We start from the raw sequence: 56,439 nt of genomic DNA on the forward strand, positions 1-56,439 counted from the left end.
TGAAGAAGGGCGAGGTGAGCAAGGAGCCGGTGAAGACGCAGTTCGGCTGGCACATCATCAAGGTCGAGGACAAGCGCACCCAGCCGCAGCCGACCCTGGACGAGGTCAAGCCGCAGCTCGAGCAGCAGCTCAGCAAGGACATCGTGACCAACGTCGTCGACGACCTGCGCAAGGTCGCCAAGGTCGAGACCTTCCAGCTCGACGGCTCGCCGATGCCGAAGGAGGAGCCGGCCACGGACGCCCCGGCCCCGAAGGCCGAAGAGCCGAAGAAGAACTAAGCTCCGGCAGCGGTTGCCCCCACCCTTCCCACGGCTGACGCCGCGGGCCCCTTCCCTCCCCCGCTTTCGCAGGGGAGGGAGATTGATCCCCTCCCCCGCCCAGCGGGGGAGGGTCAGGGAGGGGGCAAGCGCCTTGCATCCCAATCACTGTCCACCCCCCCCGCTCCACCAGCCCCACGAGCCCGTCCCCATGGCCACGACCGTCTCCCCCTTGGCACCCGCCGGCTTCCCGACGCTCCCGCCCGTGGCGGGCGTGCGCATCGCCACCGCCAACAGCGGCATCCGATACAAGGGCCGTGACGACCTGATGCTGGCCGTGCTCGACGCGGGCACGACGGTGGCCGGCGTGCTGACCAAGTCGCTGACCTGCTCGGCCCCGGTGATCTGGTGCCGCGACAGCCTGCCCCGCGGCTCGGCCCGCGCGGTCGTGGTCAACGCCGGCAACGCCAACGCCTTCACCGGCAAGGCCGGCGACGCCACCGTCCAGGCGACGGTCGAGGCCGCGGCGAAGATCGCCGGCTGCGCCACCGACGAGGTCTACGTCGCCTCCACCGGCGTGATCGGCATCCCGCTGGCCGCCGACGCCATCGCCAAGGTGCTGCCGGGCATGGTCCCGGCGCTGAAGGACGACTCGGCGGCGCTGGAGGCCGGCGCGCGGGCCATCATGACCACCGACACCTTCGCCAAGGGCTCGACCCGTCAGGTCGCCATCGGCGGGACGACGGTGACGATCAGCGGCTTCGCCAAGGGCTCCGGCATGATCGCCCCGGACATGGCGACCATGCTCGGCTTCCTCTTCACCGACGCGGCCATCGCCGCCCCGGCGCTGCAGTCCATGCTGTCGGAGTTCACCGAGCGCAGCTTCAACGCCATCACGGTGGACGGCGACACCTCGACCAGCGACACGCTGCTGCTGTTCGCCACCGGCAAGGCCGGCAACGCCCCGGTGACCGACGCCCAGGCGCCGGAGCTGGCCGCGTTCCGCAAGGCGCTGGAGGAGGTGATGCTCGACCTCGCGCTGCAGATCGTGCGCGACGGCGAGGGGGCGACCAAGTTCGTCTCGATCACGCTGGTCGGCGCCGAGAGCGACGCGGCCGCCAAGCGCATCGCGCTCACCGTCGCCAACTCCCCGCTGGTCAAGACCGCGCTGGCCGGCGAGGACGCCAACTGGGGCCGCATCGTCGCCGCCATCGGGCGGGCCGGCGAGCGGGCCGACCGCGACCTCATCAAGATCACCATCGGCGGCACGCTGATCTGCGCCGAGGGCATGGAGGTTCCGGGCTACGACGAGGCGCCGGTCGCCGCCCACATGAAGGGCCAGGAGATCGACGTCCACATCGACCTGGGCATCGGCACCGGCAAGGCCCGCGTCTGGACCTGCGACCTGACCCACGGCTACATCGACATCAACGGCTCCTACCGGAGCTGAGACCGGCCCTGACGTCATGACCGGCGCGCCCCTGCCCGACCGCCTCGACACGGCGCGGCTGACGCTCCGCCCCTTCCGCCTGGAGGATGTGGAGCGTTTCGCGCCGCTGATCGGGGATTGGGAGGTGGCGCGCTGGCTCGCCCGCGTGCCCCATCCCTACGGCCCGAAGGACGGACGCGCCTGGGTCGCCCTGGCCGCCCGAAACCGGGCGGAGCGCGCGTCGCTCGATCTGCTGGCGATCCGCAAAGACGACGGGCAGCCGGTGGGCGGCATCGGGGTGATCCTGGCGGACGGCGAGGTCGGCTATTGGCTCGGCCGGCCGCACCAAGGGATCGGCTATGGCACGGAGATGCTGCGGTCCGTCGTCCCCGCCGCCTTCGCGCTGGGCCTGCCCCGCCTGTGGGCGCGGATCGCTCCGGACAACCACCGCTCCCGCCGTCTGCTGGAGACGGTCGGCTTCACGCCGCAGGGCGCCACCGACCACGACGATGGCGACCATTATGAACTGACCGCCGGACGCTGGCGGTTCCTCACCCCGGAGACCGCCTGATGCCGGCCTGCTTCGATCCCTCCTCTACCCCGGCCCCCGGTTCCCTGCCGACCCTGCTGGTCGTCGCGGTGGCCCTGGTGGACGCCGACGGCCGCGTCCTGCTGGCCCAGCGCCCGCCCGGCAAGTCGCTGGCCGGGCTGTGGGAATTCCCCGGCGGCAAGGTCGACGCCGGCGAGACCCCGGAGGCCGCCCTGGTCCGCGAACTGAAGGAGGAGCTGGGCATCGACACGGCGGCGAGCTGCCTCGCCCCCTTCACCTTCGCCTCGCACAGCTACGAGAAATTCCACCTGCTAATGCCGCTGTTCGTCTGCCGCGTCTGGGAGGGCGACGTGACGGCGCGGGAGGGGCAAAAGCTCGCCTGGGTCTACCCGAACCGCATGGGCGACTACCCCATGCCCCCCGCCGACGTGCCGCTGGTGGCGATGCTGCGCGACCTGCTGTAGCCGGCCGAAGAACGCCACGGTTTTTCCCGCATCGCGCGATGCGCCACCCTTGTCCCCACGCTCTTTCCGGATTGCGACTTCACGAATCGGGTGATCTGTGCCACATCATAGCCGTTGGGTTCGCGATCGCATCCCGACCACCGGATTCTGACCCGAACACCAGATTTTAAATCGTCCAGAGACGGACCCGCATCTGAACCGCATCGGCGTGGACTCGCTCTTCAACTTCAAGACCCCTTCGGCGGAGCCGGCCCAGGACCCTGACGGCAACCCCGCCCTGGAGGTGCTGCGCTCGGTCTTCGGCTATTCCGCCTTCCGCGGGCAGCAGGCCGACATCATCGCCCACGTCATCCGTGGCGGCGACGCGCTCGTCCTCATGCCCACCGGCGGCGGCAAGTCGCTGTGCTACCAGGTGCCGGCGCTGGTGCGCGACGGCGTGACGGTGGTGGTCTCGCCGCTGATCGCGCTGATGCGGGACCAGGTGACGGCGCTGCGCGAGCTGGGCGTGCGGGCGGCCTTCCTGAACTCCTCCCTCGACGCCGCCGAGGCGCGCGAAGTGGAGCGGGCCATGGTCCGCGGCGAGATCGACCTCGTCTATGTGGCGCCGGAACGTCTGGTCACCCCGCGCTTCCTCGACCTGCTGGACCGCACCAAGCTCGCCCTCTTCGCGCTGGACGAGGCGCATTGCGTCAGCCAGTGGGGGCATGATTTCCGGCCCGAGTATCTCCAGCTCTCCATCCTGCACGAGCGGCACCCGACCGTGCCGCGCGTCGCGCTGACCGCCACGGCGGACGCGCAGACCCGCGCGGAGATCAAGGACAAGCTGGGGCTGACCGAGGCCCGCGTCTTCCTGTCCAGCTTCGACCGCCCCAACATCACCTACCGCGTCGTCCCGAAGAAGAGCGAGCGCCAGCAGATGCTGGCCTTCCTGCGGGAGAACCACCCCGAGGACGCCGGCATCATCTACTGCATGTCGCGGGCGAAGGTCGAGGACACCGCCAACTGGCTGAACCAGCAGGGGCGGGAGGCGCTGCCCTACCACGCTGGCCTGCCGCCGGAGGTGCGCGAGGCGAACCAGGACCTGTTCATCAAGGGCGAGGGCATCGTCATGGTGGCGACGGTGGCCTTCGGCATGGGCATCGACAAGCCGAACGTGCGCTTCGTCTGCCATCTCGACCCGCCCAAGAGCCTGGAAGCCTACTACCAGGAGACCGGCCGCGCCGGGCGCGACGGCCTGCCCGCCGACGCCTGGATGAGCTACGGCATGGCCGACGTGGTCGGCCTGCGCCAGATGCTGGAGCAGTCGGAGGCCGGCGATTCCCACCGCCGCGTCGAGCGCTCCAAGCTGGAGGCGCTGCTCGGCTTCTGCGAGACCTCGGCCTGCCGCCGCAAGGTGCTGCTGAACTACTTCGGCGAGACGCTGGAGGCGCCTTGCGGGAACTGCGACACCTGCCTGGAGCCGGTGGAGACCTGGGACGGCACCGTCGCCGCGCAGAAGGCCCTGTCGGCGGTCTACCGCACCGGCCAGCGCTACGGCGCCGGTCACCTGATCGACGTGCTGCTGGGCAACGCCACGGAGAAGGTGGCGCAGCAGGCCCACGACGCGCTGAAGACCTTCGGCTGCGGCAAGGAGCTGTCCAAGGCGGAGTGGCAGTCGGTCTACCGCCAGCTCGTCGCCGCCGGCTATCTGACGGTCGACCTGGAGGGCTATGGCGGCTTTCGACTGACCGATGCGGGCATCCCGGTCATCAAGGGCCAGCAGACGGTCAAGCTGCGCAAGGACCCGGTGGTGGAGAAGCGCCGTGGCGTCCATGACGCGCTGCGCCGCCACGTCTCCCGCGGCGGTTCCTCCTCTTCCGGCGGCCTGTCGGGAGAGGGCGTGTCGCGGGCCGGTGCGCGCGGCGCCCTGTCGCCCGCCGACGACGCGCTGTGGCACGCGCTGAAGGACTGCCGCACCGAACTGGCCCGCGCGCAGGGGGTGCCGCCCTATGTGATCTTCCACGACAGCACGCTGCTGGAGATGGTCGCGACGCGCCCGATGGACCGCGCCGCCTTCGCCCGCCTGCCCGGCGTCGGCGCCCGCAAACTGGAGCGTTATGCCGACCCCTTTTTGGACGTCATCCGCCAGAAAGGATAATTTTATCCATCTCCCAAAAAAGCGCTTGCACCGGTCCGCCCCCCCGGTTAATTTCCGCGCCCACGACGCACCGACGTCGACGCCGCAGTAGCTCAGGGGTAGAGCAACTGATTCGTAATCAGTAGGTCCGGGGTTCAAATCCCTGCTGCGGCACCACTCTAAGGCCCTGGAAGGTAACGCCTTCCGGGGCCTTTCCATATGTGGCATGACTCATCGCGCCGCTTTCCGCAGCAAGGCCGATGTCCCAATCTCCCTTCCTCGCCGACCTCGCCGCAGCACTGCGCCGGCCCGTGACGAGCGGGCGGGACCTGAAGGCCATCGAGACGCTCTGCGCGGCCTTTCTCGACCGCCCCAGGGCCGAGCGGGCACGGGCGGCGCGGGAGTTGCCCCGGCTGGCGCGGGGGGCCGACACGGTCCTGCTGCTGTCGGCCATGGCCGCCGTCTCGGGCGATCTGCGCTATTACGACGAGCTGCTCGACGCGGTCGAGGGCAACGTCGCGCAGTCCGGGCTGGAGGGGCTGCTGCACATCCACGCCGGCATCGGGCGCCAGATGTTCCTGATGCGCATGGACCCGGCAAGCCGCCCCGGCTTCTTCGAGGAGCGGCAATTCCCCTTCTACCGCCGCATCCTCGACGAGATCCGCCGCCGTCAGGCCATCGTCCCGCCCGCCCGCCGGGCCGGGGGAGTGGACACCGGGCGGGTTGTTCTGGTGACCAACCAGTTCCTGTCGCTGCGCCACCAGCCGTCGCGCGACCTGCTGTCCTACGCCGCCCTGCTGGAGGACCGCTGCGGGAAGGAGGTGGCGATCCTCAACACCAACATCATGCCGGCGGAGGTGCACAGCCTGTTCGTGCCCTCCTTCGCGGCGTCGGTGGAGCCCGCCTTCTCCGGTGAGCAGAGGATCGAGGCGGACGGGCGCACCTTCCGGATGCTGTCCTCGGTGGAGCCCTGCGTCAGCCCCGGGAAGATCGCCTGGTTCCTGGAGGCCATCGCGGCCTTCGATCCCGACGCGGTGCTGTCGCTCGGCGGGTCCTGCGTCGTCGCCGACCTGATGGCCGGGACGCGCCCCACCCTGTGCATTCCGACCACCAGCGGGGCCACCCCGTCGCTGGCCGACATCGTGCTGGATTTCGGCGGCGGAAGCGCCCCCGTCCACGGCCCGCTGGCCCGCTCCTGGCGGCCCTTCCGCTTCCTGCATTCGCTGGCCGGGGCCACGCCGAGGAACGATGGGTCGCGCGCCGCCTTCGGGCTCGATGAGGGCGCCTTCGTCTGCGCCGTCGTCGGCAACCGGCTGGACGATGAGGCGGACGGCGCCTTCCTCGCCATGCTGGAGGCGCTGTTCGACCGCGCGCCGCGCGCCGTCGCCGTCTTCGCCGGGTACGCCAACGCCCTGCCCCGGCGGCTGGCCGCGTCACGCCATGCAGCACGGCTGCGGTGCCTGGGCTATGTGTCGGACATGGGCGCCCTGCTGACGGTCTGCGACGCCTATGTGAATCCTCGGCGGACGGGCGGGGGCGCCAGCGCCGCCGAGGCCCTGGCCGCCGGAGCGGTGCCGCTGTCGCTTCCCGGCGGCGACGTCGCCAGCGTCGTCGGTCCGCGCTTCGTCCACCCCGATTACGACGCCTTCGTCGAGCGGCTGGCCGCCCTGGCCGTCGACCCCGCCGCCCTGGCCGCCGCCGCCGCGGAGGCCCGCGTCCAAGGGTCGCGGCGCAGCGGGCCGGAGGAGGCCGCCGCCGCCCTGTCGCGCCATCTCGACGAGGCGGCGGCGCTGTTCCGCAGCCGGCGTCCGTCGGAGGCGTGATCCGGGGCGAAGTGATCCGGGCCGCCGCCGTCAACCGCTTTATCGCACAGGCCGAGCAAACTCCCGGCTTGCTTTGGCGCCGGTGCCTTTCCAATATTCCGCGCTCCCCGACCGGGCGTCCGCTGGGCCGCCACGGCGGGTGTCTTATTTTCTGCAACGAGGACCTTTTCATGCGCGCCTTCGACGGCCAGCATTCCGACAACGTCGCCATCAAGCGCACGCGGGAGCAGAAGCAGCTTCAGCTCCAGCAGTTGAAGGAGCAGCTCGCCACCCTGAAGTCCCACGCGGCCCCGGCGATCCGTGAAGCGCTGGTGAAGCGCATCGCCGAGCTGGAGGTGGAGATGCGCCAGCCGCCGAAGCCGCCGCGCGAAGGCCGCGGCGATGGTCCCCGTGGCGAGGGGCGCGGCCCACGTGGCGACGGTCCTCGCGGCGATGGTCCCCGCGGTGACCGCCCGCGCCGCGAGGGGTTCTCCCGCAGCGAGAGCTTCCGGTCGGACGGCCCGCGCGGTGACGGCCCCCGTGGCGAGGGTTCCCGCGGCGACGGCCCCCTGTCGCCCTTCGCCTCCCCGCGCCGCCGCGGCTGAGCCGCGGACCCCGCCTTGATGCGTCCAGACCGATGAGCCGCCAGCCGTGAGCGACAACGCCACCCCCGCCCGCCGCCGCCTGTTCGATCAGGCTTGGCTCCTGATGATGTTGCCGCCGCTGTTCTGGTCCAGCAACGCCGTCCTGGGCCGCGCGGTGTCGGGCGAGGTGCCGCCGGTCGGGCTGGCCTTCTGGCGCTGGACGCTGGGGATGCTGCTGGTGCTGCCCTTCGCGTGGCGGCACCTGCGGCACGACGCGCGGGCGCTGGCCAAGCAGTGGCCGGTCGTGCTGCTGCTGTCGGCGCTGGGCATCGCCGTCTTCAACACCTTCCTCTATGTGGGTCTGCACACCACCACGGCGCTGAACGCGGTGATGATGCAGTCCTCCATGCCGGTGCTGATCGTGCTGATGAGCCTGGCCCTGTTCGGCGACCGCGTGACCCCGCTGCAGGGGGTGGGCATCGCCGTGTCGCTGGCCGGCGCCCTGACGCTGATCGCGCGGGGCGACCCGGCGGTGCTGATCGGGCTGCAGCTTGCCGCCGGGGATTTGTGGGTGCTGGCGGCGGTGCTCGGCTACGCCGCCTACACCGCCCTGCTGCGCCGCCGCCCGGCGGTGCACGGACTCAGCTTCATCGCCGTCACCTTCGCGGGCGGGGCGGCGATGCTGCTGCCCTTCTATCTGTGGGAAAGCGTCGGCGGGAACCCCATGCCGGTCACCCCGACGGCGTTGGGGGCGGTCGCCTATGTGGCGCTGTTCCCCTCGATCGCCGCCTATCTCTGCTTCAACCGCGCCGTGGCGCTGGTCGGCGCCAACACGGCGGGGATGTGCATCCATCTGATGCCGGTGTTTGGGAGCGTCCTCGCCATCCTGTTCCTGGGCGAGCAGCCCCACCTCTACCACGCCGCCGGCATCGGCCTGATCGCGGCGGGCATCCTGCTGGCCACCCGCCGCGCCAAGACCTGAAGGGTTACAGGTAGCCGAGCTTCCGGGGCAGCCAGAGCGCCAGCTCCGGAACGAAGGTCACCAGCACCAGCGCGCCGAGCATCGCCGCGACCATCCACAGCACCCAGCGCACCGTCGATTCCATGCTGATGCCGGCCACCCGCGTGGTCACCATCAGGTTCACCGCCATGGGCGGGGTGAACTGGCCGATGGCGAGGTTCATGGTCAGCATCACGCCGAACCACACCGGGTCCCAGTGGAAGGCGGTCATGATCGGGGTCAGCAGCGGCAGCAGGATCAGGAAGATCGACACCGCGTCCAGCACCATACCCAGCGCCAGCAGCGCCACGTTCAGCAGGAGCAGGACGAGAACCTCGCTGCCCACCCCGTCGATCGCCAGGGCGGCGACCCGGTCGAAGGCGCCCATCGTGCTGCCGGCCCAGGCGAAGACGCTGGACAGCGCGATGATGAGCAGAACCACGGCGGACATCTCCGCCGCCTCGGCCAGCACCTCGTACAGCTCGCGCCAGGTCAGGCTGCGATAGACGAAGACGCCGACGGCCAGACCATAGAAGACGGCGACCACCGCCGCCTCGGTCGGGGTGAAGGCGCCGGTGCGCAGCCCGCCCAGGATGATGACCGGGGCAAGCAATCCCCAGATCGCCTGCCGCAGGCTGCGCCAGAAGGGCGGGCGCGGCCCGGCGTCCTTCAGGCCGAAGCCGTGCTTGCGCGACAGCCAGATCGTCGGCGCCAGCAGCGACAGGCCGGCCAGGATGCCGGGGATCAGCCCCGCCGCGAACAGCGCCGGCACCGACGCCTGGGGCACCAGGACGCTGTAGATGATGAAGGCGACCGAAGGCGGGATCAGGATGGCCGTCGCCGCCGCCGCCGCGATCACGCTGGCCGAGAAGGCCTTGGGATAGCCGGCCTTGTGCATGGACGGGATCATCACCGTGGCGACCGCCGCCGCGTCGGCCGGTCCGGAGCCGGAGATGCCGCCCATCACCATGCAGACCAGAATCGCCACCACGGCCAGCCCGCCGTTCTTCGCCCCGACGATGGAGGAGGCGAAGGTGACGAGCTGCTTGGCGACGCCCGCCCGCTCGAAGATCAGGCCGGCCAGGATGAAGACCGGGATGGCCAGCAGCGGGTATTTGGCGATGCCGGCATAGACGTTGGTCGGAACCGACAGGATGCCGAGCTGCGCGTCGAGGATCGCCAGCGATCCCGCCAGCCCCAAGGCCACCGCCAGCGGCGCGCCGATCACCAGAAGCAGCAGGAAGCCGCCGAACAGAATCGTCAACGCCATCAGGCGGTCCCCTTCGCCGTGCGGATCAGGCGCCCGATGACGCGCAGGGCGACCACCGCCGACAGCAGCGGAAGCCAGACCGTGTAGAGCCATTGCGGGTTGCCCAGGCCGGGCGAGGTTTCCTCGAACCGCCACTGGTCGTAGGTCAGGCGCCCGCCGTACCAGACGAGCAGGCCGAACATGGCGAGCGCCGCCGTCCAGGCCACCAGCTCCGTCACCCGGCGCACGGGCGGCGGCAGCTTGTCGGCGAGGAAGGTGATGCGGATGTGCCGGTCGGCGGCGGCGGCGACGGCGGACCCGAACAGCGTCATGACCACCAGCAGGAAGATCGAATATTCCTCGGTGAAGGCCAGGGACACGTCGGTCAGGTAGCGCGTCACGACGTTGGCGAAGGTGACGAGGCAGAGGGCGGCCATGGACAGGGCGGCCAGCGAACGCTCCAGCGTCACCGGCACCCGCGTCTTGGGCTGCTCCGTCGCCATGCCGGCTTCCAGCAGATCATTGTTCATCGGAATGGTCTCAGCAAAGGCGGGAGCCGGCCCCCTCCCCAACCCTCTCCCCGCCTTCGGCGAGGGAGGGGCTTAGGGAGGGGGAACGGCAAGCGGCAGACTTACTTCCGGTTGGCGACCGAGGTCTCGGCGGCCTTCACGAGGTCGGGGCCGATGGTCTTGGCCCACTTGTCGTAGACGGCGCGCGTGGCGGTCTGGAACGCCTTCTGCTGCTCGGGCGTGAGCTGCACAACCTCCACGCCCTGGGCGGCGATGTCCTTGAGCAGGCTGTCGTCCTGGGCGGTGATGCCCTTGCGGGCGATGGCGACCTCCTCCGCGGCGGCCTGGACGGCGGCGGCGCGCACCGCCTCCTGGTCCTCCTTGGACCAGCTGTTCCAGACCTCCTTGTTGACCACGAAGATCAGCGGATCGGCGACGTAGCCCCACAGCGTCAGGTGCTTCTGGCCCAGCGTCGGCAACTTGCCGGCGACGAAGACGCCGACCGGGTTCTCCTGACCGTCGACGGCGCCGGTGGACAGGGCGGGCTGCGCGTCGGCCCAGCTCATCTGCGTCGGGTTGGCGCCCAGGGCGGTGAAGGTGTCGAGGTAGAGCGGCGAGCCGACGACGCGGATCTTCAGGCCCTTCAGGTCCTCCGGCTTGCGGATGGCGTGCTTGGAGTTGGAGATCTCGCGGAAGCCGTTCTCGCCCCAGGCCAGCGGCACCACGTCCTTGGTGGCGAGCAGGTCGAACAGCTGCTTGCCGACCGGACCCTGGGTCAGCGCGTCCATGGCCTTGTGGTCGGGCATCAGGAAGGGCAGCGAGAAGAGGTTCAGCTCCTTCACCTGCGGCGACCAGTTGATGGTGGAGCCCACCGCCATGTCGATCACGCCCTGGCGCAGAGCGGTGAACTCCTTGGTCTGGTCGCCGTTCACCAGGGCGGAGCCGGGATACATCTTCACATTGATGCGCCCGTTGGTCTTCTCCTTGACCAGCTCGGCCCAGCGGTCGCCGCCGATGCCCCAGGGGAACGGCTTGCCCAGCACGGTGGACAGCTTGTATTCGGCCTTGTAGTCCGCCGCCGCCGCGCCGTTGGCGACCACGCCCGGCAGAACCATGGCGGCCAGCGCCAGACCGGCGAACAGGGCCTTCATCGACTTCATTCTTGTTTCCTCCCGCATACCGCAAACGAAAGATCGGACCGGGATCGTACAGAGGCACGCACGTCTGTTCCACGCGGAATTTGACGGCGCGCCCCCAAGCCTGGGACAATGCGGGCATGCAAACGCGGATGTTCCCAACAATCGGTCTCCTGGTGCTCGGGCTTTTGGGGGGCGGGCTTTTGGGAAGCGGGCCGGCCGTTCCCATGGGCGCGGCCCTGGCGCAATCGGCGGCGCCCGCCGCCCCGCTCGGCCCCAACCCCAGCGAGTGCGAGATCCAGGCCGCCCTGTTCGGCGCCGCCGGACCCGGCTGCCCGCCCATCGTCATGAAGCGCCCGCCGCCGCCGCCCGTCGCGGCGGCACCACCCCCAGCCCCCGCATCAGCCCCCGCACCGGCGTCCGCACCGGCGCCCGCCCCGGTGGCGGTGCCCGCCCTGCCGGGGACGCCGCCGGACCCGCCCGTCGCGGCGCTGAAGGCCGGGCTGCGCGCCGCCTTCCGGATCGGCTTCGATTTCAACTCGGCGCGCATCCGCCCGGAATCGCGGGCGGTGCTCGACCGCATCGGCGCGGTGATGACGGCGCCGGACGCGGCGACCGCCCGCTTCCGCATCGTCGGCCACACCGACGCGGTGGGCGGCGACGCCGCCAACCGGGCGCTCTCGCAACGCCGGGCCGACGCCGTGGCGGATTATCTGGCGGAGCAGCACGGCGTGCGCCGCGACCGGCTGGACACCGCCGGGATGGGCGCGCGGGAGCCGCTGCTGCCCAAACAGCCGAAGGCCGCGGAGAACCGGCGGGTGGAGATCGTCAATCTGGGAGGGTGAGCTTTCCCCCGCTCCCTACCCGTCCAGATCGTCCCAGCCCCGCCGCTCCCAGGCGCCGTCGATGAAGGCGGCGGCGCGCGACGAGCGCGGCAGGCCGCAGCAGGTCAGCACCGAGGGCGGAACCCGCCCGCCGCCGCGGCTCCACCACAGGCTGGCGCGGGGCGGCAGCGGGCCGACGCGCTCCTCGACCACGGTGGCGACGGTGGGATCGGCGCCGTTGGGCTCCGGGCGCCCCAGGATCGCCATGCGGGCGGGCAGCGCGTCCACGTCGGCCCCGGCGCGGCAGGCGTCGGCGGCGATGGACTCCGCGCGGGTGAACCAGTGCAGGCAGGCCACCGGCACGACCGCGAGGTCGGTGCCGTAGGGCAGCGTGCCGACGATGGTGAAGGGGTACTGCCGACCCACCCGGTCGGCGCTGGGCATCATGATGCCGGCCAGCGGCGGTTCCCCGCACAGGCCGGGCGACAGGGCGAAGCGCCAGACCGGGGCCGACTGGAACAGCCGCTCCCAGGGCGAGCCGAGCTGGCGCACCGCCGCGTCCAGAACCTCCGTCAGCCAGGCGTCCCAGGGAAGCAGCACGCCGCGCGGCAGGCCGTAGCCGACGAAATCGCCGCGCGCCGGAACCTTGCCATGGAAGCCCACCGCGAAACCGGGGCTCATCAGCCGGCCCCGCCATTGTTGGGAACGCGCGGCGTGGGCGCGGCCGGCTGGCCCAGCACGTCGAGGACGCGCGACACCAGCGCCTCGTCCGGCGGCACCGGGGCGAAGCCGGCCTCGACCAGCGCCGCCAGATGGTCGCCGAGCGCCCGGCGCTCCGCCTCATGGGCGGCGCCGGGAAGCGTGCGCTGCCAGTCGGCGGCCAGCCATTCGGCCAACACCGCCGGGTCCAGCGGCTCCCGCCCGCCGATCATGGCGTAGGCGCGCAGGCTCTGCCGCAGCAGGTCGGGCCGCGCCCAGCCGGTGCGCAACTGCTCCTCCAGCCGCAGCACGATGCGCGACAGGAACACGCTGCGCAGCGCCCGCCGGTAGACATCCTCGGCGGGCAGACCGACGCGCTCCCCCTGCGACAGGCCGAAGCCGAGCAGGGACGCCCGCCGCTCCGCCCGCCCGGTCCAGCCGGCGGGAAGCGCGCGCAGCGCGTCGAGCGCCGGCAGGACGGCCAGGAAGTCGGAATCCTCCACCCGCGTCAGCGAGCGCGGCGGGGTGTCGAGGGCGCGCAGCCGCTCCTCCGCCACCGCCACGGCGGCCTCCGCCCGCGCCAGCAGCGCCTCGTTGGCGCGGTGGCTGCTCAGCCCGGCCAGCCCGAGCAGCAGGCCCGCCGCCGCCGTGCCGCCCAGCGCCCAGACGTGGCGCCGCCGCCGCGCCCGCTCCAGCGCGTGGTCCACCCCGACCATGTTGGCCTCGGGGAAGACCACCTCGGGCAGCAGCCGCTCCAGGAAGAAGGTCTGGGCCGGCGATTCCGCGGAGGCGCCGGGCTGGGTGGCGCTGGTCAGGTAGATGCCGCGCAGCAGCGGCACCGCCTCGTCCGCCTCGGCGGTGAAGGCGGTGTCGACGAGGTCGGCCAAAGCCGCCTCGAAGGCCGCCATGCGCAGCGGGAAGGCGAAGGCGTCGCCGCGCCGCTGGATGTCCGGCTCCTGGTGCAGCCGTTCGGGAAGCCGCTCCTCCAGCCGGCGCAGCAGCGCCGCGTACTGCGCGTGGAAGCTGGCCAGCGGGCCGGGCGGCGCGTCCTCCACCGGGAAGGTGATGCCCCAGATCTGGGCGCGCTCCGCCCGGTCCAGCGGGTCGAAATAGGTGGTGAAGCCGTCCACGAGGTCGGCCTTGGTGCACAGCAGGTAGACCGGCACGCGGATGCCCAGATGGGCGCGCAGCTCGCCCAGCCGCTGGCGGATGGTGATGGCGTGGTTGCGCCGCTCCGCGTCGCTCCAGGAGGCGAGGTCGGTCAGGCTGATGGTCAGCAGAACGCCGTTCACCGGCTGGCGCGGGCGGTGCTCCTTCAGCAGGTCGAGCAGGCCGGACCAGACGCGCCCGTCGATGGCGCGGCGGCTGTCCTGTGTGGTGTAGCGGCCCGCCGTGTCGATCAGCACCGCCTCGTCGGTGAACCACCAGTCGCAGTTGCGGGTGCCGCCCAGATTCTGCACCGGCATGCCGTCCAGTCCGCCGCCCAGCGCCGCGCCCAGCCGGGCGTTGGCCAGCGCCGTCGTCTTGCCCGAGCCGGGGGCGCCGATCACCAGATACCAGGGAAGCTGGTAGAGATACTGGCCGCCCCAGCGCGCGCCGAAGCGCTGCGTCTTCAGCCGGTCGATCACCGCGTCCAGCCGCTCGCGCACCGTGCCCAGCTCGTCCAGCGAGGCCTTCAGCTCGGGATCGCGGGACGCCGCCAGCGCCTCGACGAAGCGGGCGTTGGCCGCGCTCTGCCGGCCGTCCTCGCGCCGGTTCAGCCCGTACCACAGGCCGAGCAGGGCCAGCACCGGCAACAGGCGGGCGAGGCCGCCGAAGCCGAACAGCGGCATCACCGCCCAGCCGAGCAGCCCGACCGACAGGGCGACCGCGAGCGTGGTCCACCAGCGCAGGCGCGGCGCCATCGCCGGATCGGCGCGGCGGACTCTGCCCTGGGACGTCTTGGAGCGGGGGTGCGGAGACGGATCGCTCATGGACCGCGGCCTATTCGGGGTAGAGCCGGACATCGACGCGCCGGTTGGCGCCCCGGTTGGCCGGCGTGGTGTTGGGGGCCAGCGGTTCGCGCTCGCCCCGCCCTTCGGCGGTCAGGCGCTCGGCGCCCAGCGTGCGCTCCAGGATCTTCAGCACCGCCACCGCCCGCGCCTCGGTCAGCGCCTCCGGCGTCGGCAGCCCGCCGCCGCGCGGCGTCTGGTCGTCGGTGTGGGCGACCACCACGACCCGCCCGGCCTCCGGCCCGAGCGCCTGCCCGACGCGGTCGACCACGGCGCGGTAGCGGGCGCGGATCGCGTCGCTGCCGGTGGCGAACATGCCCGCCCCCTCGATGCGGATGACCAGCGCCCCGTCGTCGCCGGCCAACACCGCCACGGCGCCGGAGCGGATCTCCGGCTGGAGCAGGGCGGTGACCCGGACGGCCAGCGCCGGACCCGCGCTGGGCGGCGGCGGCGGGACGGCGCGGACCAGCTCCAGCGGCCGGTCGGGGAGCAGCGCGCCCAGCCGGGCCACCACCGCGTCCGCCCGGCCGCCCAGCGAGGCCGACAGGGTCAGGAACAGCCCGCCGAGCAGAGTCGCCACCGCCACCGCGGCCAACCAGGGCGGCAGCACATGCCCCAGCGGGCGGAAGCGTTCGGCGACGCCGCGCCATTGCGGCGACAACGCGCGCTCCCGCTCGCCGCGCAGGCGGCGCAGCACGCGGAACAGCTCGTCCCGCAGGTGGGCGAGGTCGTGGGCGCCGCGCGGCTTGTCGCGGAACTTGCCCTCGAAGCCCAGCGACAGGCAGGCGTAGAACAGCTCCAGCTCCAGCCGGTGCAGGCGCGGGTCGCTCAGCATGGTGTCGAGCAGGTCGAAGAAGCGGTCCGGCCCGCCGGCGCCGGGATCGACCACCGCCGCCAGCCCCTCGCGCGCCCAGCGGCAGCGCGCCCCCCAGGGGGTGGCCCGCACCACATCGTCCAGCATGGTGCACAGGGCGAAGCGGGCGACGCGCACCTCCTCCGGCGGGACGCCGATGGCGGCGGTCTCCTCCTCGAAGCGACGGACCTCGGCGAGGATGACCTCGCGCAGTCCCTCCGGATTCTCGTGCCCCGAGCGTTCGCGCAGCGACCCGGCGAGGTCGAGCAGCGGCCCGGCGGCGGCCAGCAGCGGGTTCAGCGCGCCGCGCAGCCGCGCCGGCTGGTCCGGCGGCGCCTCCGCCTTCGGGCGGTCCTCCGGGGCCACGGCGGGCCCCGCCGCGAGGAAGGCCGGGAGCGCGCGCGGCCCGCCGCCGGACTCGTCGGAAAACCCCCCGCCGTCCCGCAGGCCCGCCCCGCCGCCGAAGCGTCCGTCCGATTCCATGCCCCCGCCGCCGCTCTGCTGTATGATGATCCGTGTGATGGGAAATTCCCCCGCCGGAGGAGGTATAGCAGGCCCGGCCGGATGGGGAAATCGGAGGGTTTGATGCACATCGCGGAAGAGGTACGCGGCGACGTGACGATCCTGCGCCCGGTGGGGCCGATCGACAGCGCCGCCGCCCCCCGGTTCGAGGCGCGCCTGTTCGCCGCGCTGGCGCCCGCCGACCCGGACGCGCCGGAAAAGGCGCCGGACGGGCTGGTGCTCGACCTGTCGGCGGTGACCCAGCTGACCCCGGCGGGGCTGCGCTCGCTGCTGCTGGCGGTGCGGCAGGCGCGGCCGGGCGGGGGAAAGGCGGGCGGGCGGGCGGGGGTGCGGATCGTGCTGGCGGCGGTGCCCGGCCCGATCCGCGGCGTGCTGGAGGAGGCCGGTCTGGCGGCGCTTCTGGAGAGTCACGGCGACCTCGACGCCGCCGTGCGCGCCGCTTCACAACACTGAACTAATCCATATTGCGAAGACTGGAATCATAGAGCTGCTGCGCCAGGATAGTCTTCAACAGGGCCTCGACGGTAACGCTCATGTAGCGCGCCTGCTGTTCCAGACGCCGATAGACGTCGAGCGGCAGATCAAGCGTCACGTTGACCCTGCTGGCGTGGGGAAACTCGGGCATATCCCCTCTCCATCTCTGTGAACCGCGTCACGCGACGCCGGGCCACAGACGATAGGGCTCTCCTCCGGCGCGGTCCATGGCGCAGTCCGCGAAGCGCGCTGTGCGGTTGCGCCGGACCTCTCCCCCAATTTGGAGCGCGTCAGGCCGCGGCGCGCAGCGACCCGTGGACCTCCGCCAGGATCTCGTAGGAGCGCACCCGCGCCGCATGGTCGTGGATGGCCGAGGCCACCATGATCTCGTCGGCGTCGGTCTCGGCGAGGAAGGCGTCGAGCCCGCGCCGCACCGTCTCCGCCGAGCCGACGAAGGAGCAGGACAGCATGTTCATCGCCTGCGCCTTCTCCAGCGGCGACCAGAAGCTCTCGATGTCGTCGATGGGCGGCGGCAATTGGCCGCGGGTGCCGCGGATGAGGCGGGCGAAGCTCTGCTGGGCGGAGGTGAACAGCCGGCGCGCCTCGGCGTCGGTCCCGGCCGCGACGACGTTCACCCCGACCATGGCGTGGGGCCGGTCGAGCTGGGCCGAGGGGGTGAAGTTCTCCCGGTAGACGCGCAGCGCCCGCATCAGCGCGTCCGGCGCGAAGTGCGAGGCGAAGGCGTAGGGCAGGCCGAAGGCCGCCGCCAGCTGCGCGCCGAACAGGCTGGAGCCGAGGATCCACAGCGGCACGTTCGACCCGGCGCCGGGCACCGCCTGCACGCGCTGGCCCGGCTGGACGGGGCCGAGCAGGGCCTGAAGCTCCAGCACGTCCTGGGGGAACTGCTCGGCCACCGAGGGGTCGCGGCGCAGGGCGCGCAGCGTCATCTGGTCGGTGCCGGGCGCCCGGCCCAGCCCGAGGTCGATGCGGCCGGGGAACAACGCCTCCAGCGTGCCGAACTGCTCGGCGATGACCAGCGGCGAATGGTTGGGCAGCATGATGCCGCCGGCCCCGACGCGGATGGTCGAGGTGCCCGCCGCGACATGGCCGATGACGACCGAGGTCGCCGCGCTGGCGATGCCGGTCATGTTGTGGTGCTCGGCCAGCCAGTAGCGGCGGTAGCCCAGCCGCTCGGCGTGGCGGGCGAGGTCCAGCGTGTTGCGCAGCGCGTCGCCCGGCGTGCTGCCTTCCGGCACCGGGGCGAGGTCAAGGACGGAGATGGGCGGGCGGACGGTGTTGTCGGTCGGCATGACGGGGGTATCCAATGAAACGGGACGGTCGGGGGAGGTGCCGGCTGTGCGAACCTTGGCCCCTTCCCCGGCCCTCCCCCGCTGCGCGGGAGAGGGGGCCTTCCGCGAAGCGGCGGCAGTCCCCTCCACCTCGCAGAGGGGGAGGGTTAGGGAGGGGGCACGAGGGAGGGGCCAAGCGTCTGCTAGAACGCCGCCCCCTCCTCCACCCAATCCTGAACGCTCCTGGCCAGCGGCTGCCCGTCGGGCAGGAAGGCCAGCGAGACGGAGTTGATGCAGAAGCGCATGCCGGTCGGCGGCGGGCCGTCGGGGAAGACGTGGCCCTGGTGGCTGCCGCAGCGGGCGCACAGCGTCTCCACCCGCACCATGCCGTAGCTGTTGTCCTGCACCAGCTTCAGATGCGCGTTCTCATAGGGCGCGGTGAAGCTGGGCCAGCCGGTGCCGGATTCGAACTTCGTCCCGGACCGGAACAGCGGCAGGCCGCACAGCCGGCACGCGTAGGTGCCCGGCTTCTTGTTGTCGAGCAGGCCGCCGCAGAAGGGCGCCTCCGTCCCGTGGCTGAGCAGGACGTGCCGCTCCTCGTCCGACAGGCGCTCCACCAGCGCCGCGCGCTGGTCCGGCGTCGGCGGCGTCAGGTCGAAGGGTCCGGCGGTCGGGGAACGGTCGGCGGGGGCGGACATCGGGTGGCTCCAGTGACGGGGTGACGCTGCTTGGAGATATGGGCCAGCCGGTCGCGGATGACACCCGGCGTCAGGCTGCTATCTTCCCTGCACGGAACGAATGGAGGGAGAGACCAGCCATGACCGGTACGACCACCGGCACGACCAGCGCCTGGACGCATCTGACGGCCGCCGACGGGCACCGGCTGACCGCCTACGAGGCCAGGCCCGTCGGGCCGGAAAAGGGGCGGCTTCTGATCGTCCAGGAGATCTTCGGGATCAACGGCCACATCCGCCGCGTCTGCGACGGCTACGCGGCGGACGGCTACCACACGCTGGCCCCCGCCCTGTTCGACCGGGCGGAGCGCGGGGTGGAGCTGCCCTATGACGAGGCCGGCGTCCAGCGCGGCCGCGAGCTGATGGGTGCGGTCAGCGTCGAGGACGCGCTGACCGACGTGGCGGCGGGCCTCGCCCATCTCGGCGGGGCGGAGGGGGCGGCCATCGTCGGCTATTGCTGGGGCGGCACCATCGCCTGGGCCGCCGCATCGCGCCTGCCGGTCCGCGCCGCGGTCGCCTATTACGGCGGCGGGATCGGCAACCGGCTGGACGAGGTGCCGCGCGCGCCGGTGCTGCTGCATTTCGGCGAGACGGACCACGCCATTCCCCTGACGGTGGCCGAGGCGGTGCGCCAGCGCCATCCCGGCACCATCACGCACCTCTACCCCGCCGGCCACGGCTTCAACTGCGACGAGCGCGCCAGCTACGACGCGGCGAGCGCCGCACTGGCCAGGCGACGCACGCTGGGCCTGCTCCAGGCGGTGTTCTGAACAGAGAAAGGCCCTTCCTCCGGCTCCAGAGGAAGGGCCTTTTCCGTCAGCTCAAGCGGTTCAGGTGGCGACGTCCGGCTTGGTGCGCCCCGTGTGACGCTCGATGCCGGCCAGTTCCGCCGCCAGATCGGCCAGCGGCTTCAGCGCGACCGGAGCGTCCAGCCCGTGCGCGCCGCCGACCGGCTCGTAGCGCTCGAAATAGACGCGCAGCGTCGCGCCGGACGTGCCGGTGCCGGACAGGCGGTAGACGATGCGCGACCCGTCCTCGAACCCGACGCGCAGGCCCTGCCGCTCCGACCGGCTGCCGTCCACCGGGTCGGTGTAGGCGAACTCGTCTGCCGCCGCGACGGTGCGCCCGCCGAGGGACGTGCCGGCCAGCGAGGGCAGTTTGCCGCGCAGCTCGGCGATCAGGGCGTCGGCGGCCTCCTGCGGGATGGCCTCGTAATCGTGGCGGCCGTAATAGGTGCGGCCGTAGGTGCCCCAATGCTCGGCCATCAGCTCGGCCACCGACAGGCCGCGGGCGGCCAGGACGTTGAGCCACATCAGGACGGCCCACAGCCCGTCCTTCTCGCGCACATGGTCGGCGCCGGTGCCGAAGCTCTCCTCGCCGCACAGGTTGATGCGCCCGGCGTCGAGCAGCGTGCCGAAGAACTTCCAGCCCGTCGGCGTCTCGTAGCAGGAAATCCCCAGCTTCGCCGCCACGCGGTCCACCGCCCGGCTGGTCGGCATCGAGCGGGCGACGCCCGCCAGACCGTCCTTGAAGGCCGGGACGTGGGTGGCGTTGGCGGCCAGCACGGCGAGGCTGTCGCTGGGCGAGACGAAGATGTTGCGGCCCAGGATCATGTTGCGGTCGCCGTCGCCGTCCGAAGCGGCGCCGAAGTCCGGAGCGTCCGGCCTGAACAGCCGCCCGACCAGTTCCTCGGCGTGGGCGAGGTTGGGGTCGGGATGGTGCCCGCCGAAATCCTCCAGCGGCGTGCCGTTGATCACGGTGCCGGCGGGGGCGCCCAGCCGACGCTCCAGGATCTCGGTGGCGTAGGGGCCGGTGACCGCATGCATGGCGTCGAACACCATGCGGAAGCCCGACGCGAACAGCTTGCGGATCGCCGCCATGTCGAACAGCGATTCCATCAGCTCCGCGTAGTCGGCCACCGGGTCGATGACCTCCACCGCCATGCCGCCGAGCGAAGTCTCGCCGGGCCGGTCGAGGTCGAGGTCCGGCGACTCCAGCGTCCTGTACTCGCTGATGGCCTTGGAGCGGGCGAAGAAGGCGTCGGTCATCGATTCCGGCGCCGGGCCGCCGTTGGCGGCGTTGAACTTGATGCCGAAATCGCCGTCCGGGCCGCCGGGGTTGTGGCTGGCCGACAGGATCACGCCACCGATGGCGCCGCGCTTGCGGATGACGCAGGAGGCCGCCGGGGTGGACAGGATGCCGCCGCGCCCGACCACCGCACGCGCGACGCCGTTGGCCGCGGCCATGCGCAGGATGGTCTGCACGGCGGTGCGGTTGTGGTACCGCCCGTCGCCGCCGATCACCAGCGTGGCGCCGGACAGGCCGTCGACGCAGTCGAAGATGGATTGGACGAAGTTTTCCAGATAGCGCGGCTGCTCGAAGACCTTCACGGCCTTGCGCAGCCCGGAGGTGCCGGGCTTCTGGCCGTCGAAGGGCGTGGTCGGACAGGTGACGGGAACCACTGGGCGTCCTTTCTTGATTCGGATCGGGCCGGGATGGCGCGCCGTCGCACCGTCACCCCGGCCCCGCCACGATGCGCGGCTTTGCGCCGCCGTTCAACCGGGCCGAACGACACCTTACCTTCGGTGGATCGTCGTCGATGGACCGGGGCCTTACGCCTCTTCGACCGAGACGGCTTCCGGACCCTTGTCGCCCTGGCGGACGGAGATGCGGACGCGCTGGCCGTCGTTCAGACCCTGCAGGCCGGAGCGCTCCACCGCCTTGATGTGGACGAACACGTCCTGGCCGCCGCCGTCCTGGGCGATGAAGCCGAAGCCCTTGGTGGCGTTGAACCACTTCACGGTGCCCTCGGTCTGGGTGGCCGGGCCGCCCGCCGGACGGCGCGGGCCGCCGAAGCCACCACGGTCGCCGCCCCGATCGCCACCCCGATCGTTGAAGCCGCGATCCCCACCGCGGTCCCCACCACGGTCGTTGAAGCCACGGCTGTCGCCCCGGCCGCCGAAGCCGCGGTCGCCGCCACGGTCGCCGCCACGGTCGTTGAAGCCGCGGTTTCCGAACCCGCGGTCGCCGCCGCGGTCGTTGCGGTCGCCGAAGCCCCCGCGGTCGCCGAAGGACGGGCGCGGGCCCTGGGCGCGGGCCGGGCGGGCCGGGGCGGCGGTGGAGGTGTCCACGGAATGCAGGGCGGAAACCTGGTTGCCCTTGCGCCCCTCGACGATGTCCACCACGACGGTGGCGCCGTCCGGCAGGGACTCGTGGCCGGCGGTGGCGACGATGGCGGCGGGGATCAGGGCGTCGGGCGACCCGTCCTCGAACTTGACGAAGCCGAAGCCGCGGTTGGGATCGTACCACTTGACGGTGGCCTGAACCTGGGTGCCGAGGACGACGGGCTGGCGGTAGACGTGCTGGCGCGGGGGTTGACGGTGCATGAGACCCACTGAACTCCAAAAGGCGACTCGGCACCGGCCTCCGGTGCCCGACAGAACACATCGCCTTTCCCCGCGCGAATCACAAGACCGCAGGCGCGCCGTTTCGCGCGCCTGCGGCCCTGGTGCCATTTTTCTCCCCGGCGGGCGGTTTCAGGCGAGCCGCTCGGGGTTGGGCGGCGGCTCCTCCGGCGGGACGGGGATGGCGTCCGGCGGCTCCTTGATCGGCGGCCGCGACGGGTCGCCCGGCATGTCCGGCATGCCGGGCGGCGGCACCGGCATGTCGGGAGTCGGCGGGGAAGGAGGAAGGGGACCGGCAACGCTCAGGTCGGCGGCCATCAGTTCAGCCATCATCCGCGTTGTCGCCATCAGCCGCCTCCGCCCATCGTGCCGCCCGCAGCACCCGGCGCGGCACGGGTCAGGCCGCGCGCCTTGTCCAGCGAGTCCATGCAGAGCTGCTCGTTGCCGTCCTTCGCGGCGGAGCGCGCGGCGGTCACCAGCGATTCGATCTGGGCGTTGCGCGCCGCCTGCCCCATCGACCCGCTCTCCATGGAGGAGCCGCTGTTCGGCGCGGCGTCGGGACGCACCGCCGGGGCGGTCGGCATGGGGGCGCCGGTGCGCGGCGGCTCGATCACCGCCTGGTCTCCCGAAGCCGGCGGCGCCACCACCCCGCCCGAGCGGGCGAGCTGGTCCGGCGTCGCCCCCGAACTCCCGCTCGGCAACGCCCCGTCCCCCGCGGTGGAACCGGAGCTGCCCGGCGGCGTCGCGACCGGCGGCGGGGTGGTCGACAGGTTGTTCTCGGCGGCGAAGCGGTCGACCAGAGCGGCGCAGCTTCCCTGCGCCAGGACGGGACCGGCACCGCACAGCACGAGGCCGGCGGCGAGCAAAAGGCCCTGTGGGATCGGATGTCGTGCCATCGGTTGCCTCCCCATCAGCAATACCACCCTCAACCGGAGCAGCGGGGCGGCGGTTCCGCCCGCCTTTGGCCGACTTTTTCCCGCCATGGACACCGTCCGGTGGTGCGTTTCGCCCGCTCCTCCTGTTGAAGGCGCGACGGACAACGGCGGGAGAGGGGGTGCGATGGACGGCAACCGCGAAGGCCGTGCGGATGTCTCGGCCGAGGCCGAGGCCTTCTACACGGAGAGCCTGAAGATCCTGACGGAGTCCGGAATTCCCTTCCTTCTGGGCGGCACCTACGCGCTCAGCGCCTACACCGGCATCACCCGTCCAACCAAGGACATCGACATCTTCTGCCGAGGCGGCGACTTCCCGCGCATCCTCGCCCATTTCCAGGACCGCGGCTTCGGCACGGAGATCGAGGACGAACGCTGGATCGGCAAGGTCCTGCACGGCGACCTGTTCTTCGACGTGATCTTCAACTCCGCCGCCGCCATCAACCCGGTCAACGACCGCTGGTTCGAGGAGGATCACCGCGCGCTGGTCTGCGGCACCGACGTGCAGCTGATCCCGCCCACGGAGATGGTCTTCTCCAAGGCCTTCGTGCAGATGCGGCACAAGTACGACGGCCCCGACGTCGCCCACATGATCCTGAAGCAGCACGCCCACATCGACTGGAAACGGCTGCTCGGCCACATGGAGCAGTACTGGGAGGTGCTGCTGATGCACGCTCTGAACTTCCGCTTCATCTACCCGACGGAGCGCGACCACATCCCGGATTGGCTGTTGCAGGAGCTTCTGGACCGGCTGAACGAGCGCGCGAAGCTGCCGGTGCCGCAAACCCGCATCTGCCGGGGGCGGCTGTTCTCGCGCGAGGATTATCGGATCGACGTCACGGACTGGGGGTTCGCCGACGTCGTCGGCGAGGAAACGAAGCATGGCTGAACACACGCGGGCTGACGCAACCCTGAAGGTCGCCGCCATCGGCGACATCCATGTGGGGGAAACCTCCACCCATCCCTACCGCGAGCTGTTCCAGGAGATCGCCGACCGGGCGGACGTCCTGGCGCTGGCCGGCGACCTGACCAACCACGGCAAGCCGCGCGAGGCCGAGGTGCTGGCCGAGGACCTGCGCGCCATCGGCATTCCGGTGGTCGCCGTGCTGGGCAACCACGACCACGAATGCGGCCATGTCGAGGAGATGCAACGCATCCTGGAGCAGGCCGGCGTCCGCTTCCTCGACGGCAACCCGGTGGAGATCCGCGGCGTCGGCTTCGCCGGGGTGAAGGGCTTCGGCGGCGGCTTCGAGAACCGCATGCTGGACGCCTTCGGCGAACCGGCGATCAAGCAGTTCGTTCAGGAGTCGCTGAACGAGGCGATGCGGCTGGAGAGCGCGCTGCGCCAGCTGGAGACCGAGCGGACCATGGTCGTCCTGCACTACGCCCCGATCGCCGAGACGGTGCGCGGCGAACCGACGGAGATCTACCCGTTCCTCGGCTCCTCCCGCCTGGCGGAGACCATCGACCGCTTCCACGTCCAGGCGGTGGTGCACGGCCACGCCCACCACGGCAGCTACGCCGGCCGGACCCTGCGCGGCACGCCGGTCTACAACGTCGCCCAGACCATCGAGAAGGAGTCGGGGAGGCCCTACGCGCTGATCGAATTGTGAATTCGGACGAGCGGCGTCAGCCCGGCCGCCGCGCGCCGACCCACAGCGTGCCCAGCCCGGCCGCCGCGATCAGCGCCCCGCCCATCAGCACCGCGGGCGACGGGCTTTCGCCCCACCACAGGAAGCCGATGGCCGCCGAGGCGGCGATTCCCAGATAGTCGATGGGCGCCAGCACCGCGGCGGGCGCCCGGCGGAAGGCGGCGGCGTTCAGCAGGATGGCCGCCCCCGCGGCGACGCCCAGCAGCAGGAAGGCCGGCAGGTCGGCCGCGTCGGGCAGCCGGAAGCCGGTCAGCAGGGCCGCCGGGGCGGTCAGCAGGCACCCGGCCAGCACGAAGACCAGCCCGGTGGCCGCCGGCCCGTCGGCCTGGGCCGTCCGCCGGGTCGCCAGGATGCAGACCGCGTTCAGGAAGGCCATGGCGAGCATGGCGAGGCTCCACGGCTCCAGCCGCGTCGGCGGGGCGATCAGGAAGACACCGGCCATCCCCAGCGCGACGCAGAGGGCGGAGGCCGCTCCCGCCCGCTCCCCGAGGGCCGGGCCGGACAGCAGCACGACGAACAGCGGGGCCGCGTAGGACAGGGCGACCAGATCGGCGAAGGGCAGATGCTGGGTCGCCGCGTAGAAGATCAGCGCCGCCCCGACGCCGCTCAGCGCCCGCACCGCGTGGCCGCCGGGTCGGGTGACGGACAGGGCGCGCCGCCCGGCCATCGCGACGGCCGCCACGCCGACCACCGGCAACGACAGCAGGAAGCGGAGGAACAGCACCTCCGCCGCGCCGTAGCGGGCCCCCAGTTCGCGGGCCAGTGCCCCGGCGGTCAGCACCAGGGCGAGCGACGCCGCCATCAGCAGCGCCGCCCCCGCGATGCCGGACCGCCCGTCCGCGCCGGGGCGGACGGGCCGGGCCGCGAGCGGGGCGGTCCGCTCAGCGGGCGGACCGCTCAAGCGTCGCGCACTCCCTCAGGAACTCCTCGCGCAGCTCGCGCGATTCCTGCATCTCCCCGTGGAAGGAGCTGTTGACCATGCGGCTGTCGTGGCCGGCGCGCACGCCGCGGTGGGTCTTGCACATGTGGACGGCGCTGATCCGCACGGCCAGGCCGCGGGGCCGCGTGGCCTCGACGATGAAGTTGCCGATCTGCTTGACCAGCTCCTCCTGGATCTGGAAGCGGGCGGCGAAATGGTCGACGATCCGGTCGTACTTGGACAGGCCCAGGATGTTGCCGCCCTTGGCCGGCAGGATGCCGATGAAGGCCGTGCCGTAGATCGGCATCAGATGGTGCGCGCAGGTGGAGCGCACGGTGATCGGGCCGGTGACGATCAGATGGTCGAATTCCTCGGCGTTCCGGAACTCGGTCAGCTCGGGCGGCGCCGTGAAGCGGCCCTTCAGCAGCTCGCGCACCAGCATCTTGGCGACGCGGCGCGGCGTGTCGCGGGTGTTGTGGTCGTTGCGGTGGTCGATCCGCAGCACGTCCAGCAGCTCTTCGACCTTCCGCGCCGCGGCGTCGATCATGGCGGCCTCGCCCGCGGCGTCCAGCGGCGTGTCGAGCGCCTCGTTCGACCGGCGCGCCTCCAGCGCCTCCTGCACGAGGGCCAGAACATGTGACTGCACCGTCATAAAACCCGATCCCTTCTTTTTTCTTCCCATGCCCGGCGAGACTGACGCCGGCTGATCTCAAGCGATCTCAAAGCGGACTGGCCGGCTGCGGACGCGGCATCGGCCCGCCGACCCGTTCCGCCGGAAAATGGAGCGAGGCCCGGAGACCGGCCCCCGCCTCGCCTTCCAACAGCAGCCGGCCGCCATGCGCCTCCATCAGGCTCTTCACGATGCTGAGCCCCAGCCCCGATCCCTGGAAACGGCGGGTCGCGCCGTCCTCCGCCTGATAGAACGGCTGCGCGGCCTTTTCAATCTGCTCCGGCGTCATGCCGATGCCGTGGTCCTGCACGGCGATGACGAACCCGCCCTGCGGGTCCAGCCACGCCTGCACCTCGATCGCCGACGGGCCGGAGCTGAACTTCACCGCGTTGGACAGCAGGTTCAGCAGCATCTGCCGCACCGCCCGCTCGTCGGCCTGCAGCACCGGCCACACCGCCCCCGGCGCCGTCCGGATCGTCCGGCCGCGCCCGGCCTGGGTGCCCAGCACCGTGGCGATGGCGGTGCCCGTCACCTTGCGCAGGTCCACCGGTTCGAAGGTAAGGCTGGCATGGCCCGATTCCATCTGGGCGACCGTCAGGATGTCGATGACCAGGCTCAGCATGTGCCGGGCGCTGCCCAGGATGTAGCCCGCATACTGGGCGTGCTCCCGCCGGGTGTTTTCCCGGCGGCCGATGTCCTTCGCGCCGTCCGGCCCGCCGCCGGGGGGGAGTCCCTCGCCCGGCGGACCGCCGTCGTCGCGGATCAGCTCCGAGAAGCCGATGATCGCGTTCAGCGGGGTGCGCAGCTCGTGGCTCATGGTCGCCAGGAAGCGGGTCTTGGCCTGGCTGGCCTCCTCCGCCTGGGCGATGGCCGTCTGCAGGGCGCCGGCCATCGCCTCCATCCGGTCGTGCGCGCGCCGGATGGCCCGGTTCTGGATCAGCAGCACGGTGATGAACAGGACGCCGCAGACCGCCAGACCGGCGGCCAGCAGGGAGAACAGCCCGTGCAGATGAAGCAGATGGTCGTGCCCCTCGTCCACCAGCTCCCCGCCGAACTGCGAGGCGACGGAGGCGAAGGCGTTCAGTTCGCGGTCGACGGGCTCCAGCACCGCCAGGGCGGCCAGCGCCTTCTCCGCCGCCGGCAGCGGCCCCGCCAGGATCATGCCGACCCGGTCCAGCGCCTCCTCCAGGCGGGCCACCGTGCGGCGATGCTCCGGGTAGCGGTCCATGAAGAGGGAGGCCTGCCCCCGCCCCAGCACGCCGATGCGGTTGCGCACGATGTCCAGCCGGAGCTGCACCTCCTCGGCGTCGATGTTGGTGCCGGGAAGCGCGCTGGCCAGGATGCGCTGCTCCAGCCGCGTCACCTCGCCCACCGTCTGGCCGGCGGCCCAGGCGAAGTTGTAGGGGGCGGCCCCGCGCAGCGCCTCGCCGTAATTCACTACCAGCAGCGAGAGATAGGCGGCGGCCAGGCCGAACCCGCCGGTCAGGATGGCCAGCCAGAGCCCCAGGCGGCGCGCGCGGTCCTCCGACGCCCAGCCCAGCAGGCGGGACAGCCGCGTGCTCCCGGTCGGCGCGGTCTCGGTCGGCGGACTCACGAAGGGTGCCTTCACTTCACGGCCAGCCGGGCGACCTGCCAGACCGAACGTGCGAAATATTTCTGCCGATTGGCTTCCGGATCATGGTCGAAATCATAGACGATGAACAGCGGTCCCTTGTCGCTGACCGGCATGTAGGCCCCGTCGCGCTTCAGCGCCAGGATCACCTTGCGGTTCCGCACGTCGTCCATCGGGATTTCGCCGGTGTAGTCGTTCAGCGCCGTCGCGGTCAGCGTTTCGCCGCGGGCCTCCAAACGCTCCATCAGGCGGGCCAGCGGCACCCCCTCGAAGGTCACCTTTTCCTTGTACCAGGGGGTGGCGGTGGTGAAGGACACCATGCCGAGCGACTCCAGCATGGGCCGGTCGAAGACCGCCATGCCGTCGCGGTTCGTCGTCCCGATCAGGCCCGACACGACCAGGATCGGCTTTTCCGTCGGCTCCGGCAGGGTTCCGGCGCTGGCCGCGCCGGCAAGTACAAGCAACGCCAGGGCGACAAAACGGCAAACAATTCCATTCACCATATCGGCTAACCGTCGGCAATTCGGCCATTCAACCTTTATCATGATTGCTTTCCGCGAGCGTTCCAACGAAAATTCTATCAAAAACAGCCTGCCTATTTTTACATACGGAAAGGTGTATCAAAATTCGTTCATTCTTCACTCCGGGCATGGCCAGCTTGTAACGACCCGGCGCCACCGTTTCCTCCAGCATTTCACACCTCCCCACCGCACATCCCGATCGATGGAACGCTTATGGACGCCCTGATTCCGATGCCCTCCGCCTCTCTGCCGTCAAGCGGCCACATCCTGGGAATCGGAACGAACCTGGACCCGGAGCGGAACGCGGCGCGGATCGCCGCCCGTCTGGCCGATCTCTTCGGCCGCGTGCTGCTCAGCCGCTTCTACCGGACGGCGCCGGTCGGCATGGCGAGCGCCCACCCCTTCGTCAACTATTGCGCCTATGTGCCGAGCGCGCTGGACCCCGCCTGCTGCAAGGGCTTGTGCGTGGGGATCGAGCTGGCGCTGGGCCGCGACCGCGACCATCCCGGCTGCAAGACGCGCGACCGGCCGGCCGACATCGACCTGATCGGGCGGGTCGGCCACGCCTTCCCGCTGGACGGCCTGGCGGACCTGCGCCCGGACCCCTATCTGGCCGCCCCCTTCGCGGAGATCGCCGCGCTGCTGACCGGAAAGCCCGTCCCGGCGCCCCAGGGCGACCTGTGCGCGACGACCCTGCCGGGCTGCAGCGTCGGCTCACCCCGGTTAGGCGAGGCGCCGGCCACCGTCCACCGCGACGATGGCGCCGGTCTGATAGTGATTTTGGAGGATGGCCTCCACCGCCATGCCGATGGCCTCCACCCCGCCCTCCTCGCCGAGCAGCGTCTCTGACAGCACCCGCGCCCGCGCCTCGGGGCCGTGCCACTCCTTGAACAGGATCGGCCCCGGCTGGACGACGTTGACCTTGACCTTGGGGGCCAGCCGCTTGGCGAAGGACAGGGCGAGGTTCTGAAGCCCGGCCTTGCTGGCGCAATAGGCGTCGAAAACCGGGTTGGGGTTGTCGGCGTAGATGTCGGTGATGTGCACGATGTCGGCCCGCCGCGCCGAACAGGCGTCCAGCAGCGGCGCCAGCTCGCGGTTCAGCGCGAAGGGCGCGCGGACATGCACGGCGTGGAAGAGGTCGAGCTGCCGCAGCGCGTCCGCGGTGTCCGCCGCCGTCACCTCGAAGGCCGAGGCGTTGTGGACCACCGCCCGCAGGCTGCCCGCCACGCCCCGCACGGCGTCGGCCAGCCGCGGCCCGCCGTCCGGATCGGCGAGATCGCCGCGCAGGCAGACCGCCCCGGCGGCGCGCAGCCGCTCCAGCTCGTCGGTGGGGGTCCGGTAATGGGCGATGACCGGGTGCCCCAGCGCCATCATCCGCTCGGCCAGATGCAGACCGACGCGACGTCCCGCGCCGGTGACGAGAACGGCGTCCTGCAGCAACAGGGGTGCGGTCATTGGAAAGGCCTTCGGCAGAGGGCCGACTCGCGGACGGCGGGAGCGGTCGCGGAAGAGGGTGGTGACCCCGGCTGGACTCGAACCAGCTGCCTACGGTTTAGGAAACCGTCGCTCTATCCAGATGAGCTACGGGGCCACGGCGCTGAACATAGCGGCTCCGCCGCGACTTGCCAACCATCCGTCTCCTGGCCGTCTCCTGGCCGTCTCCTGGCCGTCTCCCGGCCGTCTGCGGCGGCCCGTTGGGACGGCCGACCGAAAAGGTCACCGCCGGCAGCGGCACGGCGGGCGGGGCGGCCGGCGAATCCGCTGGGCATGGGCCCGCCGCTGCGTATACTGCGCCCATGGCACGCATGCTTTACCTGCGCGACATCGAGGTCGATGTGCACGTCCGCTGCCGCGCCTGCGGCCACGAGGGCGTGCTGCCGCGCGCGGACATGAACCGGCGCTTCGGCCCCAATTATCCGGTCCTGTCCATCGCCCCCCATTACCGCTGCTCGCGCTGCAACTCCCGCGACACCGAAAGCCGCCCGGCGCCCCCGCCCTTCTCGACGCCCGTGACGGCGGCGACCGCGCAGGAGGACGCCCCGTCCTTCGCCGGTCCGCTGGCCGCCCTGCAGGGATTGCTCGACGCGGTGCGGGGCCGTGGCGATGCGATGGGCGAGCCGGAGGAGAACGCGACCCCCGTCCCCGCCGCTTGGCCCGCCGCCGCCGCGCTGGATCCGGATTTGGATCTGGAGTTGGAACGGCTGGCCGCCGACGGCGACGCCGCCCCCGAATCGGGCCGCCGCCCCCTGTGGGAGCCGGTGTCGCTCGCCGATCTCGCGGGCCATGATGACGTTGGCGACGACGATGGCGATGGCGCGGCCGCCTCCGCCGAGTGGGACGACGACGAGGATTGGAGTCCGCGCCGCTGGTCGCTCGCGGACCGGGACGCGGATGAGGCCGGGGACGACGAGCACAATCGGGTCGAGGCCGCGCCTCCGGCCCCGCCCCCTCGGGCAAGCCAACCGGCCGCCGCGGGCGATCCGGACGATGACGCGTCCCGCTCGTTCGACCGCACCATCGCGGCGCTGCGCAGCATCCTGGACGGCCGCGGCGATGCCGCCCGCGCGGAGGAACCGGCCGCGCCGCCGGTCCCGTTTCCGCCGCCCGGGTTGGCCACGGCCCCTGTCTTTTCGCTCAAGGACGCCGCCGATTCCCGAGACGACGAGCCCGAAGCCGCCGAGAACAAGGCTGACGATTTCGACGGGCCGGACGGGGACGATGAGGCGGAGCCGTCCACCGACGACATCCTGGGCTTCGCCATCCGCGACCCGGACAAGGCCCCGCCTCCCTGGGAACGCGCCCGGGAGCGCGACAGCGCCCCGACCGGCAGCGATCCGCTGGACCGCACCATCGCCGCCCTGCGCAGCATGGTGCAGAAGGCCGCCGCCGACCGCGACGAGGATGATGACGCGGGAACGCTCCGTGGCCGTCCGGACGACCAGGAGGATCGCGACCACGGGGTGGTGACTCCGCTGTTCGGCCGGTCGCGCTCGCCGGTCCTCGACGATCCCGAGGATCGGGAGGAGGACGCGGAGGAGCGGCGGGACGACGCCGACGACGCCTTCTGGAACCGCGCCGACGACTCTGCCGACGACGAGGACGACGCCGCCGACCGGGAGGACGAGCCGGACCAGGACCGCGCCCCGGTTCAGCGCAAGTCCTCCCAGGAACAGGAGATGGAGGAGGCGCTGCGCGCCCTGCGCGCGCTCGTCGAGGCGGAGAGCGATCTCGACGACCCGCCCAGCCCGGCCTGGAAAAGCGATGCGCCCATCCGTCCCGAGGCGGACGCCATGCCCGGCTTCAAGCCGCTGCCGCGCCGCGCGCCGGAAGCGGCCCTGGAAGAGGACGAAGACGACGAGCCTCTGGATCTCGTCGCGCCGGTTCCGGCGGCCGAACCGGAAAAGCCCAGGTTGGAAACGCCTGGCCTGGAAACGTCCAGGCCGGAGAATCCCAAGCCGGACGCCGGACGGCGACCGGACGGCGCCGAGTCCGGGAAGAAGGCGGCCAAGGACGATTCGGGAACGCTCGGCAAGACCCTCGCCGCGCTGCGCAACATGCTGGAGCTGGACGGCAAGCAGGGGCGCTGAAGCCCCCGCCTGCCCGCAACTCAGCCGTTCTCCGCCAGGACCGTGCCCGCCAGATAGAGCGAGCCGCAGATCAGCACACGGGCCGGCCCATCGACCCGTGCCTTCAGGTTTTCCAGCGCCGCCGCCACATCCGCCGCCCCCGCGCTGTCGGCAATGCCGCAGGCGCGGGTGGCCGCGGCGGTGTCCTCGGCCGTCAGCGAGGCATCCTCGCCGGGGATGGCGACGGTGCGGGCGGCGGTGACGAAGGGCGCCAGCGGCCCCAGGAACTCCTTCGGCTCCTTGCTCGCCAGCATGCCGTAGACCAGCAGCAGGGGCCGCTTCGGCTCCTCCTCCGCCCAGCGCGCGGCCTGGACCGCCAGCACCTCGCCCGCCGAATCGTTGTGGCCGCCGTCCAGCCACAGCTCCCAGCCGGCGGGCAGGGCCTCGGCCAGCGGGCCGCGGGTCAGCCGCTGCAGGCGGGCGGGCCACTCCACGGCGGCAAGGCCGCGGCGCACCGCCGCGTCGTCGACCTTGACCGGCAGATGGTCCAGGCAGGCCAACGCCACCCCGGCGTTGACGATCTGGTGCGCCCCGGCCAGCCCCGGCAGCGGCAGCTCGATGCGGCGGCGGGCGCTCTCGAAGCGGAAACCGCTTTCGGTCGGCGTGACCGACCAGCCATGGACCGGCGCGCCCACCGTCTCGGCGCGGATGGCCAGGGTGTGGGCAGCCTCCTCCGCGGGCTGCGGGAAGATCACGGCGGGGACGCCCGGCTTGAAGATGCCGGCCTTCTCGCCCGCGATGGCCTCCAGCGTGTCGCCGAGGAACTGGCGGTGGTCGTAGGAGATGCGCGTGATCGCGGTGACCGCCGGGCGGTCCACCACGTTGGTGGCGTCGAGCCGCCCGCCCAGCCCGGTTTCCAGAAGCACCACGTCCGCCGGCTCCCGCGCGAAGGCGAGCAGGGCGGCGACCGTCGTCACCTCGAAGAAGGTGATCGGCCCGCCGCCGTTGGCGGCCTCGCACTCCTCCAGCAGGGCGGCCAGCCGGTCGTCGTCGATCAGCGTGCCGGCCAGCCGGATGCGCTCGTGGAAGCGCACGAGGTGCGGCGAGGTGTAGACATGCACCCGCAGCCCGGCGGCCTCCAGCATCGCCCGCAGGAAGGCGAGCGTGGAGCCCTTGCCGTTGGTGCCCGCCACATGGACCACCGGCGGCAGGCGCCGCTCCGGATGGCCCAGCGCGGCGAGCAGCCGGTGCACGCGGTCCAGCGACAGGTCGATGACCTTGGGGTGCAGCCCCTTCAGCCGGTCGAGAACCGGATCGGCGAGCGACTCAGCGAGCGGCATGGCGGGATCAGGCCGGCTGCTCGGAGCCGGTCCTCTCGGCGCCCGCCTGGGCCGGCGTCTCGTCGGCGGCCTCGGCCTGGCTGCGCGGCTCCTCCGCCTGGGCGGCCGCGGCCGGCAGCGCTTCCGGCGCCACGGCCAGGACCGGCTGCATCAGCAGGGTCAGGACGCGCGACAGGGTCGGGCGCAGGTCGCGGCGATGGACGACCATGTCCACCATGCCGTGCTCCTGCAGGTATTCGGAGCGCTGGAAGCCCTCCGGCAGGGTCTCGCGGATCGTGCTCTCGATCACGCGGGCGCCGGCGAAGCCGATCTGCGCGCCCTTCTCGGCGATGTGGATGTCGCCGATCATCGCGAAGGAGGCGGTGACGCCGCCGGTCGTCGGGTCGGTCAGCACCACGATGTAGGGCAGGCCCGCTTCCTTGACCATCTCCACCGCGATGGTGGTGCGCGGCATCTGCATCAGCGACAGGATGCCTTCCTGCATGCGCGCCCCGCCCGAGGCCGGGACGACGATCAGCGCCGCCTTCTGGGCGATGGCGGTGCGGGCGGCGGCCAGGATGCCCTCGCCCACCGCGATGCCCATCGAGCCGCCCATGAAGCCGAAGTCGAAGGCCGCGACGACCGCCGGCTGCCCGCCGATCAGGCCGGAGCCGACGACGATGGCGTCGTGCCGGCCCGTCTTGGTCTGGGCTTCCTTCAGGCGGTCGGTGTAGCGCTTCTGGTCGCGGAACTTCAGCGGATCGACCACCGACTTCGGCAGCTCGACCGACTGGTAGTCGCCCTCGTCGAACATCGAGGCCAGCCGCTTGATCGGGTCCAGCCGCATGTGGAAGCCGCAATGCTGGCAGACGTTGAGGTTATCCTCCAGATCGCGGTGGAAGAGCATCGCCTCGCAGCTCGGGCACTTGTGCCAGAGGTTGTCGGGAACCTCCTTGCGGGCATAGAGGGCGCGGATCTTGGGACGGACGTAGTTGGTAAGCCAGTTCATCGAATTCTTCCTGATATCCCGCTCAGCCGGCGCTCTCGGCCCGGCGATCTAGGCCCGCGCTCTCAGACGCGCGCGCCGCGCACGCCGCCGGCCAGTTCCCGGACGAAGCCCAGCACATCCTCGGCCAGACCCGCACGGGCCTTGCCGTCCGCGTCCAGCCCGCTGGCCAGCCGCGTGACGATGGCCGACCCGACCACCGCCGCGTCGGCGACGCGGGCGACGTCGGCCGCCTGTTCCGGCGTCTTGATGCCGAAGCCGACCGCCACCGGCAGGTCGGTGTGGCGCTTCAGACGCTCCACCGCGGCGCCCACCGCGGCGTTGTCGGCGCTGGCCGCACCGGTGATGCCGGCGATCGACACGTAATAGACGAAGCCCGAGGTGTTCTGGAGCACCGCCGGCAGGCGCCTGTCGTCGGTGGTCGGCGTCGCCAGACGGATGAAGTTCACCCCGGCCTTCAGCGCCGGGATGCACAGCTCCTCGTCCTCTTCGGGCGGCAGGTCGACGACGATCAGCCCGTCCACCCCGGCCTCGATGGCGTCGGCCAGGAAGCGGTCCACCCCATAGGCGTGGATCGGGTTGTAATAGCCCATCAGGATCACCGGCGTGTCGGCGTCCGTTTCGCGGAAGCCGCGCACGAGGTCCAGCGTCTTGCGCGCCGTCGTCCCGGCGTGGAGCGCGCGCAGGCTGGCCGCCTGGATCGCCGGGCCGTCGGCCATCGGGTCGGAGAAGGGAAGCCCCAACTCGATCAGGTCGGCGCCCGCGGCGGGCAGGCCGTGCAGGACGGCGCGGCAGGTCTCCAGATCCGGGTCGCCCGCGGTAATGAAGGTGACGAGGCCGGCGCGGCCCTCCGCCTTCAGCGCGGCGAACCGCCGGGCGATGCGGCCATTGTCAACGGACTGGTCGTTGAGGGCGCTCACAGCTTCACTCCCAGATGCTGGGCGACGGAGAAGATGTCCTTGTCGCCGCGGCCCGACAGGCAGAGCACCATCAGGTGGTCCTTGGGCAATTTCGGGGCGCGCTTGACGATCTCCGCCAGCGCGTGCGCCGATTCCAGCGCGGGGATGATGCCCTCGGTGCGGGCGCAGAGCTGGAAGGCGTCCAGCGTCTCCTGGTCGGTAGCCGACACATACTCGACGCGCCCGATGTCGTGCAGCCAGGAATGCTCCGGCCCGACGCCCGGATAGTCGAGGCCGGCGGAGATGGAGTGGCCCTCCAGGATCTGCCCGTCCTCGTCCTGCAGCAGGTAGGTGCGGTTGCCGTGCAGCACGCCGGGGCGCCCGCCGGTGATCGAGGCGGCGTGGGCCAGCGGCCCCTTGTCGATGCCGTGGCCGGCGGCCTCGACCGCGACCATCTGCACCGACGGATCGTCGAGGAAGGGATGGAACAGGCCGATGGCGTTGGAGCCGCCGCCGACGCAGGCGACGAGGCTGTCGGGCAGGCGGCCCTCCAACTCCTGCATCTGCACGCGCACCTCGTCGCCGATCACCGACTGGAAGTCGCGGACCATGGCGGGATACGGGTGCGGGCCGGCGGCCGTGCCGATCAGGTAGTAGGTGTCGGCGACGTTGGTGACCCAGTCGCGCAGCGCCTCGTTCATCGCGTCCTTCAGCGTCCGCGCGCCGGAGGTCACCGGGACCACCTCGGCCCCCAGCAGCTTCATGCGGAAGACGTTGGGCTGCTGGCGGGCGATGTCGGTCTCGCCCATGTAGATGACGCAGGGCATGTCGAACAGCGCGCAGACCGTGGCGGTCGCCACACCGTGCTGGCCGGCGCCGGTCTCGGCGATGATCCGCTTCTTGCCCATGCGGCGGGCGAGCAGGATCTGGCCGATGCAGTTGTTGATCTTGTGCGCGCCGGTGTGGTTCAGCTCCTCGCGCTTGAAGTAGATCTTCGCGCCGCCGAGCTTCTCCGTCAGGCGTTCGGCATAGTAGAGCGGGTTCGGGCGGCCGACATACTGCTTGAGATGCTCGCGGATCGCGCCGTCGAAGGCGGGGTCGGCCCGAGCCTCGCGGTAGGCTTTCTCCACCTCAAGGATCAGGGGCATCAGCGTCTCGGCGACGAAGCGTCCGCCATAGATGCCGAAATGCCCGCGCTCGTCGGGACCGGAACGGTAGGTGTTGGGTCTGGTCATGGCCTGGGAAACTGCCTGAAGCGGGCCGCGCGGCGCCCGGAAGGCGCCACCATAGCGGCGGTTCGCACGGATTTGAAGCGTTCGCCGAACCTTTCGCCGAACATGCCCACAACATGGGAAAAGCCACGGCGAAGGCAATGAGGCGACTCGGCATGGCAGAGCGCCGCCCGCCCTCACCCCCCGAGAGGCGGGGCGTAATGGAGGCCGCCGTTCATCCAAAGCCCGTTCATCCCGCGCTCGATGCCCAGCGGCGAGGCGGCGCCCAGATGGCGGTCGAAGATCTCGCCGTAATTGCCGACCTGCGTGACCACGCGGAAGGCCCAGTCGTCGTCCAGCCCCAGCCCCCAGCCGACCCCGGCGGCCGCCCCGAGGAGCCGGCGCACCTCCGGGTCCTGCGCCTCCCCCTTCAAGCGGGCGGCGTTGGCGGCGGTGATCCCCTTCTCCTCGGCCAGGACGGTGGCCAGGAACACCCAGCGCACGATGTCGAACCACCGCCGCTCGTCCGGGCGGACCATTGGCCCCAGCGGCTCCTTGGAGATCGCCTCCGGCAGGATGACGTAGTCCTCGCGCTCGGGGGCCTTCAGCAGGCGCTGGGCGTGCAGGCCGATGCGGTCGCTGGTGTAGAGGTCGCAGTGGTGGTTGAAGAAGGCCGACAGCGCCCCCTCGGTCGAGCGCACCGGCTTCAGGCGGAAGCGCACGCCGGTGCGGCCCATCCAGTCCTCCAGGTTGCGCAGGCTGGTGGTTTGCTCGATCACGCAGACGGAGGCGCCGGCCGGCATGTCGGACAGGCGGGCGATGCCCTGGGCGCGATGCGCGATGAATCCCTGGCCGTCGAACAGGTAGACCACCGGGAAGTCGATGCCGAAGGTGGCGTCGCGCTGCAGGGTCCAGGTCGTGCCCTCCATCACCACATCCACCTCGCCGTTGCGCAGGATGGCGAAGCGGTTCTCGGAGTTGGTCTCGACGAACTCCACCCGGTCGGCGTGGCCGGCGACGGCGGCGGCCAGCGCCCGGCACATGTCCACAAAGAAGCCGCGCCAGTGGCCGCTGTCGTCCACCGCCGCCAGACCGGCCCCGCTGGACGAGACGCCGCAGCGCAGCAGCCCGCGGTCGCGCACGTCCTCCAGCGTCTCGGCGCGCGGAACCCCGAACGGCGCGGCCAACGCCGCCGCCAGCGCCACAGCGACCACCGCAACCCGCGCGAAAGACCGGACAAAGCCCATCGGCCACCCCTCCTGCCGCCTGTGCTTCAGCTTTGGTCCGGCAACCTGGGCGGGTCAAGCCCGCCAAGGCCGCCGCGTCCTCCCGCGCAGCGTCCGATTGCGCCGAGGGTGCCCAAAGGGTGCGCCAAAGGGGGGGTGTGAATTGCGCCCGGCCGACGGCCCGTGTTATTTCAGGCGGACGACAAGAAATCGAGGCACGGGCATGCCCCTTCCCCGGCTGGGCGTGGCGTTTCGCATCCTGGCGGGTCTGACCGTGATCGCCGGCCTGACCGCCGCGACCGGCGTGGTGGCCGTCTCCCTCTTCGCCCGTTTCCACCAAGGATTCGAGCAGATCGCCACGGCCAAGGTGCCGGGCCTCGTCAACGCCTCGCAGCTCGCCCAGCAGAGCGGCACGCTGGCCGCCAACGCCCCGGCCTTGGTCGCGGTGCAGAGCCAGTCGGTGCGCGAATCGGTGATGGCCCGGCTGAGCGACCAGATCGCCCTGCTGGAAGACCTGATGACCCGGCTGCGCGACCGCGGCACCGACGTGGCCGACGTGGCGGAGCTGCAGCGCCGCAAGAACGAGCTGGTCGCCAACCTGATGACCCTAAACACCCAGGTGGAGCGCCAGCTCGCCGCCGCCGCGGAGACGGGCGGGCTGGTCGGCCGCCTGATCCAGCTGGCCGAGCGCATCCGCGACGCCGAGCGGTCGCTGCGGGACGAGCCCCCCGCGCGGACCCTGGCCGAGCGGGAGGAGTTCCGGGACGCCGAGCAGCGGGTCGACCTGTGGACGGCGGAGGCGCAGCACGCCATCCTGCTGATGCTCGCCGCCTCCCGCGCCGACCACGAGGCGCGGGTGGACCGGCTGCGGCAGGACTACCGCGCCGCGATGGACCGCGCGGCGGAGGCGGTGTCCGGCCTGCCGCCGGGCCCCGCCTTCGACCTGGAGCCGCTGTACCGGGAGCTGGAGGCGCTGGGGCTCGGGGAACACAACCTGTTCGCCAGCCGCCTGACGGAAATCGGGCTGGCCCGCGCCATCAAGGGGTCAATCACCCGCAACCAGAATGTTTCCGACCGGCTGGTCGGCGCGGTGTCCGACCATTTCCTGGCCATCGAGCAGGACATCGCCGCCCGTTCCGGCGAGTTCGAGCGGGTGATCCGCGACGGCAAGAACGCCATCCTGGCGATGGCCGTGGTCTCGATCCTCGGGGCGCTCGGCATCTTCCTCTACATCCACCGCAACGTGGTGCGGCGGCTGCGCGGGCTCCAGACGGCCATGACCGCGTCGGCCGCCGGGCGGTCCGTCGCCATCCCCACCCACGGGCAGGACGAGATCGCCGACATGGCGCGCGCCCTGCACTATTTCGTCGCCACCATCCGCTCGCGCGAGCACGCCCTGTCGGACAGCGAGCGCCGCCTGCGCGCGATCCTGGAGCAGAGCCCGGTCGGCGTGTCGATCGGGCGGCCCGACGGCTCCGTCGCCTTCGCCAACGCCCGCGCGGCGGAGCTGGCCGGGCTGCCGCCGGACGCCTTCGTCGGGCGCCGCCACGCGCTGGCCCTGCCCGGCGCCACCCTGCAGGGGCGCGCCCTGCCGCAGGACGGCGCCGGGCTGGTCGCCCGCGAGGTCGAGGTGGCGGTGGACCGGCCCGACGGCAGCCGCGTCTGGGCGCTCCAGACCCTCCAGCGCACCGAGTTCGAGGGGGAGCCGGCGATCCTCGCCTGGAGCTACGACATCACCGGCCGCAAGCGCGCCGAGGAGGACCTGCGCCACGCCAAGGAGCAGGCGGAGGTCGCCGCCCGCTCCAAGTCGGAGTTCCTGGCGACCATGAGCCACGAGATCCGCACCCCGATGAACGGCGTGCTGGGCATGCTGGAGCTGATCGCCCTGACCCCGCTGGACGCCGAGCAGACCGAGCTGGTCACCACCGTGCGCGACAGCGCCACGGCGCTTCTGCGGATCATCGACGACATCCTGGACCTGTCCAAGATCGAGGCCGGCAAGCTCGACCTCGACGAGATGGACCTCGACCCGCGCGAGCTGGTGGAGGGGGTGGCGGAGCTGCTGGCCCCGCAGGCCCACCAGAAGGCGCTGCTGCTGGTCTGCGACCTCGACCGCAAGGTGCCCGCGGCGGTGCGCGGCGATCCCGGGCGGCTGCGCCAGATCCTGTTCAACCTGACGGGCAACGCCATCAAGTTCACCGACGCCGGCCGGGTCGTCCTGCGCACCCGGCTGGAACCGTCCGCCGCCGGGCCGGACCGGCTGCGCCTGCGCTTCTCGGTGGAGGACACCGGCATCGGCATCAGCGGCGCCGGCCAGGCCCGCCTGTTCCAGCCTTTCAGCCAGGCCGACAGCTCCACCACCCGCCGCTTTGGCGGGACCGGGCTGGGGCTGGCCATCTGCGCCCGTCTGGTCGAGATGATGGGCGGGCGCATCGGGGTGGAATCGGCGCCGGGCTGCGGCTCCACCTTCTGGTTCACGGTGGATCTGGCGCCGGGCGACCCGCAATCCGCCCCGCGCGACGACACCGACCTCACCGGCCTGTCCATCATCGTGGCCGAGCCCGACCCGGTGCAGCGCTCCGTCCTGATCCGGGCGCTGGAGGACAAGCGCGCCGCCGTCGCCGACGCCACGACGGCGGACGAGGCGGTGGAGCTGCTGACGATGGCCGACGCGGACCTGCTGGTTCTGTCCGACGGCCTGCTGGAGCACCATCCCGACGACGCGCCCGGCGCGCCCAACCCGCGGCTGTCCGCTCCGGCGGTGCTCGCCCGCATCGTCGCCGCCGGGGTCCGCCCGCCGCCCACGCTGCATCTGGTGGACGGGCGGGAGCAGGCCGGCGACTGCCTGCCGGACGCCGGCGAGGACGGCGCGCCGCCCGCCGGGCACACGCCGCGCCACGACCATCTCGGCCGCCCGATCCGCCGCGACGCCCTGTTCCGCCGTCTGGCCGCCCTGGCCGGACGCACCGTTCCCCTGGAGCGCTACTCCGACACGCCGGCCCGCGAGGCCGACGGCGGTCCGGCCGCCCCCGGCATGTCCGCCCCGGGCATGGCCGCCCTCGACGCGCCGGACCCCGCCCCGGTCGCGGCCCCGCCGATGATCCTGGTGGCCGAGGACCATCCGACCAACCAGCAGGTGATCCTGCGCCAGCTCCGCCAGCTCGGCTTCGAGGCCGACCTGACCGGCGACGGGCTGGAGGCGCTGACCGCGTGGCGGGCGCGGCCCTACCGGCTGCTGATCACCGATTGCCACATGCCGCGCATGGACGGCTACGAGCTGTCGCGCCAGATCCGCAGCGCCGAATTGGTCGCCGAGTCGGGCGCCGGGTCGGGCGCCGCCCCCCGTCCGCGCACCGGCATCATCGCCATGACCGCCAACGCCCTGGCGGGGGAGATGGAGCGCTGCACCGCCGCGGGCATGGACGACTACATCGCCAAGCCGGTGACCCTGCGGCAGCTCGCCGCCGCCCTGAACCGCGCGTTCGGCGAGGGCAGCGCCGCGGCCCCCGACGAGCCCCCGGCGCCGGACGCCGCCGGGGCGGAGGACCGGGCGCTGGACCTCGACCATGTCCGCACCACCTTCGGCGCGCTCGACGGGATGGCGCTGGACATGCTGGACTTCTTCCTGGAAACCACCCGCCCGCTGCTGGACGAGGCCGCCGCCGCCCTGGAGCGCAACGACCTGGAGGCCCTGCGCGGCGCCGCCCACACGCTGGCCGGGGCCGCCCGCACGGCGGGGGCCGGGCGGCTGGGCCACAGCGCGTCCTCCCTGGAGCTTGCCGCCCACCGCGGCGATCCGGACGGGGCGGCGGAGGCCCTGGCGGCGGTGCGCGCCGCCTATCCGGCGGTGGAGGCGGCGATCCGCGCCCTGCGGGTCGGGGAAGCGGTGTGAGGCCGTCGGGCCGGGTCGTGCGAAAGGACGGCCCCATCTCCGAAAGTGGCACCACCGCCGGCCCGCCTTGCTCCGCCGGGAGGCGTGGACTAGTCTCACCCGCGTGAGTGTCCTGACCCGATCATACGCCTTCGCCGCGCTGGGGCTGGCGGTGGGAGTCGGCCTGATGGCCGGACCCTCCGGCTCGCCCGCCATGCTGGGCTTCGCCGGCGTCCTCGGCGCCGCCGGCTTCGGCGGGCTGTTCTGGACCGGCCGGGAACGCCGCCGCAGCGACCGGCTGGCCGCCGAGGTGGCGCGCCTGGAGGCCCTGCTGGCCGCCGCTCCCCACGTCTGGTGCGCCTGGGACGCCGACGGCGGGGCCAGCGCGGCGCCGGGCTGCGCCAGGCTGCTCGGCGCCGCGCCGGGACAGGACATCGCGAAGGCCTTCGCCGACGCCGACGCCCCGCGGGTCGCCGAAGCCGTCCGCCGCCTGCGCGCCGCGGGCGAGGGCTTCCGAATCGAGGCGACGACCCGGGGCGGGCGGCGCCTTCTGCTGAGCGGAGTCCGGTCCGCCGAGCCGTCCGCCGGACCGGACTCCGCCAGACCGGACTCCGCCGGATCTCAGGGCAGGACTGAGGCCGGTCATCAGGACGTCGTCTGGCTGGAGGACGTCACCGACCGCAGCGCCGAGCGGGACGGGCTGGCCCGGGGGCGGCGCGACGCCGAAGCGGCCCTGGCCGAGCTGCGCGCGGCGGTGGACGCCCTGCCGCTGCCGGTGTGGCTGCGCGGCGCCGGGCAGACGCTGTCCTGGTGCAACCGCGCCTACGCCCGCGCCGTGGATTCCGAGCCCGCCGCCGTTCCGGACAGCGGTCGGGAGCTGACCGCGGACGGCGCCGGACGCGCCCTGGCGCAGCGGGCGCTGCACAGCGGGGTCGCGCAGTCGGAGCGGGTCTCCGCCGTCATCGGCACCGAGCGCCGCCTTCTGGAGGTCACCGAGGCGCCCCTGCCCGCCCCGGACGGCGGCGGCACGCTGGTCGTCGGCTACGCGCTGGACGTCACGGCGGTGGAGGAGTTGCGCGGCGAGCTGAGCCGCCACCTCGCCGCCCACGCCGAGGTGCTGGAGCGGCTGGGGGCGGCCATCGCCATCTTCGGCGCCGACACGCGGCTGACCTTCTTCAACCAGGCCTACGCCCGGCTGTGGGACCTGGAAGAGTCCTGGCTGCGCAGCCAGCCCACCCACGGCGAGATCCTGGAGGAGCTGCGCACCCGCCGCCGCCTGCCCGAATACGCCGACTACCAGAGCTACAAGCGCGAGCGGCTGAGCCGCTACACCCGCCTGCTGGAGCCGGTCGAGGAGCTGATGCACCTGCCGGACGGCACGACGCTGCGCAGCCTCGCCGCTCCCCATCCGCTGGGCGGGCTGATGCAGATCCTGGAGGACGTGACCAACACGCTGGCCCTGGAATCCTCCTACAACACGCTGATCGCCGTGCAGCAGGAGACGCTGGACAATCTGGCCGAGGGCATCGCCGTGTTCGGCGGCGACGGCCGGCTGAAGCTGTCCAACCCGGCCTTCGCGCGCATCTGGGACCTCGACGACGACGATCTGCTGGGCGAGCCGCACATCTCCGGCCTGTTCGAGCGGATGCGGCCGTTCCTGGAGAATGGCGGCGACTGGGACAGCCTGAAGGACGAGATGATCGGCGCGACTCTGGAGCGCGCCGTGCGCTCGGGCCGTCTGGAGCGGGCGGACGGCTCGGTGGTCGAGTTCTCCACCCTGCCGCTGCCCGACGGGGCGGTGCTGAACAGCTATCTCGACGTCACCGACAGCGCCCGGCTGGAGCAGGCGCTGCGCGCCTCCAACGCCGCGCTGGAGGCCGCCGACCAGCTGAAGAGCGAGTTCATCGCCAACGTCTCGCACCATCTGCGCAACCCGCTGAACGGCATCATCGGCTTCGCCGAGGTGCTGGCGAACCAGTATTTCGGCGAGCTGAACCCGCGCCAGATCGAGTATGTGAAGGGCGTCCTCAACGCCGGCGAGCGGCTGCTGGAGCTGATCGACGACGTGGTCGACATGACCAGCCTGGGCGCCGGGGTGACCACGCTGGACCGCGGCACCGTGGACGTGCCCGACCTGCTGGAGACGGTGGGCGAGCTGACCCGCGAATGGGCGCGGCGCGAGGGGCTGCGGCTCGACCTCACCGCCCCGTCGTCGCTGGGCGAGGCCGAGGGCGACGCGCGGCGGCTGAAGCAGGCGCTGTTCACCCTGGTCGTCGGCGCCATCCGCCACCCGCCGGCGGACCGCCGCATCCTGCTGTCCGGGGAGCGGAGCGCCGGGACCCTGGTGCTGACGGTGGGCAGCGGCAGCGGGCCGGGCGAGGCCGCCCCACCCTCGCGCTACGACCGCAACGACCCGCGCGGCGCCGCGGCGCTCGGCCTGTCGCTGGTGCGCAACGTCATGGAGCTGCACGGCGGGCGGCTGGAGGTCGAGGAATGGCCGGGCCACGGCACCCGCTTCCGCTGCGTCCTGCCGCTCCCGCCCGCCGCCTGATCCGAAACGGTCAGCCCTGGCCGCGCCTCGCGTCCCGGAAGGGCTCGGCCTTCTGCCCATGCGGCGAGGTGACGGCCTCCGCCGCGGCGACCGGGCGGTCGGTGGTGATCAGACGGGCGCCGCGCTGGTAGGTGGCCCAGCGCCACAGCCACTGCAGGGTGACCAGCATCCGCTTTTGGAAGTTCACCAGCAGATAGACGTGGATAATCGCCCACAGCACCCAGGCGAACCAGCCCTTCAGCTTGCGCGCCCCGAAATCGAAGACGGCGGCGCTGCGACCGACGATGGCGGTGTTGCCGCGGTTGCGGAAGCGGAAGGGCTCCAGCGGCTGGCCGCGCAGCAGGCTGGCCTCCAGCCCGCCGCCGAGATGCTCGCCCTGCTGCTTGGCGACCTGGGCCAGACCGGGCAGCGGCTTGCCGTCGTCGCCGGCCAGCGCCGCCGTGTCGCCCAGCGCGTAGACGTCGGGCACGCCCGGCACCGCCATGTCGGCGTTGACCATGATGCGTCCGCTGCGGTCGGTCTCCACCCCCAGCCAGGACCCGGCGGGCGACGCCTTGACCCCGGCGCCCCAGACGATGGCCCCCGCCGGGATGAAGCGCCCGCCGACCGTGGCGCCCTCCGGCGTGATGCTCTCCACCGCCTGCCCGGTCAGCACGACGACGCCCAGCTCCTCCAGCTTGCGGCGGGCGTACTGGCCGAGATCGTCGGGGAAGGTGGAGAGGATGCGCGGCCCGGCCTCGACCAGCAGGACGCGGGCGGTGCGCGGGTCGATGCGGCGGAAGTCGCGGGCCAGCGCGAAGCGGGCCAGCTCGGCCACCGCCCCGGCCATCTCCACGCCGGTGGGGCCGCCGCCGACCACGATGGTGGTCATCAGCGCCTTCTGCCGGGCCGGGTCCTCGCACATCTCCGCCTGCTCGAAATTCATCAGCAGACGAGCGCGGATCCGCCGGGCGTTCTCGATGGTCTTCAGGCCGGGGGCGATCTCCGCCCAGTCGTCGTGCCCGAAATAGCTGTAGGAGGAGCCGGTGGCCAGCACCAGCCGGTCGTAGGGAACGATGCTGCCGTCGGCCAGCTCAACCCGCTTGGCCGCGCGGTCGATCCCGGTCACCTCGCCCATCACCACGTCGATGTTGGGGTGGCGGCTGACGATGCGGCGGATCGGCTCGGCGATGTCGGCGGGCGACAGCGCGGCGGTCGCCACCTGATAGAGCAGCGGCACGAACAGATGATAGTTGTTCCGGTCGATGATGGTGACGCGGATGTTCGTCCCGCCCAGGGCCTCCGCGCAGGCCAGCCCGCCGAACCCCGCGCCGACGATCACGACATGGGGGCGGCTGTCCACGGGCGCGGGTGTGCGGTCGATCTGCGGCACGGCGGCAACCTCCGGTGACGTTGATCCTGCACCGATAACCGCCGATGCGCCGCCGATGTTGCGGTGCATTCCGGAGTCTGAACAGAGGCCACGGTTGCCCCCACCCTTCCCATGCTGCGCATGGGCCCCTTCCCTCCCCCGCTTCGCAGGAGAGGGAGCTTATCCCCTCCCCTGCGAAGCGGGGGAGGGTTAGGGTGGAGGCAGAGCTTCCGGAATTGATGCCCAGGCGAGATGCATAAAGCTCACCGCGGCAGGGTCACCGTCACCCGAAGCCCCCCTTCCGGGCGGTTGGAGAGCGCGATGTCGCCGCCATGGCCGCGCACCACCGTGCGGGCGGTGGCCAGCCCCAGCCCCACCCCGCCGGTGTCGCGGGAGCGCGAGCGCTCCAGCCGGTAGAAGGGGGCGAAGACCTTCTCGAACTCGGCCTCCGGGATGCCGGGACCGCCGTCCTCGATCTCCACCCGCAGTTCCCCGTCCGCGGGGCGCAGGCGCACGGTGAAGCCGCCGCCATAGGCGATGGCGTTGTCCATCAGGTTGGCGAAGGCGCGGCGCAGGGCCACCGGGCGCCCGTCCACCGTCGCGTGCGCCGGCCCCTCGTAGGCGGCCTCGTAGCCGGCGTCCACGCGGTCGTCGCACAGGCTCTGCAGCAGGTCGGCGAGGTCGAGCGGGCCGCGCGGCTCGTGGTTGGCGTCGTCGCGGGCGAAGGCCAGCGTGGCGTTGATCATCGCCGCCATCTCGTCGAGGTCGGCGAGCATCTTGCGCTGCATCTCCGGGTCCTCGACCAGCTCGGCGCGCAGGCGCAGGCGGGTCAGCGGCGTGCGCAGGTCGTGGCTCATCGCCGCCAGCATCTGGGTGCGGTCGGCAACGAAGCGGGCCAGACGCGCCTGCATCCGGTTGAAGGCGCGGGTGGCGGCGCGCAGCTCCTGGGGGCCGGCCTCGGGCAGGGGCGGCGCCTCGCCGTCCACGCCCAGCCGCTCCGCCGCGTCGGCGAAGCGCGCGATGGGGGCGGTCATGCGGCGCGCCGTCCAGACCGAGACCAGCGCCACCGCGCCGACGATGCCGGCCATCCACAGCGCGAAGCGCAGCAGCCGGAACGGCCCCTCCAGCGGGTCGCCGCCGACGAAGGTCAGCCAGGACCCGTCCTTCAGCCCCACCGACAGCCGGACGTCGGTGCCCCAGCGGTGCTCGTCCACCGGGAAGGGGCCGGGCATGGGGCGTTCCCGCCGGACCTCGACCACCACGGCGCGGTCGGGATCGTCCAACTCGCCGCGGATGGCGCGGCGCAGCCGGTCGAAGGGAAAGCCCTCGCGCTGGTTGGCGAAGCGCGGCGTCTCGGGATTCCAGTCCACCCGCAGCACGGGGTCGTCGATCGCCTTGACCAGCCGCCGCCGCTCCTGCGGCGGGGTGCTCTCCACGAGCTGGACGATGGCGGTGACGCGCTGGACGAGGACGCGCAGGCTGTGGGCCGGCGGTCCCGGAGGACGGTCGGTCAGATAGACCAGCGCGCTGACCGCCTGGGTGAGCAGCAGCGCCAGCACCACGGTCAGCACCAGCCGCGAGGCGATGCTGTCCGGCAGCCAGCGCCGGGCCACCAGCAGGCGGCTCTTGCGGCCCACCTCCAAGCCAAGATTGCTCATCTCAGGCCCCCGTCACCGCCGGGGTGAACAGATAGCCGCCGCCGCGCACCGTCTTGATCATGGTGGGGTCGGCCGGGTCGGGCTCGATCTTGCGGCGCAGCCGGCTGACCTGCACGTCGATGGAGCGGTCGAAGGGCACCGCCGAGCGGCCGCGCGCCAGATCGAGCAGCTGGTCGCGGGTCAGCACCCGCTGCGGATGCTCCACGAAGGCGACCAGCAGGTCGTATTCCCCGGCGGAGAGCTGCACCAGCACCCCGTCGGGCGAGCGAAGTTCCCGTTTGGCGAGATCGAGCGTCCAGCCCTCGAAGCCCAGCGTCTTGCCCGTGGCGCCGCCGGCCACCGGCGGGCCGGAGGCGCGGCGCAGCACGGCCTTGACGCGGGCCAGCAGCTCGCGCGGGCTGAAGGGTTTCGCCAGATAGTCGTCGGCGCCCATCTCCAGCCCGACGATGCGGTCCGTCTCCTCGCCCATCGCGGTCAGCATGATGACCGGCGTCTGCGCCGTCTCGGGCGTGGCGCGCAGGCGGCGGCACAGGCTCAGCCCGTCCTCCCCCGGCATCATCAGGTCGAGCACGATCAGGTCCACGCGCGCGCTGTCCAGCGTGCGCATCATCTCCACCCCGTCCTTGGCCCCGGTCACGCGGAAGCCGTGCCGCGTCAGGAACTGCGACAGGAGGGTGCGGATTTCGCGGTCGTCGTCGACCACCAGCAGGTGAGGTGTGCGGTCCATGGAACGCATGATCCGACGCGCGGGCGCCGGGGTGAAGAAGAAATGTGTAACGCCACGTTACGGGGGCCCCGGCTGTTACACAGCGTTACCAATTCACGGAAGGCCGGACATCAACCGGATACGTTGCCGGACCATCATCGGGGTCATCGGGAACGCAAGACCCCGTCGATAACAAGGAGCATCCCCATGAAACGCGCTATGATGACCACCGCCGCGCTGGTTCTCGGCCTCGGCCTCGCCGTGCCGGTGTTCGCCCAGCAGCAGCCGGGTCCCGGCGCCGGCCCTGGCCCCGGTCCGGACGGCGGCCGGCATTTCTCCCGGATGTGCGAGGATCAGGACGCCCGGCTGGCCGGCATGCTGGCCTACGCCGAGAAGAAGCTGAACATCACCGACCAGCAGCGCGCCGCCTGGACCAAGTTCGCCGACGCCGCGAAGGCGAGCCAGAAGCCCACCCAGGACCTCTGCGCCAAGTACAAGGACCAGCCGATGCCCGCCGCCGCCCCGGCCCGGCTTGAGCGGATGGAAGCCATGATGTCGGCCCGCCTCGCCCAGCTCCAGCAGGTGCGCCCGGCGGCGACCGACCTCTACGCCCAGCTCACCCCGGACCAGCAGAAGCAGGCCGACCGCTTCCTGAGCCGCGCCGGCCACGGCATGATGGGCGGTGGCATGGGCGGTCCCGGCCCGCGCCATCACGGCCCCGGCCCGGGTCCCGACAAGGGCCCCCGCGGCGGCTGATCCCTTGCCTCCCGTCAGCCGCTGACGGAACGGGCCGCCGGTACTCCCGGCGGCCCGTTTCCGTTTTCACTCGGCGCCGGGGACGCCCTTGGAGGTCGAATATTCGAAGTGCAGCGCCTCGCCCGGATGGACCAGCGGGTGGATGGCGTGGGCCGCCTGCGCCGCCTCGGAGAAGCCGCAGAGGATCAGCTTCAGCTTGCCGGGATAGGTGGCGATGTCGCCGATGGCGTAGACGCCGGGCGCGCTGGTGGCGCAGCCGGGCAGGCTGACGCCGATGTGGCTGCGCTCCAGGTTCAGGCCCCATTCGGCGATCGGCCCCAGATTCATCGACAGGCCGAAGAAGGCGAGCAGCGCGTCGGCCGGCAGGTCCTTCTCCTCGCCGTCCAGCGTGGCGACGCGCACGGCCGACAGCTGGCCGTTCCCGCCGACCAGTCCAGAGAGCTGGTAGGGCACCACCATCTCCACCTTGCCCTCGCGGACCAGGACGTCCATGCGGGCGACGCTTTCCGGGGCGGCGCGGAACTTGGGGCGGCGGTGGACGACGTAGACCTTCTCCGCCACGTCGGCCAGCGACAGCGTCCAATCCACCGCGGAATCGCCGCCGCCGGCGATGACCACGCGCTTGCCGGCGAAGTCCTGCTTGCGGCGGACCATGTAGAAGACCGACGTGCCCTCATACTGCTCCAGCCCCTCCAGCGGCGGGCGGTTCGGGCCGAAGGCGCCGCTGCCGGCGGCGATGATCACCGCCTGGGTGTCGATCCGCGTGCCGATGCTGGTCTCCACCAGCCAGCGCCCCTCGTCCGTCCGGGTCAGCTTCTCGACCTGCTGGCCCAGATGGTAGGTCGGGCTGAAGGGGGCGGCCTGCTCCGCCAGCCGGTCGATCAGGGCGGCGGCCTCGATGGCCGGATGGGCCGGGATGTCGTAGATCGGCTTTTCCGGGTACAGCGCGGTGCACTGCCCGCCCACCATGTCCAGCGCGTCCACCACATGGCATCGCATCTTCAGCATGCCGCATTCGAACACGGCGAAGAGACCGACGGGGCCGGCGCCGACGATGACGACGTCGGTGCGATGGACGGTGTGCGACATGGGACGCGCTGCCTTGTGCAAACGGGGGGAACGATGACGCCTTCAATTGTCCGGTTTCGCGCCCCCGGTCAACCCCGCCCTGCACGGGGAGGGCGGACGGCGCGCGCAAAATGGGTGCGGTCCCGCCGATTTCCTTCTGGGCGTGCGGTCGCGGTGGGGTAGGATTTGGCCGTTTCCACCGTGCCGGAGCGGCCGCAATGAAGGACAGGCGATGAAGGAGCTGCGCTGCCTCGTGTTCACCGACCAGGAGGTCGTGAAGGCCGTGCTCGACCGCCGCCGCCGGATGAAGGAGCCGCTGCCCAGCGGCACGGTCGGCAAGGTCACCTATCGCCCCGGCCAGCCCGGCGGCGGCGGGGTGGAGACGCTGATCCAGGTGACCGGGGACGAGGGCGACGACCGCAGCATGACCCTGCACGAGTCCGAGGTCGCGGCGGCGCTGGTGTCCTACTGCATGGGGCGCAAGATCCCCCTGCCCGTCGAGTCCGACAAGATGCTCCACCTGATCAACGGCGCCCTGACGCTGATGATCACCATGAACTTCAAGAAGCCCCCGCGTCTTGTGGAGGAGCGCATCGAGGCGGCGGAGCCAGCGCCCGGTGCCGCCCCCGCGCCCGGCCCGGTGCCGCGCAAGGCCGCCTCGCGACGTTGATTGCCGCCGTTGATTTGACCGCATCCCGTGACATGATCCAGACCGATTCCCCCAACACACGCGCCGTCGCGCTGCCGAGCGAGGAGGCGACCGCCGCGCTGGCCCGCCGGCTGGCCGCGGCGCTGGCGCCCGGCGACCTCGTGGCCCTGCGCGGCGACCTGGGCGCCGGCAAGTCCGCCCTGTGCCGCGCCCTGATCCGCGCCGTGACCGAGGAGGACGCGGAGGTGCCGTCCCCCACCTTCACGCTGGTGCAGACCTACGACACCGACATCGGTCCGGTCTGGCATTTCGACCTCTACCGCCTGTCCGGCCCCGACGAGGTGACCGAGCTGGGCTGGGACGAGGCCCGCGCCGAGGCCGTCCTGCTGGTGGAATGGCCGGACCGGCTGGGTCCGCTGCTGCCCGCAGACCGCCTCGACGTCGCGATGAGCTTCGCCGGGCCGACCGAGCGCCGCGCCACCCTGACCGGCCACGGCGCCTGGGAATCGCGACTGGACGCACTCGACCTTTCCGCACTGGAGCGCCCGTGACCGACCGCGCGTCGCAGATCGCCGCCTTCCTCGCCCGCCACGGGCTGGAGGGGGCCAAACGCGAGCCGCTGGCCGGCGACGCCTCGGCGCGCCGCTACGAGCGGCTGAGGACGCCGGACGGCGGGACGCTGATCCTGGTCGACACCCCCGCCCCGGCGGAGGATCTGGTGCCCTTCATCGCCATCGGCGCCACCCTGGACCGGCTGGGCTTCTCGGTCCCCGCCATCCTGGCGGCGGAGGTGGAGGCGGGGCTCGCCCTCCAGGAGGATTTCGGCGACGGCACCCTGACCCGCCTGCTGAACGCCGGGGAGGAGCCGCGCCCGCTCTACGAGCTGGCGACCGACGTTCTGATCGAACTGCACCGCCGCTTCCCCGTGGAGGAGGCGGCCTGCCTGGGCCTGCCCCTCTACGACGCGGCCCTGTTCAGGCAGCAGGTGGCGCTGTTCGCCGACGTCTACCTGCCCGCGGCGACGGGAAACCCCCTGTCCGACAAGGCCCGGTCCGACTTCGACGCGGCCTGGACCGCCGTCGTCCCGGAGGCCTGCGCCGGACCGCAGTCGTTGCTTCTGCGCGATTACCATGTGGACAACGTGATGCGGCTGCCGCGGCCCGGCCTGCGGGCGGCGGGGCTGATCGACTACCAGAGCGCCGGGCTCGGCCCCGTCGCCTACGATCTGGTGTCGCTGCTGGAGGACGCCCGCCGCGACCTGCCCGCCGGGCTGGAGGGCGTGCTGCTGGACCGCTACCGCGCCGCCTTCCCGGATCGGGACTGGGACGCCTTCCGCCGCTCCTACGCGGTGCTGGGGGCGATCCGGCACACCCGCATCGTCGCCATCTTCGTGCGTCTGGCGTTGCAGCGCCGACGCGGCTATCTCCTTCACCTGCCGCGCGTCTGGCGGCTTCTGGAAGGCCAGCTCGCCAAGCCCGAACTGGCCCCGGTCGCCGACTGGTTCGCCCGTCATCTGCCGCCGGGTACCCGCGCGGAGCTTGTCGTTCCGGAGCCGGATTGATTATGTCGCCTGTCTCGAAGAAGACCCGTACCAAGAAGACGTCCGCCCCGTCCGCCGCCCCGCAGAAGGCCATGGTGATGGCCGCCGGGCTGGGCCTGCGGATGCGCCCGCTGACCCTGGAGCGCCCGAAGCCCCTGATTCCGGTGATGGGCAAGCCGATGCTCGACCACGCGCTCGACCGGCTGGAGGAGACCGGCGTGACCTCCGCCGTGGTCAACAGCCATTACAAGGGTGAGATGATCGCCGCGCATCTGGCGGGACGCACCGCCCCGGCCATCACGCTGTCGCCGGAGGACACGCTGCTGGAGACCGGCGGCGGCGTGAAGAAGGCGCTGCCGCTGCTGGGCACCGACCCGGTCTATGTGGTCAACGCCGACATCCTGTGGCTCGACGGCCCCTCCCCCACGCTGGCGCGGCTGGCCCGCCACTGGAAGCCGGAGGAGATGGACGCGCTTCTGCTGCTGATGGCGACCACCAAGGCGGTGGGCTACGAGGGGCGCGGCGATTATTACATGGACCCGCTGGGCCGGCTGACCCGGCGCGGCGAGATGGAGATCGCCCCCTTCGTCTACGCCGGCGTCCAGATCGTCAAGCCGGAGCTGTTCGGGCAGGACACGCCCGACGGCGCCTTCTCCACCAACCTCATCTGGGACCGCGCGCAGGAGGCCGGGCGTCTCTTCGGACTCGCCCATGACGGGCTGTGGTTCCACATCGGCACCCCCGACGCGCTGGCCGAGACCGAGGAGATGCTGTCGATGAGCGACGTGTCGGTGGTCACCACCTGACAAGGTTCCGCCAGAGGTTTTTCACCACAAGGACACAAAGGCGCAAGGAACCCTCGAAGGGGCATCAATCCGTGACCAGAGCGGTCGCGGATTTGAGCCTGTCTTTGTGAAAATCTTTGTGTTCTTTGTCCCTTTGTGGTGTCGTTTCCCGACGATTGCACCACCGGGACGACGATGACGAGCAGCGCGGAGCCAAAGGTTTACTCGATTCCCACCGGCGTGTCCTTCGTGGACCAGCTCGCCGCGGGCATCCTGGACCGCGTGGGGAACGACCCGCTGGCGCTGGCCGGGGTGACCGTCCTGCTGCCGACGCGCCGCTCCTGCCGCTCGCTGCGCGAGGCCTTCCTGCGCCGCTCCGGCGGGCAGCCGATGCTGCTGCCGCGGATGAGCCCGCTGGGCGAGCTGGACGCCGCCTCCCTCAGCCTGACCTCGGCGGAGGAGCTGCCCGGCGTGCCGCTGGAGTTGCCCGACCCGATCAGCGGGCTGAAGCGCCAGATGATGCTGGCCCGGCTGATCCTCCAGGCGACCGGCGTGTCGGCCACCACCGCGCAGGCGGTGCGGCTGGGCGCCGACCTGGGGCGGCTGATCGACGCGGTGTGGACGGAGAACGTCGCCTTCGACCGGCTGGCCTCGCTGGTGCCGGAGGATTACGCCCAGCACTGGCAGGTGACGCTGGAGTTCCTGAAGATCGTCACGGAGCACTGGCCGGCCATCCTCGGCGCCAGCGCGCTGACCGATCCGGCGCAGCGCCGCAACCTCGTGCTTCAGACGCAGGCCGCGCTCTGGCGGGCGGAGCCGCCGCAGGGGCTGGTCATCGCCGCCGGCTCCACCGGCTCCATCCCGGCGTCGGCCGACCTGCTGGCGGTGGTCGCCGCCCTGCCGCAGGGCGCCGTCGTGCTGCCCGGCCTCGACCTGGAGGCCGACGAGGCGAGCTGGGACGCCATCCGCGCCGACGAGGCGCACCCGCAGCACGGCCTCGCCCATCTGCTCGACCGGCTGTCGGTCGGCCGCGCCGCCGTCCGCCGCTGGAACGACGCGGAGGAGCCGCGCGCCGCCCGCGCCCGCCTGCTGGCCGAGGCCATGCGCCCCGCCGCCACCACGGAAAGCTGGCGGGAGCTGGAGGGGCTGGACGCCGCGGCCCTGGACGGGCTGACCCGCATCGACGCCCCGACCGCGGAGGAGGAGGCGTCGGTCATCGCCCTCCTGCTGCGCCACGCGCTGGAGACGCCGGGCAAGACGGCGGCGCTGGTCTCCCCCGACCGCAACCTCGCCCGCCGGGTCGCCATGGCGCTGACCCGCTGGGGCATCGCGGTCAACGACTCGGCGGGCCAGCCGCTGGTCCACACCGCCGTCGGCACCTATCTGCGGCTGACCGCCGAGCTGGCCGCCAGCCGCGCCCACCCGCTGGCCCTGCTGGCGCTCGCCAAGCACCCGCTGGCCGCCGGCGGGCACGACCCGGCGGAATTCCGCCGCTCCGCCCGCGCGCTGGAGCGCACCGTGCTGCGCGGCCCCCGCCCGGCGGAGGGCTTCGCCGGGCTGATCGCCGCGCTGAAGGCCGCCGACCGCTTCGACCACCCGGACCAGCAGGCCGCCCTGCTCGGCTGGCTGGAGAATCTCGAAGCGCTCGCCGCCCCCTTCATGGCGGTGCTGTTCAGCGACGCACCGCTCGGCGACCTCGTCCGCGCGCACGTCGCCTTCGCCGAAGCGCTGGCCTCGCGCACCGACTCGCCGGGGTCGGAATTCCTGTGGCGGCAGGACGACGGCGAGGAGGCAGCCACCTTCGTCCATGAGTTGCTGGAGGCGGTGGACGGCTTCCCCGCCGTGCCCGGCAAGGACTATCCGGCGCTGCTCGACGCGCTGATGGCGATGCGCCCGGTGCGCCCGCGCTTCGGCCTGCACCCGCGCCTCTACATCCTCGGCCCGATGGAGGCCCGCCTCCAGCATTTCGACCTGCTGATTCTGGGCGGGCTGAACGAGGGGACGTGGCCGCCCGACCCCGCCGCCGATCCCTGGATGTCGCGCCCGATGCGCCGCGACTTCGGCCTGCCCAGCCCGGAGCGCATGGTCGGCCTGTCCGCCCACGACTTCACCCACGCCTGCGGCGCGGAGGAGGTGGTCCTGACCCGCGCGGAGCGGGTGGACGGCACGCCGACCGTCCCGTCGCGCTGGCTTCTGCGGCTGGAGACGGTGCTGCGCGCGCTGGGGCTGGACGGCCGGATCGAGCTGGCCGGGGAACCCTGGCTGGCCTGGGCGCGCGGGCTGGACGAGCCGGACGCCGTGCGCCCCGTCGCCCCGCCGGAGCCGCGTCCGCCGGTGTCCGCCCGCCCGCGCAAGCTGTCGGTCACCAAGATCGAGAAGTGGATGCGCGACCCCTACGCCATCTATGCCGAGCATGTGCTGCGCCTGCGCAAGCTCGACCCCATCGCCGCCGATCCCGGCGCCGCCGACCGCGGCCAGTTCATCCACGCGGCCCTGGACGCCTTCGTGAAGGCCCATCCCGGCCAGCTGCCCGACGACGCGCTGCACCGGCTGCTGGCGATGGGGCGCGAGTCCTTCGGCCCGCTGCTGCACAGCCATCCCGACGTCTGGGCCTTTTGGTGGCCGCGCTTCGAGCGCATCGCCGAATGGTTCATCGGGCTGGAGCGCGACCGCCGCCGCACCCTGAAGCCGCTCGCCACGGAGGTATCAGGCGAGCTGGCGCTGACCGGCCCCGCCGGCCCCTTCCTGCTGACCGCCAAGGCCGACCGCATCGACTCGGGCGGCGAGGGGCTGGTCCTGATCGACTACAAGACCGGCACCCCGCCCTCGACCCGCGAGATCGAGCTGGGCTTCGCCCCGCAGCTGCCGCTGGAGGCCGCCATGGCCGAGGCCGGCGGCTTCGCCGGGGTGGCCCGGAACCGGGTCGCGGAGCTGGCCTTCTGGCGCCTGTCCGGCGGCGACCCGCCGGGCGAGGAGAAGGCGGTGAAGGGCGACCCGGCGACTCTGGCCGCCGAGGCCCGCGCCGGTCTGGAGGAGCTGATCCGCCATTTCGACGACCCCGCCACCCCCTACCGCTCCTGCCCCCGCCCAGCCATGGCGCCGCGCTACACCGACTACGCCCACCTCGCGCGGGTGCAGGAATGGTCGGCGGGCGGCGATGGGGGTGAGGGGTGATTCGCCGTGGCCCCCTCCCTAACCCTCCCCCGCCTTCGGCGAGGGAAGGGATTTTGCGCGAAGCGGCGGCAGTCCCCTCTCCCGCAAAGCTCTCGCGCAAACCTTTGGTTTGCGCTGACGCGGCAGGCGGACCTTCGGTCCGCCGAGAGCGGGGGAGGGTCAGGGAGGGGGCACCCGCAACCCCCACCGCCCCATACCCCGCGACCTGCCCATGACCGTCCTCGACTTCCCCGTCCGCGACCTGCCGCTCGACCCCAACGTCGCGCAGCGCCTCGCCTCCGACCCGCTGTCGTCGGTCTGGGTGGGCGCCTCCGCCGGGTCCGGCAAGACGAAGGTGCTGACCGACCGCGTGCTGCGGCTGATGCTGTCCGGCACCGCGCCGGCGCGCATCCTCTGCCTGACCTTCACCAAGGCGGCGGCGGCGGAGATGTCCATCCGCATCAACCGCACGCTGGGCATCTGGGCCACCCTGCCCGACGAATCATTGGAGGATCGGCTCGCCGACCTCTGCGGCGAGCGGCCGAGCGCCGAGACGCGCACCATCGCCCGGCGGCTGTTCGCCCAGGTGGTGGATTGCCCCGGCGGCATGAAGATCCAGACCATCCACGCCTTTTGCCAGTCGCTGCTGCGCCGCTTCCCGCTGGAGGCCGGACTCGCCCCGCATTTCGAGGTGATGGACGAGCGCACCGCCGCCGGCCTGCTGACCGAGGCGCGGGACGAGGTTCTGCACGCCGGGCGCGCCGCCCCGGACAGCCCGCTCGGCAAGGCGATGGCCCGCCTGACCGCCGAGCTGAACGCCGAGGAGTTCGCCGGCATCCTGGCCGAGCTGGCCAGCGAGCGCGGGCGCATCCAGCGCCTGTTCGAGAGCTTCCACGGGCTGGACGGCGCGGTGGACGCGGTCCACGAGACGC

General features: G+C 72.1%; 50 protein-coding genes, 2 tRNA genes and 1 pseudogene (2 of these 53 cut by a window edge). 25 read left to right on the plus strand and 28 right to left on the minus strand.

Annotated features, from left to right (window positions below):
• From ABVN73_RS11505 to ABVN73_RS11545, 9 genes are all read left to right on the plus strand, one after another.
• A protein-coding gene (locus tag ABVN73_RS11505) for a peptidylprolyl isomerase (protein ID WP_353858110.1) crosses the window boundary here: on the plus strand, positions 1-278 show its 3' end. It extends 673 nt beyond the left edge of the window; 278 of the gene's 951 nt are visible here — the last part of the coding sequence; its start codon lies off the left edge, out of view; it ends in the stop codon at positions 276-278.
• A gap of 190 nt (positions 279-468) precedes the next feature.
• Positions 469-1,707 (plus strand): bifunctional glutamate N-acetyltransferase/amino-acid acetyltransferase ArgJ, encoded by a 1,239-nt coding sequence (argJ, locus tag ABVN73_RS11510; RefSeq protein ID WP_353858111.1) that lies wholly within the window; start codon positions 469-471, stop codon positions 1,705-1,707.
• A gap of 16 nt (positions 1,708-1,723) precedes the next feature.
• Entirely contained in the window at positions 1,724-2,257 is a 534-nt protein-coding gene (locus tag ABVN73_RS11515; RefSeq protein WP_353858112.1) for a GNAT family N-acetyltransferase, read from the plus strand.
• Complete coding sequence (locus ABVN73_RS11520; protein ID WP_137103614.1) at positions 2,257-2,700, plus strand: (deoxy)nucleoside triphosphate pyrophosphohydrolase; 444 nt, start codon at positions 2,257-2,259, stop codon at positions 2,698-2,700. Before ABVN73_RS11515 ends, ABVN73_RS11520 begins: the two co-directional genes overlap by 1 nt.
• 208 nt (positions 2,701-2,908) lie before the next feature.
• Entirely contained in the window at positions 2,909-4,837 is a 1,929-nt protein-coding gene (recQ, locus tag ABVN73_RS11525; protein ID WP_353858113.1) for a DNA helicase RecQ, read from the plus strand.
• Positions 4,838-4,918: 81 nt separating this feature from the next.
• A tRNA-Thr gene (locus ABVN73_RS11530) sits at positions 4,919-4,993 on the plus strand.
• Between the two features lie 83 nt (positions 4,994-5,076).
• Positions 5,077-6,639 carry a glycosyltransferase gene (locus ABVN73_RS11535; protein WP_353858114.1) on the plus strand — a complete coding sequence of 521 codons (1,563 nt, stop codon included), beginning with the start codon at positions 5,077-5,079 and terminating at the stop codon, positions 6,637-6,639.
• Between the two features lie 170 nt (positions 6,640-6,809).
• Positions 6,810-7,223, plus strand: coding sequence for a hypothetical protein (locus ABVN73_RS11540; RefSeq protein ID WP_114861952.1), 414 nt, complete (start codon positions 6,810-6,812; stop codon positions 7,221-7,223).
• Positions 7,224-7,269: 46 nt separating this feature from the next.
• Positions 7,270-8,184, plus strand: coding sequence for a DMT family transporter (locus ABVN73_RS11545; protein ID WP_353858115.1), 915 nt, complete (start codon positions 7,270-7,272; stop codon positions 8,182-8,184).
• Positions 8,185-8,188: 4 nt separating this feature from the next.
• Here the strand turns inward: ABVN73_RS11545 and ABVN73_RS11550 are convergent, their stop codons facing one another.
• The 3 genes from ABVN73_RS11550 to ABVN73_RS11560 form a co-directional block, all read right to left on the minus strand.
• Positions 8,189-9,472 (minus strand): TRAP transporter large permease, encoded by a 1,284-nt coding sequence (locus tag ABVN73_RS11550; protein ID WP_137139408.1) that lies wholly within the window; start codon positions 9,470-9,472, stop codon positions 8,189-8,191.
• The gene (locus ABVN73_RS11555; RefSeq protein ID WP_247895749.1) at positions 9,472-9,981 is read right to left on the minus strand and encodes a TRAP transporter small permease; all 510 of its coding nucleotides are present in this window, start codon (positions 9,979-9,981) and stop codon (positions 9,472-9,474) included. Before ABVN73_RS11555 ends, ABVN73_RS11550 begins: the two co-directional genes overlap by 1 nt.
• A 101-nt stretch (positions 9,982-10,082) precedes the next feature.
• A complete protein-coding gene (locus ABVN73_RS11560; RefSeq protein ID WP_353858116.1) occupies positions 10,083-11,120 on the minus strand; it encodes a DctP family TRAP transporter solute-binding subunit in 1,038 nt (345 codons plus the stop codon).
• A 203-nt stretch (positions 11,121-11,323) separates the two neighbouring features.
• Between ABVN73_RS11560 and ABVN73_RS11565 the strand changes: the two genes are divergently transcribed.
• Positions 11,324-11,941 carry an OmpA family protein gene (locus tag ABVN73_RS11565; protein ID WP_353858117.1) on the plus strand — a complete coding sequence of 206 codons (618 nt, stop codon included), beginning with the start codon at positions 11,324-11,326 and terminating at the stop codon, positions 11,939-11,941.
• A gap of 15 nt (positions 11,942-11,956) precedes the next feature.
• Here ABVN73_RS11565 and tagF read toward each other — a convergent pair whose 3' ends face one another.
• Genes tagF through icmH form a run of 3 tightly spaced genes read right to left on the minus strand, consistent with a single transcriptional unit; the run spans position 11,957 to position 15,946 of the window.
• Positions 11,957-12,601, minus strand: a complete 645-nt coding sequence (gene tagF / locus ABVN73_RS11570) for a type VI secretion system-associated protein TagF (RefSeq protein ID WP_014239131.1) — start codon at positions 12,599-12,601, stop codon at positions 11,957-11,959.
• Positions 12,601-14,592 carry a type VI secretion system membrane subunit TssM gene (gene tssM, locus ABVN73_RS11575; protein ID WP_353858118.1) on the minus strand — a complete coding sequence of 664 codons (1,992 nt, stop codon included), beginning with the start codon at positions 14,590-14,592 and terminating at the stop codon, positions 12,601-12,603. The genes tagF and tssM overlap by 1 nt, the downstream gene beginning before the upstream one ends.
• Positions 14,593-14,602: 10 nt before the next feature.
• Complete coding sequence (gene icmH, locus ABVN73_RS11580; RefSeq protein WP_353858119.1) at positions 14,603-15,946, minus strand: type IVB secretion system protein IcmH/DotU; 1,344 nt, start codon at positions 15,944-15,946, stop codon at positions 14,603-14,605.
• Positions 15,947-16,048: 102 nt separating this feature from the next.
• Here icmH and ABVN73_RS11585 point away from each other — a divergent pair, with 102 nt between their 5' ends.
• Positions 16,049-16,438: an STAS domain-containing protein gene (locus ABVN73_RS11585; RefSeq protein WP_353858120.1), complete on the plus strand. Its 390-nt coding sequence runs from the start codon at positions 16,049-16,051 to the stop codon at positions 16,436-16,438.
• A gap of 1 nt (position 16,439) precedes the next feature.
• Here the strand turns inward: ABVN73_RS11585 and ABVN73_RS11590 are convergent, their stop codons facing one another.
• From ABVN73_RS11590 to msrB, 3 genes are all read right to left on the minus strand, one after another.
• Positions 16,440-16,610 (minus strand): hypothetical protein, encoded by a 171-nt coding sequence (locus ABVN73_RS11590; RefSeq protein WP_170295769.1) that lies wholly within the window; start codon positions 16,608-16,610, stop codon positions 16,440-16,442.
• 139 nt (positions 16,611-16,749) lie between these two features.
• Positions 16,750-17,769: an LLM class flavin-dependent oxidoreductase gene (locus tag ABVN73_RS11595; protein ID WP_353858121.1), complete on the minus strand. Its 1,020-nt coding sequence runs from the start codon at positions 17,767-17,769 to the stop codon at positions 16,750-16,752.
• A gap of 182 nt (positions 17,770-17,951) precedes the next feature.
• Complete coding sequence (gene msrB / locus ABVN73_RS11600) at positions 17,952-18,446, minus strand: peptide-methionine (R)-S-oxide reductase MsrB (RefSeq protein ID WP_353858122.1); 495 nt, start codon at positions 18,444-18,446, stop codon at positions 17,952-17,954.
• 119 nt (positions 18,447-18,565) lie between these two features.
• On the opposite strand from msrB, the gene ABVN73_RS11605 reads away from it, so the two are divergent.
• Positions 18,566-19,252 carry a dienelactone hydrolase family protein gene (locus tag ABVN73_RS11605; RefSeq protein WP_353858123.1) on the plus strand — a complete coding sequence of 229 codons (687 nt, stop codon included), beginning with the start codon at positions 18,566-18,568 and terminating at the stop codon, positions 19,250-19,252.
• Between the two features lie 60 nt (positions 19,253-19,312).
• Here ABVN73_RS11605 and ABVN73_RS11610 read toward each other — a convergent pair whose 3' ends face one another.
• From ABVN73_RS11610 to ABVN73_RS11625, 4 genes are all read right to left on the minus strand, one after another.
• A complete protein-coding gene (locus tag ABVN73_RS11610) occupies positions 19,313-20,944 on the minus strand; it encodes an alpha-D-glucose phosphate-specific phosphoglucomutase (RefSeq protein WP_353858124.1) in 1,632 nt (543 codons plus the stop codon).
• Positions 20,945-21,094: 150 nt separating this feature from the next.
• Complete coding sequence (locus tag ABVN73_RS11615; protein WP_353858125.1) at positions 21,095-21,868, minus strand: cold shock domain-containing protein; 774 nt, start codon at positions 21,866-21,868, stop codon at positions 21,095-21,097.
• A gap of 150 nt (positions 21,869-22,018) precedes the next feature.
• Positions 22,019-22,234 carry a hypothetical protein gene (locus tag ABVN73_RS11620; protein WP_114861414.1) on the minus strand — a complete coding sequence of 72 codons (216 nt, stop codon included), beginning with the start codon at positions 22,232-22,234 and terminating at the stop codon, positions 22,019-22,021.
• Entirely contained in the window at positions 22,234-22,782 is a 549-nt protein-coding gene (locus tag ABVN73_RS11625; RefSeq protein ID WP_353858126.1) for a hypothetical protein, read from the minus strand. Before ABVN73_RS11625 ends, ABVN73_RS11620 begins: the two co-directional genes overlap by 1 nt.
• Positions 22,783-22,945: 163 nt before the next feature.
• On the opposite strand from ABVN73_RS11625, the gene ABVN73_RS11630 reads away from it, so the two are divergent.
• Both ABVN73_RS11630 and ABVN73_RS11635 read left to right on the plus strand, forming a co-directional pair.
• The gene (locus tag ABVN73_RS11630) at positions 22,946-23,707 is read left to right on the plus strand and encodes a hypothetical protein (RefSeq protein WP_353858127.1); all 762 of its coding nucleotides are present in this window, start codon (positions 22,946-22,948) and stop codon (positions 23,705-23,707) included.
• A complete protein-coding gene (locus tag ABVN73_RS11635) occupies positions 23,700-24,431 on the plus strand; it encodes a metallophosphoesterase (RefSeq protein ID WP_353858128.1) in 732 nt (243 codons plus the stop codon). Before ABVN73_RS11630 ends, ABVN73_RS11635 begins: the two co-directional genes overlap by 8 nt.
• Before the next feature lie 16 nt (positions 24,432-24,447).
• Here ABVN73_RS11635 and ABVN73_RS11640 read toward each other — a convergent pair whose 3' ends face one another.
• The 4 genes from ABVN73_RS11640 to ABVN73_RS11655 all read right to left on the minus strand — a co-directional run bounded on the left by ABVN73_RS11640 (position 24,448) and on the right by ABVN73_RS11655 (position 28,135).
• Complete coding sequence (locus ABVN73_RS11640; RefSeq protein ID WP_353858129.1) at positions 24,448-25,371, minus strand: DMT family transporter; 924 nt, start codon at positions 25,369-25,371, stop codon at positions 24,448-24,450.
• Entirely contained in the window at positions 25,352-26,041 is a 690-nt protein-coding gene (locus ABVN73_RS11645; RefSeq protein ID WP_353858130.1) for a GTP cyclohydrolase I, read from the minus strand. Before ABVN73_RS11645 ends, ABVN73_RS11640 begins: the two co-directional genes overlap by 20 nt.
• A gap of 67 nt (positions 26,042-26,108) precedes the next feature.
• The gene (locus ABVN73_RS11650) at positions 26,109-27,653 is read right to left on the minus strand and encodes a HAMP domain-containing sensor histidine kinase (protein WP_353858131.1); all 1,545 of its coding nucleotides are present in this window, start codon (positions 27,651-27,653) and stop codon (positions 26,109-26,111) included.
• Positions 27,654-27,664: 11 nt separating this feature from the next.
• A complete protein-coding gene (locus ABVN73_RS11655) occupies positions 27,665-28,135 on the minus strand; it encodes a molybdopterin-dependent oxidoreductase (protein WP_353858132.1) in 471 nt (156 codons plus the stop codon).
• A gap of 288 nt (positions 28,136-28,423) precedes the next feature.
• Here ABVN73_RS11655 and ABVN73_RS11660 point away from each other — a divergent pair.
• Positions 28,424-28,732, plus strand: a pseudogene (locus ABVN73_RS11660) (2-amino-4-hydroxy-6-hydroxymethyldihydropteridine diphosphokinase); the annotation flags it as partial.
• Positions 28,733-28,915: 183 nt separating this feature from the next.
• Here the strand turns inward: ABVN73_RS11660 and ABVN73_RS11665 are convergent.
• Complete coding sequence (locus tag ABVN73_RS11665) at positions 28,916-29,647, minus strand: SDR family NAD(P)-dependent oxidoreductase (protein ID WP_353858133.1); 732 nt, start codon at positions 29,645-29,647, stop codon at positions 28,916-28,918.
• Between the two features lie 59 nt (positions 29,648-29,706).
• Positions 29,707-29,783 (minus strand) — tRNA-Arg (locus tag ABVN73_RS11670).
• 205 nt (positions 29,784-29,988) lie between these two features.
• Between ABVN73_RS11670 and ABVN73_RS11675 the strand changes: the two genes are divergently transcribed.
• The gene (locus ABVN73_RS11675) at positions 29,989-31,779 is read left to right on the plus strand and encodes a hypothetical protein (RefSeq protein WP_353858134.1); all 1,791 of its coding nucleotides are present in this window, start codon (positions 29,989-29,991) and stop codon (positions 31,777-31,779) included.
• Between the two features lie 20 nt (positions 31,780-31,799).
• Here the strand turns inward: ABVN73_RS11675 and ABVN73_RS11680 are convergent, their stop codons facing one another.
• The 5 genes from ABVN73_RS11680 to ABVN73_RS11700 form a co-directional block, all read right to left on the minus strand.
• A complete protein-coding gene (locus tag ABVN73_RS11680) occupies positions 31,800-33,098 on the minus strand; it encodes a folylpolyglutamate synthase/dihydrofolate synthase family protein (RefSeq protein WP_353858135.1) in 1,299 nt (432 codons plus the stop codon).
• A 7-nt stretch (positions 33,099-33,105) separates the two neighbouring features.
• Positions 33,106-34,086 carry an acetyl-CoA carboxylase, carboxyltransferase subunit beta gene (gene accD / locus ABVN73_RS11685; protein ID WP_353858136.1) on the minus strand — a complete coding sequence of 327 codons (981 nt, stop codon included), beginning with the start codon at positions 34,084-34,086 and terminating at the stop codon, positions 33,106-33,108.
• A 62-nt stretch (positions 34,087-34,148) separates the two neighbouring features.
• The gene (gene trpA, locus ABVN73_RS11690; RefSeq protein ID WP_353858137.1) at positions 34,149-35,003 is read right to left on the minus strand and encodes a tryptophan synthase subunit alpha; all 855 of its coding nucleotides are present in this window, start codon (positions 35,001-35,003) and stop codon (positions 34,149-34,151) included.
• Positions 35,000-36,217, minus strand: a complete 1,218-nt coding sequence (trpB, locus tag ABVN73_RS11695) for a tryptophan synthase subunit beta (RefSeq protein ID WP_145675084.1) — start codon at positions 36,215-36,217, stop codon at positions 35,000-35,002. Before trpB ends, trpA begins: the two co-directional genes overlap by 4 nt.
• A 173-nt stretch (positions 36,218-36,390) precedes the next feature.
• A complete protein-coding gene (locus ABVN73_RS11700; RefSeq protein ID WP_353858138.1) occupies positions 36,391-37,440 on the minus strand; it encodes an amino acid ABC transporter substrate-binding protein in 1,050 nt (349 codons plus the stop codon).
• A 202-nt stretch (positions 37,441-37,642) separates the two neighbouring features.
• Between ABVN73_RS11700 and ABVN73_RS11705 the strand changes: the two genes are divergently transcribed.
• Together ABVN73_RS11705 and ABVN73_RS11710 are read left to right on the plus strand one after the other, a co-directional pair.
• Positions 37,643-41,311, plus strand: a complete 3,669-nt coding sequence (locus ABVN73_RS11705; RefSeq protein ID WP_353858139.1) for an ATP-binding protein — start codon at positions 37,643-37,645, stop codon at positions 41,309-41,311.
• 103 nt (positions 41,312-41,414) lie between these two features.
• Positions 41,415-43,841 (plus strand): PAS-domain containing protein, encoded by a 2,427-nt coding sequence (locus ABVN73_RS11710; RefSeq protein WP_353858140.1) that lies wholly within the window; start codon positions 41,415-41,417, stop codon positions 43,839-43,841.
• Between the two features lie 10 nt (positions 43,842-43,851).
• Here ABVN73_RS11710 and ABVN73_RS11715 read toward each other — a convergent pair whose 3' ends face one another.
• The 3 genes from ABVN73_RS11715 to ABVN73_RS11725 form a co-directional block, all read right to left on the minus strand.
• Positions 43,852-45,213, minus strand: a complete 1,362-nt coding sequence (locus tag ABVN73_RS11715) for an NAD(P)/FAD-dependent oxidoreductase (RefSeq protein WP_353858141.1) — start codon at positions 45,211-45,213, stop codon at positions 43,852-43,854.
• Between the two features lie 242 nt (positions 45,214-45,455).
• Complete coding sequence (locus tag ABVN73_RS11720) at positions 45,456-46,850, minus strand: ATP-binding protein (protein WP_353858142.1); 1,395 nt, start codon at positions 46,848-46,850, stop codon at positions 45,456-45,458.
• Position 46,851: 1 nt separating this feature from the next.
• Positions 46,852-47,577 (minus strand): response regulator, encoded by a 726-nt coding sequence (locus ABVN73_RS11725; RefSeq protein WP_353858143.1) that lies wholly within the window; start codon positions 47,575-47,577, stop codon positions 46,852-46,854.
• Positions 47,578-47,763: 186 nt separating this feature from the next.
• On the opposite strand from ABVN73_RS11725, the gene ABVN73_RS11730 reads away from it, so the two are divergent.
• Entirely contained in the window at positions 47,764-48,312 is a 549-nt protein-coding gene (locus tag ABVN73_RS11730; RefSeq protein ID WP_353858144.1) for a Spy/CpxP family protein refolding chaperone, read from the plus strand.
• 66 nt (positions 48,313-48,378) lie between these two features.
• Here ABVN73_RS11730 and ABVN73_RS11735 read toward each other — a convergent pair whose 3' ends face one another.
• A complete protein-coding gene (locus ABVN73_RS11735) occupies positions 48,379-49,401 on the minus strand; it encodes an NAD(P)/FAD-dependent oxidoreductase (RefSeq protein WP_353858145.1) in 1,023 nt (340 codons plus the stop codon).
• A 211-nt stretch (positions 49,402-49,612) separates the two neighbouring features.
• Between ABVN73_RS11735 and ABVN73_RS11740 the strand changes: the two genes are divergently transcribed.
• The 6 genes from ABVN73_RS11740 to addA all read left to right on the plus strand — a co-directional run.
• Positions 49,613-50,050 carry a hypothetical protein gene (locus tag ABVN73_RS11740; protein WP_353858146.1) on the plus strand — a complete coding sequence of 146 codons (438 nt, stop codon included), beginning with the start codon at positions 49,613-49,615 and terminating at the stop codon, positions 50,048-50,050.
• Between the two features lie 32 nt (positions 50,051-50,082).
• Positions 50,083-50,580: a tRNA (adenosine(37)-N6)-threonylcarbamoyltransferase complex ATPase subunit type 1 TsaE gene (gene tsaE / locus ABVN73_RS11745; RefSeq protein WP_353858147.1), complete on the plus strand. Its 498-nt coding sequence runs from the start codon at positions 50,083-50,085 to the stop codon at positions 50,578-50,580.
• A complete protein-coding gene (locus ABVN73_RS11750; RefSeq protein WP_353858148.1) occupies positions 50,577-51,590 on the plus strand; it encodes a phosphotransferase in 1,014 nt (337 codons plus the stop codon). The genes tsaE and ABVN73_RS11750 overlap by 4 nt, the downstream gene beginning before the upstream one ends.
• 2 nt (positions 51,591-51,592) lie before the next feature.
• Positions 51,593-52,375 carry a nucleotidyltransferase family protein gene (locus tag ABVN73_RS11755; RefSeq protein ID WP_353858149.1) on the plus strand — a complete coding sequence of 261 codons (783 nt, stop codon included), beginning with the start codon at positions 51,593-51,595 and terminating at the stop codon, positions 52,373-52,375.
• Positions 52,376-52,549: 174 nt separating this feature from the next.
• Complete coding sequence (gene addB / locus ABVN73_RS11760) at positions 52,550-55,528, plus strand: double-strand break repair protein AddB (protein ID WP_353858150.1); 2,979 nt, start codon at positions 52,550-52,552, stop codon at positions 55,526-55,528.
• A 211-nt stretch (positions 55,529-55,739) separates the two neighbouring features.
• On the plus strand, positions 55,740-56,439 hold the 5' end (the start) of the coding sequence (addA, locus tag ABVN73_RS11765) for a double-strand break repair helicase AddA (protein ID WP_353858151.1). The gene runs 2,771 nt beyond the window's last position; only the first 700 of its 3,471 coding nucleotides appear in the window; the start codon lies at positions 55,740-55,742; its stop codon lies beyond the right edge, outside the window.

Source organism: Azospirillum formosense (assembly GCF_040500525.1).
Taxonomy (GTDB): Bacteria; Pseudomonadota; Alphaproteobacteria; order Azospirillales; family Azospirillaceae; genus Azospirillum; species Azospirillum formosense_A.

Coding starts and splice junctions, on each gene's coding strand:
- argJ (WP_353858111.1), top strand. CDS start 469: ATGGCCACGACCGTCTCCCCCTTGGCACCCGCCGGCTTCCCGACGCTC.
- ABVN73_RS11515 (WP_353858112.1), top strand. CDS start 1,724: ATGACCGGCGCGCCCCTGCCCGACCGCCTCGACACGGCGCGGCTGACG.
- ABVN73_RS11520 (WP_137103614.1), top strand. CDS start 2,257: ATGCCGGCCTGCTTCGATCCCTCCTCTACCCCGGCCCCCGGTTCCCTG.
- ABVN73_RS11535 (WP_353858114.1), top strand. CDS start 5,077: ATGTCCCAATCTCCCTTCCTCGCCGACCTCGCCGCAGCACTGCGCCGG.
- ABVN73_RS11540 (WP_114861952.1), top strand. CDS start 6,810: ATGCGCGCCTTCGACGGCCAGCATTCCGACAACGTCGCCATCAAGCGC.
- ABVN73_RS11550 (WP_137139408.1), bottom strand. CDS start 9,472: ATGGCGTTGACGATTCTGTTCGGCGGCTTCCTGCTGCTTCTGGTGATC.
- ABVN73_RS11555 (WP_247895749.1), bottom strand. CDS start 9,981: ATGAACAATGATCTGCTGGAAGCCGGCATGGCGACGGAGCAGCCCAAG.
- ABVN73_RS11560 (WP_353858116.1), bottom strand. CDS start 11,120: ATGAAGTCGATGAAGGCCCTGTTCGCCGGTCTGGCGCTGGCCGCCATG.
- ABVN73_RS11565 (WP_353858117.1), top strand. CDS start 11,324: ATGGGCGCGGCCCTGGCGCAATCGGCGGCGCCCGCCGCCCCGCTCGGC.
- tagF (WP_014239131.1), bottom strand. CDS start 12,601: ATGAGCCCCGGTTTCGCGGTGGGCTTCCATGGCAAGGTTCCGGCGCGC.
- tssM (WP_353858118.1), bottom strand. CDS start 14,592: ATGAGCGATCCGTCTCCGCACCCCCGCTCCAAGACGTCCCAGGGCAGA.
- icmH (WP_353858119.1), bottom strand. CDS start 15,946: ATGGAATCGGACGGACGCTTCGGCGGCGGGGCGGGCCTGCGGGACGGC.
- ABVN73_RS11585 (WP_353858120.1), top strand. CDS start 16,049: ATGCACATCGCGGAAGAGGTACGCGGCGACGTGACGATCCTGCGCCCG.
- ABVN73_RS11590 (WP_170295769.1), bottom strand. CDS start 16,610: ATGCCCGAGTTTCCCCACGCCAGCAGGGTCAACGTGACGCTTGATCTG.
- ABVN73_RS11595 (WP_353858121.1), bottom strand. CDS start 17,769: ATGCCGACCGACAACACCGTCCGCCCGCCCATCTCCGTCCTTGACCTC.
- msrB (WP_353858122.1), bottom strand. CDS start 18,446: ATGTCCGCCCCCGCCGACCGTTCCCCGACCGCCGGACCCTTCGACCTG.
- ABVN73_RS11605 (WP_353858123.1), top strand. CDS start 18,566: ATGACCGGTACGACCACCGGCACGACCAGCGCCTGGACGCATCTGACG.
- ABVN73_RS11615 (WP_353858125.1), bottom strand. CDS start 21,868: ATGCACCGTCAACCCCCGCGCCAGCACGTCTACCGCCAGCCCGTCGTC.
- ABVN73_RS11620 (WP_114861414.1), bottom strand. CDS start 22,234: ATGGCGACAACGCGGATGATGGCTGAACTGATGGCCGCCGACCTGAGC.
- ABVN73_RS11625 (WP_353858126.1), bottom strand. CDS start 22,782: ATGGCACGACATCCGATCCCACAGGGCCTTTTGCTCGCCGCCGGCCTC.
- ABVN73_RS11630 (WP_353858127.1), top strand. CDS start 22,946: ATGGACGGCAACCGCGAAGGCCGTGCGGATGTCTCGGCCGAGGCCGAG.
- ABVN73_RS11635 (WP_353858128.1), top strand. CDS start 23,700: ATGGCTGAACACACGCGGGCTGACGCAACCCTGAAGGTCGCCGCCATC.
- ABVN73_RS11645 (WP_353858130.1), bottom strand. CDS start 26,041: ATGACGGTGCAGTCACATGTTCTGGCCCTCGTGCAGGAGGCGCTGGAG.
- ABVN73_RS11665 (WP_353858133.1), bottom strand. CDS start 29,647: ATGACCGCACCCCTGTTGCTGCAGGACGCCGTTCTCGTCACCGGCGCG.
- ABVN73_RS11675 (WP_353858134.1), top strand. CDS start 29,989: ATGGCACGCATGCTTTACCTGCGCGACATCGAGGTCGATGTGCACGTC.
- ABVN73_RS11680 (WP_353858135.1), bottom strand. CDS start 33,098: ATGCCGCTCGCTGAGTCGCTCGCCGATCCGGTTCTCGACCGGCTGAAG.
- accD (WP_353858136.1), bottom strand. CDS start 34,086: ATGAACTGGCTTACCAACTACGTCCGTCCCAAGATCCGCGCCCTCTAT.
- trpB (WP_145675084.1), bottom strand. CDS start 36,217: ATGACCAGACCCAACACCTACCGTTCCGGTCCCGACGAGCGCGGGCAT.
- ABVN73_RS11700 (WP_353858138.1), bottom strand. CDS start 37,440: ATGGGCTTTGTCCGGTCTTTCGCGCGGGTTGCGGTGGTCGCTGTGGCG.
- ABVN73_RS11705 (WP_353858139.1), top strand. CDS start 37,643: ATGCCCCTTCCCCGGCTGGGCGTGGCGTTTCGCATCCTGGCGGGTCTG.
- ABVN73_RS11720 (WP_353858142.1), bottom strand. CDS start 46,850: ATGAGCAATCTTGGCTTGGAGGTGGGCCGCAAGAGCCGCCTGCTGGTG.
- ABVN73_RS11725 (WP_353858143.1), bottom strand. CDS start 47,577: ATGGACCGCACACCTCACCTGCTGGTGGTCGACGACGACCGCGAAATC.
- ABVN73_RS11730 (WP_353858144.1), top strand. CDS start 47,764: ATGAAACGCGCTATGATGACCACCGCCGCGCTGGTTCTCGGCCTCGGC.
- ABVN73_RS11735 (WP_353858145.1), bottom strand. CDS start 49,401: ATGTCGCACACCGTCCATCGCACCGACGTCGTCATCGTCGGCGCCGGC.
- ABVN73_RS11740 (WP_353858146.1), top strand. CDS start 49,613: ATGAAGGAGCTGCGCTGCCTCGTGTTCACCGACCAGGAGGTCGTGAAG.
- tsaE (WP_353858147.1), top strand. CDS start 50,083: ATGATCCAGACCGATTCCCCCAACACACGCGCCGTCGCGCTGCCGAGC.
- ABVN73_RS11755 (WP_353858149.1), top strand. CDS start 51,593: ATGTCGCCTGTCTCGAAGAAGACCCGTACCAAGAAGACGTCCGCCCCG.
- addB (WP_353858150.1), top strand. CDS start 52,550: ATGACGAGCAGCGCGGAGCCAAAGGTTTACTCGATTCCCACCGGCGTG.